The organism is Priestia sp. D51, from assembly GCF_053345675.1.
Genome location: NZ_JBLTIR010000002.1, coordinates 170,275 through 227,945, shown reverse-complemented (window position 1 = coordinate 227,945; position 57,671 = coordinate 170,275). Strand labels below are relative to the sequence as shown.

The 57,671-nt window shown below is 39.4% G+C and carries 66 protein-coding genes (2 of these 66 only partly in view); 56 read left to right on the top strand and 10 right to left on the bottom strand.

Translation table 11 applies throughout. The annotated features are described in order from the left end of the window. On the top strand, positions 1-220 hold the end of the coding sequence (gene ileS / locus ACNHOZ_RS07855) for an isoleucine--tRNA ligase (protein WP_048019135.1). The gene continues 2,879 nt to the left of window position 1, outside the view; only the last 220 of its 3,099 coding nucleotides appear in the window; its start codon lies beyond the left edge, outside the window; its stop codon occupies positions 218-220. 318 nt (positions 221-538) lie between these two features. On the opposite strand, the gene ACNHOZ_RS07850 is transcribed toward ileS, so the two are convergent. Next, positions 539-1,042, bottom strand: a complete 504-nt coding sequence (locus tag ACNHOZ_RS07850; RefSeq protein WP_048019136.1) for an immunoglobulin-like domain-containing protein — start codon at positions 1,040-1,042, stop codon at positions 539-541. A gap of 106 nt (positions 1,043-1,148) precedes the next feature. Here ACNHOZ_RS07850 and ACNHOZ_RS07845 point away from each other — a divergent pair, with 106 nt between their 5' ends. The 3 genes from ACNHOZ_RS07845 (at position 1,149) to ACNHOZ_RS07835 (ending at position 2,816) form a co-directional block, all read left to right on the top strand. Beyond that, entirely contained in the window at positions 1,149-1,856 is a 708-nt protein-coding gene (locus ACNHOZ_RS07845; RefSeq protein WP_048019137.1) for a Type 1 glutamine amidotransferase-like domain-containing protein, read from the top strand. 83 nt (positions 1,857-1,939) lie between these two features. After that, positions 1,940-2,524: a hypothetical protein gene (locus ACNHOZ_RS07840; protein ID WP_048019138.1), complete on the top strand. Its 585-nt coding sequence runs from the start codon at positions 1,940-1,942 to the stop codon at positions 2,522-2,524. 55 nt (positions 2,525-2,579) lie between these two features. Further along, positions 2,580-2,816, top strand: a complete 237-nt coding sequence (locus tag ACNHOZ_RS07835; protein ID WP_223546060.1) for a hypothetical protein — start codon at positions 2,580-2,582, stop codon at positions 2,814-2,816. 57 nt (positions 2,817-2,873) lie between these two features. Here ACNHOZ_RS07835 and ACNHOZ_RS07830 read toward each other — a convergent pair whose 3' ends face one another. Further along, a complete protein-coding gene (locus ACNHOZ_RS07830) occupies positions 2,874-3,539 on the bottom strand; it encodes a cupin domain-containing protein (RefSeq protein WP_048019139.1) in 666 nt (221 codons plus the stop codon). Positions 3,540-3,770: 231 nt separating this feature from the next. Here ACNHOZ_RS07830 and ACNHOZ_RS07825 point away from each other — a divergent pair, with 231 nt between their 5' ends. The 5 genes from ACNHOZ_RS07825 to ACNHOZ_RS07805 all read left to right on the top strand — a co-directional run bounded on the left by ACNHOZ_RS07825 (position 3,771) and on the right by ACNHOZ_RS07805 (position 8,574). After that, positions 3,771-4,601, top strand: coding sequence for a glycosyl transferase family 2 (locus ACNHOZ_RS07825; RefSeq protein WP_407544841.1), 831 nt, complete (start codon positions 3,771-3,773; stop codon positions 4,599-4,601). Between the two features lie 139 nt (positions 4,602-4,740). Then, positions 4,741-5,625: a superoxide dismutase gene (locus ACNHOZ_RS07820; protein WP_048019141.1), complete on the top strand. Its 885-nt coding sequence runs from the start codon at positions 4,741-4,743 to the stop codon at positions 5,623-5,625. Positions 5,626-5,784: 159 nt separating this feature from the next. Beyond that, on the top strand, positions 5,785-5,919 hold the full coding sequence (locus ACNHOZ_RS07815) for a hypothetical protein (protein ID WP_255287274.1): 135 nt from the start codon (positions 5,785-5,787) through the stop codon (positions 5,917-5,919). A gap of 330 nt (positions 5,920-6,249) precedes the next feature. Then, on the top strand, positions 6,250-6,807 hold the full coding sequence (locus tag ACNHOZ_RS07810; RefSeq protein WP_014459735.1) for a 3D domain-containing protein: 558 nt from the start codon (positions 6,250-6,252) through the stop codon (positions 6,805-6,807). Between the two features lie 279 nt (positions 6,808-7,086). Beyond that, entirely contained in the window at positions 7,087-8,574 is a 1,488-nt protein-coding gene (locus ACNHOZ_RS07805) for a DHA2 family efflux MFS transporter permease subunit (RefSeq protein ID WP_028413037.1), read from the top strand. Positions 8,575-8,609: 35 nt separating this feature from the next. On the opposite strand, the gene ACNHOZ_RS07800 is transcribed toward ACNHOZ_RS07805, so the two are convergent. Continuing rightward, positions 8,610-9,290 (bottom strand): DUF421 domain-containing protein, encoded by a 681-nt coding sequence (locus ACNHOZ_RS07800; RefSeq protein ID WP_048019143.1) that lies wholly within the window; start codon positions 9,288-9,290, stop codon positions 8,610-8,612. 158 nt (positions 9,291-9,448) lie between these two features. Between ACNHOZ_RS07800 and ACNHOZ_RS07795 the strand changes: the two genes are divergently transcribed. The 4 genes from ACNHOZ_RS07795 to ACNHOZ_RS07780 all read left to right on the top strand — a co-directional run bounded on the left by ACNHOZ_RS07795 (position 9,449) and on the right by ACNHOZ_RS07780 (position 13,702). Next, positions 9,449-10,093, top strand: a complete 645-nt coding sequence (locus tag ACNHOZ_RS07795; protein ID WP_014459738.1) for a LytTR family DNA-binding domain-containing protein — start codon at positions 9,449-9,451, stop codon at positions 10,091-10,093. Between the two features lie 132 nt (positions 10,094-10,225). Then, positions 10,226-11,740, top strand: coding sequence for an acetyl-CoA hydrolase/transferase family protein (locus tag ACNHOZ_RS07790; RefSeq protein ID WP_255901266.1), 1,515 nt, complete (start codon positions 10,226-10,228; stop codon positions 11,738-11,740). Between the two features lie 118 nt (positions 11,741-11,858). Continuing rightward, positions 11,859-12,821, top strand: coding sequence for a quinone oxidoreductase family protein (locus ACNHOZ_RS07785; protein ID WP_063247831.1), 963 nt, complete (start codon positions 11,859-11,861; stop codon positions 12,819-12,821). 104 nt (positions 12,822-12,925) lie between these two features. Continuing rightward, a complete protein-coding gene (locus ACNHOZ_RS07780; protein ID WP_063247832.1) occupies positions 12,926-13,702 on the top strand; it encodes an SDR family oxidoreductase in 777 nt (258 codons plus the stop codon). A 16-nt stretch (positions 13,703-13,718) separates the two neighbouring features. Here ACNHOZ_RS07780 and ACNHOZ_RS07775 read toward each other — a convergent pair whose 3' ends face one another. Then, the gene (locus ACNHOZ_RS07775) at positions 13,719-14,501 is read right to left on the bottom strand and encodes an SDR family oxidoreductase (RefSeq protein ID WP_048019146.1); all 783 of its coding nucleotides are present in this window, start codon (positions 14,499-14,501) and stop codon (positions 13,719-13,721) included. Positions 14,502-14,809: 308 nt separating this feature from the next. Between ACNHOZ_RS07775 and ACNHOZ_RS07770 the strand changes: the two genes are divergently transcribed. Continuing rightward, entirely contained in the window at positions 14,810-15,007 is a 198-nt protein-coding gene (locus ACNHOZ_RS07770) for a hypothetical protein (RefSeq protein WP_063247833.1), read from the top strand. Positions 15,008-15,149: 142 nt separating this feature from the next. Continuing rightward, entirely contained in the window at positions 15,150-15,422 is a 273-nt protein-coding gene (locus ACNHOZ_RS07765; RefSeq protein ID WP_045292176.1) for a hypothetical protein, read from the top strand. Between the two features lie 29 nt (positions 15,423-15,451). On the opposite strand, the gene ACNHOZ_RS07760 is transcribed toward ACNHOZ_RS07765, so the two are convergent. Beyond that, positions 15,452-15,688 carry a hypothetical protein gene (locus ACNHOZ_RS07760; protein ID WP_013057410.1) on the bottom strand — a complete coding sequence of 79 codons (237 nt, stop codon included), beginning with the start codon at positions 15,686-15,688 and terminating at the stop codon, positions 15,452-15,454. Between the two features lie 266 nt (positions 15,689-15,954). On the opposite strand from ACNHOZ_RS07760, the gene yjcZ reads away from it, so the two are divergent. Continuing rightward, entirely contained in the window at positions 15,955-16,092 is a 138-nt protein-coding gene (gene yjcZ, locus ACNHOZ_RS07755; RefSeq protein ID WP_013057409.1) for a sporulation protein YjcZ, read from the top strand. 196 nt (positions 16,093-16,288) lie between these two features. On the opposite strand, the gene ACNHOZ_RS07750 is transcribed toward yjcZ, so the two are convergent. Beyond that, the gene (locus tag ACNHOZ_RS07750) at positions 16,289-16,489 is read right to left on the bottom strand and encodes a cold-shock protein (protein ID WP_013057408.1); all 201 of its coding nucleotides are present in this window, start codon (positions 16,487-16,489) and stop codon (positions 16,289-16,291) included. Between the two features lie 282 nt (positions 16,490-16,771). Between ACNHOZ_RS07750 and ACNHOZ_RS07745 the strand changes: the two genes are divergently transcribed. The 3 genes from ACNHOZ_RS07745 (at position 16,772) to pdxR (ending at position 20,479) form a co-directional block, all read left to right on the top strand. Continuing rightward, on the top strand, positions 16,772-18,472 hold the full coding sequence (locus ACNHOZ_RS07745) for a pyruvate oxidase (RefSeq protein WP_223546054.1): 1,701 nt from the start codon (positions 16,772-16,774) through the stop codon (positions 18,470-18,472). A 143-nt stretch (positions 18,473-18,615) separates the two neighbouring features. Continuing rightward, positions 18,616-18,858, top strand: a complete 243-nt coding sequence (locus ACNHOZ_RS07740; RefSeq protein ID WP_081214002.1) for a hypothetical protein — start codon at positions 18,616-18,618, stop codon at positions 18,856-18,858. 187 nt (positions 18,859-19,045) lie between these two features. Beyond that, on the top strand, positions 19,046-20,479 hold the full coding sequence (gene pdxR / locus ACNHOZ_RS07735; RefSeq protein WP_028413044.1) for a MocR-like pyridoxine biosynthesis transcription factor PdxR: 1,434 nt from the start codon (positions 19,046-19,048) through the stop codon (positions 20,477-20,479). Between the two features lie 203 nt (positions 20,480-20,682). On the opposite strand, the gene ACNHOZ_RS07730 is transcribed toward pdxR, so the two are convergent. Further along, entirely contained in the window at positions 20,683-20,883 is a 201-nt protein-coding gene (locus ACNHOZ_RS07730; RefSeq protein WP_013057405.1) for a cold-shock protein, read from the bottom strand. Between the two features lie 345 nt (positions 20,884-21,228). On the opposite strand from ACNHOZ_RS07730, the gene ACNHOZ_RS07725 reads away from it, so the two are divergent. From ACNHOZ_RS07725 to ACNHOZ_RS07660, 14 genes are all read left to right on the top strand, one after another. Beyond that, on the top strand, positions 21,229-22,107 hold the full coding sequence (locus tag ACNHOZ_RS07725; protein ID WP_048019150.1) for an NAD(P)-dependent oxidoreductase: 879 nt from the start codon (positions 21,229-21,231) through the stop codon (positions 22,105-22,107). A 23-nt stretch (positions 22,108-22,130) separates the two neighbouring features. Continuing rightward, entirely contained in the window at positions 22,131-22,925 is a 795-nt protein-coding gene (locus ACNHOZ_RS07720; RefSeq protein WP_033579231.1) for a GDSL-type esterase/lipase family protein, read from the top strand. Positions 22,926-22,938: 13 nt separating this feature from the next. Next, positions 22,939-23,850, top strand: a complete 912-nt coding sequence (locus ACNHOZ_RS07715) for an ABC transporter ATP-binding protein (protein WP_048019151.1) — start codon at positions 22,939-22,941, stop codon at positions 23,848-23,850. Next, positions 23,843-24,823, top strand: coding sequence for an ABC transporter permease (locus ACNHOZ_RS07710; protein WP_014459751.1), 981 nt, complete (start codon positions 23,843-23,845; stop codon positions 24,821-24,823). Before ACNHOZ_RS07715 ends, ACNHOZ_RS07710 begins: the two co-directional genes overlap by 8 nt. Positions 24,824-25,220: 397 nt before the next feature. Then, positions 25,221-25,667 (top strand): DUF6376 family protein, encoded by a 447-nt coding sequence (locus ACNHOZ_RS07705; protein WP_053074034.1) that lies wholly within the window; start codon positions 25,221-25,223, stop codon positions 25,665-25,667. 628 nt (positions 25,668-26,295) lie between these two features. Next, a complete protein-coding gene (locus ACNHOZ_RS07700; RefSeq protein WP_447697081.1) occupies positions 26,296-29,934 on the top strand; it encodes a multifunctional 2',3'-cyclic-nucleotide 2'-phosphodiesterase/3'-nucleotidase/5'-nucleotidase in 3,639 nt (1,212 codons plus the stop codon). A 285-nt stretch (positions 29,935-30,219) separates the two neighbouring features. Beyond that, positions 30,220-30,816: a TerD family protein gene (locus tag ACNHOZ_RS07695; protein WP_028408239.1), complete on the top strand. Its 597-nt coding sequence runs from the start codon at positions 30,220-30,222 to the stop codon at positions 30,814-30,816. Positions 30,817-30,840: 24 nt separating this feature from the next. Next, positions 30,841-31,419: a TerD family protein gene (locus ACNHOZ_RS07690; protein WP_025751616.1), complete on the top strand. Its 579-nt coding sequence runs from the start codon at positions 30,841-30,843 to the stop codon at positions 31,417-31,419. A 35-nt stretch (positions 31,420-31,454) separates the two neighbouring features. Next, positions 31,455-32,033 (top strand): TerD family protein, encoded by a 579-nt coding sequence (locus ACNHOZ_RS07685; RefSeq protein WP_028408240.1) that lies wholly within the window; start codon positions 31,455-31,457, stop codon positions 32,031-32,033. Between the two features lie 94 nt (positions 32,034-32,127). After that, the gene (locus tag ACNHOZ_RS07680; protein ID WP_048019154.1) at positions 32,128-33,744 is read left to right on the top strand and encodes a YceG family protein; all 1,617 of its coding nucleotides are present in this window, start codon (positions 32,128-32,130) and stop codon (positions 33,742-33,744) included. An 18-nt stretch (positions 33,745-33,762) separates the two neighbouring features. Next, the gene (locus ACNHOZ_RS07675; protein WP_048019155.1) at positions 33,763-34,854 is read left to right on the top strand and encodes a toxic anion resistance protein; all 1,092 of its coding nucleotides are present in this window, start codon (positions 33,763-33,765) and stop codon (positions 34,852-34,854) included. 274 nt (positions 34,855-35,128) lie between these two features. Continuing rightward, positions 35,129-35,899, top strand: coding sequence for a DeoR/GlpR family DNA-binding transcription regulator (locus ACNHOZ_RS07670; RefSeq protein WP_048019156.1), 771 nt, complete (start codon positions 35,129-35,131; stop codon positions 35,897-35,899). Beyond that, positions 35,896-36,930 carry an oxidoreductase gene (locus ACNHOZ_RS07665; protein ID WP_048019157.1) on the top strand — a complete coding sequence of 345 codons (1,035 nt, stop codon included), beginning with the start codon at positions 35,896-35,898 and terminating at the stop codon, positions 36,928-36,930. Before ACNHOZ_RS07670 ends, ACNHOZ_RS07665 begins: the two co-directional genes overlap by 4 nt. Positions 36,931-36,943: 13 nt before the next feature. Next, a complete protein-coding gene (locus ACNHOZ_RS07660; RefSeq protein ID WP_045291802.1) occupies positions 36,944-37,417 on the top strand; it encodes a heme-degrading domain-containing protein in 474 nt (157 codons plus the stop codon). 36 nt (positions 37,418-37,453) lie between these two features. On the opposite strand, the gene ACNHOZ_RS07655 is transcribed toward ACNHOZ_RS07660, so the two are convergent. Beyond that, positions 37,454-38,713, bottom strand: coding sequence for an erythromycin esterase family protein (locus ACNHOZ_RS07655; RefSeq protein WP_048019158.1), 1,260 nt, complete (start codon positions 38,711-38,713; stop codon positions 37,454-37,456). A gap of 86 nt (positions 38,714-38,799) precedes the next feature. After that, positions 38,800-38,958 (bottom strand): hypothetical protein, encoded by a 159-nt coding sequence (locus ACNHOZ_RS07650; protein WP_014459762.1) that lies wholly within the window; start codon positions 38,956-38,958, stop codon positions 38,800-38,802. Positions 38,959-39,127: 169 nt separating this feature from the next. Between ACNHOZ_RS07650 and ACNHOZ_RS07645 the strand changes: the two genes are divergently transcribed. The 19 genes from ACNHOZ_RS07645 to ACNHOZ_RS07555 all read left to right on the top strand — a co-directional run bounded on the left by ACNHOZ_RS07645 (position 39,128) and on the right by ACNHOZ_RS07555 (position 54,038). After that, on the top strand, positions 39,128-39,889 hold the full coding sequence (locus ACNHOZ_RS07645) for an exodeoxyribonuclease III (RefSeq protein ID WP_048019159.1): 762 nt from the start codon (positions 39,128-39,130) through the stop codon (positions 39,887-39,889). Between the two features lie 117 nt (positions 39,890-40,006). Further along, the gene (locus tag ACNHOZ_RS07640) at positions 40,007-40,444 is read left to right on the top strand and encodes a MarR family winged helix-turn-helix transcriptional regulator (protein WP_014459764.1); all 438 of its coding nucleotides are present in this window, start codon (positions 40,007-40,009) and stop codon (positions 40,442-40,444) included. Between the two features lie 192 nt (positions 40,445-40,636). Continuing rightward, the gene (locus tag ACNHOZ_RS07635; RefSeq protein WP_048019160.1) at positions 40,637-42,292 is read left to right on the top strand and encodes an MFS transporter; all 1,656 of its coding nucleotides are present in this window, start codon (positions 40,637-40,639) and stop codon (positions 42,290-42,292) included. Positions 42,293-42,321: 29 nt separating this feature from the next. Then, positions 42,322-42,954, top strand: coding sequence for an HlyD family secretion protein (locus ACNHOZ_RS07630; protein ID WP_048019161.1), 633 nt, complete (start codon positions 42,322-42,324; stop codon positions 42,952-42,954). A 154-nt stretch (positions 42,955-43,108) separates the two neighbouring features. Then, positions 43,109-44,503, top strand: a complete 1,395-nt coding sequence (locus ACNHOZ_RS07625; RefSeq protein ID WP_048019162.1) for an MATE family efflux transporter — start codon at positions 43,109-43,111, stop codon at positions 44,501-44,503. Between the two features lie 336 nt (positions 44,504-44,839). After that, positions 44,840-45,271, top strand: coding sequence for a YwqH-like family protein (locus ACNHOZ_RS07620; protein WP_048019163.1), 432 nt, complete (start codon positions 44,840-44,842; stop codon positions 45,269-45,271). After that, positions 45,268-45,525 (top strand): YwqI/YxiC family protein, encoded by a 258-nt coding sequence (locus tag ACNHOZ_RS07615; protein WP_048019164.1) that lies wholly within the window; start codon positions 45,268-45,270, stop codon positions 45,523-45,525. Before ACNHOZ_RS07620 ends, ACNHOZ_RS07615 begins: the two co-directional genes overlap by 4 nt. An 18-nt stretch (positions 45,526-45,543) precedes the next feature. Next, complete coding sequence (locus tag ACNHOZ_RS07610; protein ID WP_230683469.1) at positions 45,544-47,733, top strand: T7SS effector LXG polymorphic toxin; 2,190 nt, start codon at positions 45,544-45,546, stop codon at positions 47,731-47,733. A gap of 8 nt (positions 47,734-47,741) precedes the next feature. Beyond that, the gene (locus tag ACNHOZ_RS07605; RefSeq protein ID WP_013057379.1) at positions 47,742-48,197 is read left to right on the top strand and encodes an immunity protein YezG family protein; all 456 of its coding nucleotides are present in this window, start codon (positions 47,742-47,744) and stop codon (positions 48,195-48,197) included. An 84-nt stretch (positions 48,198-48,281) separates the two neighbouring features. Then, on the top strand, positions 48,282-48,446 hold the full coding sequence (locus tag ACNHOZ_RS07600; protein ID WP_080968598.1) for an immunity protein YezG family protein: 165 nt from the start codon (positions 48,282-48,284) through the stop codon (positions 48,444-48,446). A gap of 187 nt (positions 48,447-48,633) precedes the next feature. Further along, complete coding sequence (locus ACNHOZ_RS07595; RefSeq protein ID WP_305120052.1) at positions 48,634-49,617, top strand: AHH domain-containing protein; 984 nt, start codon at positions 48,634-48,636, stop codon at positions 49,615-49,617. Beyond that, a complete protein-coding gene (locus tag ACNHOZ_RS07590) occupies positions 49,614-50,102 on the top strand; it encodes a hypothetical protein (protein WP_048019165.1) in 489 nt (162 codons plus the stop codon). The genes ACNHOZ_RS07595 and ACNHOZ_RS07590 overlap by 4 nt, the downstream gene beginning before the upstream one ends. A 183-nt stretch (positions 50,103-50,285) precedes the next feature. Continuing rightward, positions 50,286-50,648 carry a ribonuclease toxin immunity protein CdiI gene (cdiI, locus tag ACNHOZ_RS07585; protein WP_080968599.1) on the top strand — a complete coding sequence of 121 codons (363 nt, stop codon included), beginning with the start codon at positions 50,286-50,288 and terminating at the stop codon, positions 50,646-50,648. Between the two features lie 156 nt (positions 50,649-50,804). Then, entirely contained in the window at positions 50,805-51,317 is a 513-nt protein-coding gene (locus tag ACNHOZ_RS07580; protein ID WP_048019166.1) for an ankyrin repeat domain-containing protein, read from the top strand. Next, positions 51,308-51,766: an antitoxin YezG family protein gene (locus ACNHOZ_RS07575; RefSeq protein ID WP_048019167.1), complete on the top strand. Its 459-nt coding sequence runs from the start codon at positions 51,308-51,310 to the stop codon at positions 51,764-51,766. Before ACNHOZ_RS07580 ends, ACNHOZ_RS07575 begins: the two co-directional genes overlap by 10 nt. Before the next feature lie 76 nt (positions 51,767-51,842). Continuing rightward, positions 51,843-52,352 carry an Imm6 family immunity protein gene (locus ACNHOZ_RS07570; RefSeq protein ID WP_048019168.1) on the top strand — a complete coding sequence of 170 codons (510 nt, stop codon included), beginning with the start codon at positions 51,843-51,845 and terminating at the stop codon, positions 52,350-52,352. A gap of 66 nt (positions 52,353-52,418) precedes the next feature. After that, entirely contained in the window at positions 52,419-52,949 is a 531-nt protein-coding gene (locus ACNHOZ_RS07565) for an ankyrin repeat domain-containing protein (protein WP_048019169.1), read from the top strand. Positions 52,950-53,003: 54 nt separating this feature from the next. Next, positions 53,004-53,498 carry a hypothetical protein gene (locus ACNHOZ_RS07560; RefSeq protein WP_048019170.1) on the top strand — a complete coding sequence of 165 codons (495 nt, stop codon included), beginning with the start codon at positions 53,004-53,006 and terminating at the stop codon, positions 53,496-53,498. A 27-nt stretch (positions 53,499-53,525) separates the two neighbouring features. Continuing rightward, positions 53,526-54,038: a hypothetical protein gene (locus ACNHOZ_RS07555; protein ID WP_033579200.1), complete on the top strand. Its 513-nt coding sequence runs from the start codon at positions 53,526-53,528 to the stop codon at positions 54,036-54,038. Positions 54,039-54,072: 34 nt separating this feature from the next. On the opposite strand, the gene ACNHOZ_RS07550 is transcribed toward ACNHOZ_RS07555, so the two are convergent. Then, positions 54,073-54,948 carry a glycerophosphodiester phosphodiesterase gene (locus ACNHOZ_RS07550; protein WP_063247847.1) on the bottom strand — a complete coding sequence of 292 codons (876 nt, stop codon included), beginning with the start codon at positions 54,946-54,948 and terminating at the stop codon, positions 54,073-54,075. Between the two features lie 268 nt (positions 54,949-55,216). On the opposite strand from ACNHOZ_RS07550, the gene ACNHOZ_RS07545 reads away from it, so the two are divergent. From ACNHOZ_RS07545 to ACNHOZ_RS07530, 4 genes are all read left to right on the top strand, one after another. After that, positions 55,217-55,936 carry an endonuclease V gene (locus ACNHOZ_RS07545; protein WP_447697080.1) on the top strand — a complete coding sequence of 240 codons (720 nt, stop codon included), beginning with the start codon at positions 55,217-55,219 and terminating at the stop codon, positions 55,934-55,936. Between the two features lie 94 nt (positions 55,937-56,030). Then, positions 56,031-56,624 carry a DedA family protein gene (locus ACNHOZ_RS07540; RefSeq protein WP_014459791.1) on the top strand — a complete coding sequence of 198 codons (594 nt, stop codon included), beginning with the start codon at positions 56,031-56,033 and terminating at the stop codon, positions 56,622-56,624. Between the two features lie 134 nt (positions 56,625-56,758). Beyond that, a complete protein-coding gene (locus tag ACNHOZ_RS07535; protein ID WP_063247850.1) occupies positions 56,759-57,043 on the top strand; it encodes a DUF3219 family protein in 285 nt (94 codons plus the stop codon). Between the two features lie 14 nt (positions 57,044-57,057). After that, on the top strand, positions 57,058-57,671 hold the 5' portion of the coding sequence (locus ACNHOZ_RS07530; RefSeq protein WP_394553685.1) for an LLM class flavin-dependent oxidoreductase. It continues 382 nt past the right edge of the window; only the first 614 of its 996 coding nucleotides appear in the window; its start codon is at positions 57,058-57,060; its stop codon lies off the right edge, out of view.

Sequence of the window (57,671 nt, the reverse complement as noted above, 5' to 3'; positions counted from 1 at the left end):
TCAAGATTGTCGTAAAAAGCTGGATTTACCGGTGAATTTACGTATCGATTTGGAGCTTAGCGGAGACGAAGAAGTGAAGGAAGCCGTTGCGAAGTTTGAAACGCTGCTTCAAGAAAATCTTCTGCTGCATAGTCTCAGTGTGAAAGAAACTATCAAAAACGGAGAGACGGTAAAAGTCGGAACAAAGCAAGTTACGCTTCGCATTTTAAATCAGAACTGATAAAGAGAGGCAGGGATAAGTTGAATTAATGTACGAACGGTTTATCGATTAACCGTTCGTTTTTTCTGTTTTTATAGTGAAGGTAGCTGCTTCTAGCTGTGGATTGGAGGGCAAGATGAAGACTCCTGCGGGAGAAGCGGAATAGGTGAGACCCCGCAGGAGCGAAAGCGACGAGGAGGCTCACCGGCCGCCCGCGGAAAGCGAAGTCTTGCACGGAAATCAACAGCGGGGTAACAAGCAATTCATACTAATCATTCACCCGATTTGTTCGTCTTTAGGTGAGATAAATTTCGGTATTTCTAAATCTCTCTTTTACCTTTAATCAAACTGTCCGAGAACATTTTTAAGACTCGGCCAAACGATTTCAAAAGGAGCCGCTAGTACATACTCTTTTCCGTTTTCATCTTTAAAGTGTTGAACAAAACGATATTTTCCTACTTTGTAGTTAGGAGTTGCGATATCTAATTTGAGTGATTTCCCTGGCTTCAGCGTGACAGTTTTATCAGGAAACTCCAATCCGTTTAGCACAACTTTGTACCACTTTCCGTCTTTTAAGTGATCCGCCGTATTTTCATAAGGAATCGTTAAGGTATGCGTCGAATTGTTTTGAATAACAAAAAAGCCAAACTGCGTTTTATCGTACTTTTCGCTTACAGCAGATAGCGTAATAGTTCTCCCGTCAATGCTTATGGAAGATGGGATGTTTTTTTCTTGTTTGGCTCCTAAATCCATTTTTTGACCGTTATAATCGATATAGCCAAAGATACAAAACAAGATAATAAAAATACCTAGTATTAGTAAAAGTGTTCGTACTATTTTCAAAAGCTTTGCACCACCTTTTTTACTCTTCCATTATACGGAAAACTTCTTGTTTGAAATAGTATGAATTTACATTTTCTATATCACTTTTTTGAAAGGAAGAATTGAAATGAGACAAATTATAGCCATGGGCGGCGGAGGTTTTTCGATGGAGCCGGATAACTTGCTTCTGGATCAATACATACTTTCACAAGCTCATATAGATGTGCCGAAAATCTGTTTTATCCCTACAGCCAGCGGAGATGCCGATAATTATATAGAAAGGTTTTATGAAGCGTTTGAGAAGTTGGTATGTACACCGTCTCATTTATCGCTGTTTTCACCAAACTTTATAGATTTAAAAGCATATGTGCTGCAGCACGATATTTTGTATGTAGGCGGCGGTAATACAAGGAATATGCTTTCTTTATGGAAAGAGTGGGGACTTGATACAATTCTAAAAGAAGCTTATAAAAAAGGAATAATCTTAGCAGGAATAAGCGCAGGTTCGATTTGCTGGTTTGAAGAAGGCGTCACCGATTCAATGAACAATAAACTGTCTAAAATCGACTGTTTAGGATTTTTAACGGGAAGCAACTGTCCTCACTACGACGGAGAAAGCAATCGAAGACCTTCGTATCATGAGTTAATGGCAAGCGGGGAAATGAAAGAAGGCTACGCTGTAGATGACGGAGTCGCGCTGCATTTTAAAGATGAGAAGCTATCCACGTCAGTTAGCTCAAGGGCAACAGCAAAAGCGTATGCTGTTGATCGGAAAGAGGAAGATGTAATTGAACGTGAGCTTCCGGTGACCTATTTAGGTAACCGCAAGCAATAAATAGCTCTTTGTATGTTTCTCTGCATAAAATCGATCCTATTCGTACATACATAAGCAGAGATTCTATCTAGGAGGGTGCTTCAGTGAGTTATAAACAGTACTGGGGAAACATACATGAACAAAGAGATAAGCTGCAGGAGTTATTATCGTCGTATTGGCATCAGTACTCAGATTTCGGAAACTGGCAGTTTTGGGTGGTGGTTGCTTCGCTCGTTCTTCCTCTTGTGTTGTTGTATTTTACCGTAGATTGGACGAGGATCTTTGAGGTGTTTTTCTTCGGTTACACAGTGCACATGCTCTGGGCATATATTGATATTGCGCTTGGGAGAAGCGGTCATTTAACGCACACGTTTTTTTTAACGCCGCTGCTTCCGAACGCAACGAATGTTACCGCTTCTATTTTGCCAGTAGGCTTTCTGCTGCTTTATCAATATTGTACGAATTACCAAAAGAATTTTTATCTGTATACGATTCTGCTGAGCGCTGTTTTTTCATTTGGGCTAGCCCCTCTTGAACACCATTTTAAATTTATCGATTCAGGAAAAGGAATGAGCTTGTTCTATATTTTTCTGATTGATATAGGGATAACGCTAGTGGCGTACTGGGTTACAAGGCTGCTTGTAAAAGCAAAAGCCGCAGCCTATCGTAAAGTAGAAAAAGAACGCTGAAAAAATGTTTGAAGATTATTAGTTAAGGGTATACATACACTTAAGATAAATTGAGGTGAAGAAATTGTATTACTACCGTATTTCAGAAGGGCAAGGCGAAACGTACTCTGAAACAATTGTTGTTCATGAAGAACAATTTGATCAAGGTACATTTGAAAAAATGGTGAAAGAAGCGATGGTCGATAAGCCTGGCAAAATCGATCAAGTGGATATTGTGAAATATCTAATTGGACATTATCATTTCCAAGTTGCATATATTGAAGCCGCTTTTCACAGTACATATACAGATTAATAACGTTATGTATTCGTTAAAAAACCCCGTTGCACTGGCAGCGGGGTTTTTTTGTCTCTACCAATATCGATAGTGATAGGGATTTTGAGGAGAGTAATAAGGATTTTGAGGCGGAGGATACGTATAAGTAGGCTTCTGGTGGTGAACAGGGCCTCCTTGTTTTTTCTTTTTATAGTGTTCTTTTTCTCCGCATTCGTCCGTTGGTCCAATCACGATGGTTTGATTTTTCAACGGAGCCAGCGTTTTCTTTAGCTGCTCCGGATCTAAGCAGTACGTGTGAGCAAGGACTTCAATAGGCGTTTTATTTAAAATGTCCGATCCAAAAATGTATTCCGGATAAGGAGCGTCAAAAATGGCAAGTAAATGCGTATTGTCTTCAGACGCAATTTCCCAGTGCCACCAGCCTTGAGGGATATTAGCTACTTGACCGGGAGTAATCGGAATATTTGTCACTTCATTGTTAAACGGATTGATTAATGAAACGACGGCTGAGCCTGAAATGCAGTAGACTAGCTCAGCGGCATTTTGGTGATAGTGCGGTTCGACTACGTGGCTTTTGCTTAAGTAAATATCAAGTAATGATACGTTTCCTAATGTGTTGAGCACATCCCGGCCTAATCGGTTAATGTAATTTTGATCGTTTCGCGTATTAAGTCTGTTTTTATTCACATCAGAAAAGTATTGTACGTTTGGATTATTGTAATCCATATAGGGCGTTGACAAGGGTCTCCAGCTCCTATCCTTGAATTTTTTATGATACTGTATCGTATGTGAAGAGTTTTATTTCGTGACAGAAGCCTAGGAGGATATGTAGGTAAGGCCTATTTTTGATAACGTGTACAAACATTTGTCCACTGATTTTCATACACTGTAACAGGTTCTTTTTTTACAGAGCCATGATCAATGTCAGACGCATAAGACGGATCATTTTAAGGAAAGTGAGTTGCAGAGCTGTTGCTTGATCAATATGAAAAGATAAATAGTACGTATGAAAAGCTGGATGAACTTCAGCTGCCGTTTGATAAGCCCATTTTAGTAGGAGTCGAGTGGAACGGAGTGCTGTTTGAGTTTTTAGTAAGGCTGAAAAAAGAGTCTTCTCATTTGCTTGTGTTTGGTTCAGGAGGAGGAGCAAGTCAAGAAATGCCGGCAGGTCCTCCATATTTTCAGCGCCATTCGTGGATGAATGAATTCCAAGATTCAATTATTTATTATAACGATCCTACGCTTTATTTAGGAAAGGTGTCGCTTGCGTGGGGGCAAGGGACAAGCGACCGTTTTTATTTAAAAGACATTGCGGTTTTAATTGAAAAGTTCATGAAAAAAGTACAGGTGAGTTCGTCTAATGTGCTATTTTACGGATCTTCGGGCGGCGGCTTTATGTCAATGTTTTTAGCGGGGTACGTAAAAGGAGCAAAAGCGCTTGTCAATAATCCACAGACTTGCTTGACCAAGTGGCTGAAAACGCCGGTTCGGCAAGTGTTTAATTTATCTTATCCGAACTTGACAGAAGATGAAGTGATCGCCTCATACGGTGAGCGAATTAACGTAGTGAAGTTTTTTCGCCATATTAACTATGTGCCAAAGGTGTATTACTTGCAAAACGGGGCGTTTGAATACGATATGAACAATCACTTGCTGCCGTTTTTAACGGATTTGCAGGATATGCCAGATGACTGTGAAATCAATAATATAAAAGTCGAGCTCTATTATAATTCAAAGCTGAAGCACGCGGCTGTTAGCAAGCAAGAAACGATTGATTATGTGAATATGGCAAAGAAGATATAAGAAAAAAGGCAAGAGTTTATCCTTTAAGGAGCTCTTGCTTTTTTATGTCGAATTTTCTACCTCAATAGATACAAGTAAGAAGTTATGTTGCTTTTTCTTTTGAATATGATAGTGAAGATGAGGTGTAAGGAGGGGAAGTATGGCCGATCAAGATGAGAGAAAAAGATACTTGATGGAAGTTCAGACCTGGCTTGAACAAGTATGTGATCCTGTATTTGAAGAAGCCTTTACAGAAGTAGATATAACGTCATATATCACGCGCACGCAAGAAGACGTTCTTGAATATTTAAGTGAAGAAGATGTCAACGAATATACGTTAGAAGAAATCAATAATGCAGTACGGCATATTGATAAAGTTTTAAAAGAGCGGCTTGGAGACGACGGCAGAGAGCGAGAATCGATAGCGCCGGGAAGGCACGAGCTGCCGCCGCTTGGCTATAGCTATTCAGCTCTTGAACCGTATATTAACCGGGAAATTATGCGCCTTCATCACAGCAAACATCATCAAAGCTATGTAGATGGATTAAATAAAGCAGAGCTCATGCTGCAGCAAGCCCGTAACACAAATAATTTTGACCTCATAAAACATTGGGAACGGGAAGCTTCTTTTCATGGTTCCGGTCATTATCTGCATACAATTTTTTGGGAAATTATGAGCCCAGAAGGAGGGGGAAGGCCGAGACGACAGCTGTTGCAGCAGCTTCAAAAAGACTTTGGCAGCTACGAGAAATTTGTGATGCACTTTTCTCAAGCCGCAAAAAAAGTGGAAGGCGTGGGCTGGGCTATTTTAGTGTGGTCACCGCGTTCGCGAAAGCTTGAAGTTTTGCAGGCGGAGCGCCATCAGCTTCTCACGCAGTGGGATACGATTCCGCTGCTCGTATTAGACGTATGGGAACACGCCTATTATTTACAGTACAAAAATGAACGTGATCCGTACGTTGATAATTGGTGGAAAATAGTTTACTGGCCCAATGTAGAAAAAAGATTTGAGGCAGCTAAAATGCTTCAGTGGCAGCCGTATTAACAAGTATTGCAGGTATTTTAATTTCAAATAAAAAGGCTATGATAAAAGCATTTTAGTTGAAGGAAAATCCGAACGATGAATTGAGATTCTTGATGGAGAATCTAACTCGTTCGGATTTTTTATTGTTATGACGGTGATATCTGTATACGCTTCTAGCAGTTGATTGGAGAGCAAGACGAAGACTCCTGTAGAAATAGTGGAATAGATGAGACCCCGCAGGAGCGCAAGCGACGTGGAGGCTCATCGGCCATCCGCGGAAAGCGAAGTCTTGCACGGAAATCAACTGCGGTGTAAAAAGTGATTTATATTAAGATCCTTTAACGTATTTATTAATTTTAAATAAACTATGTTCTAAATAACCAATTTAAAATAAAGTATAAGCCTCTAGAACCAGTTAAATGTTACAAATGAAATAATCTAATATAAATGTGTGTAAAAGCACCGTTATATGCCTAAATATGTATGTTTTTAAAATGCTAAGATGATTAATTTACTAGTTTAAAAGGAAGAATCTTTATTTTTACTGTAACTAAACTATCAAAATATTGACATGTTACTGAAATATAACTGTAATATTCATGTGTTATTTTTTATGTATTGGTAGATAAAGGGGAAATCAATTACATGAAAAAGACAATGATTACGTTCAGTTTAGTTCTAATGTCACTGTTCGGAGTGGCAAGTGGTGCATCAGCTGCAACAAATACATATACAGTAAAAAGCGGAGATTCGCTATACAAAATTGCAAAGACATATAAAGTATCGGTTAGTCAGCTGAAACAGTGGAATAACTTAAAGTCAGACAGCATTCATCCGAAACAAGTATTAAAAGTATCTCAAGTAAAATCAAGCACGCCTGCTAAAGCAGCGCCTGCGAAGTCTTCAAACGTGGTGAAAGAATTTAAAGTAACAGCAACAGCGTACACAGCGAACTGCAAAGGCTGCAGCGGAAAAACGGCGATTGGAATCGATTTAAAAAAGAATCCAAATCAAAAAGTTATTTCTGTCGATCCAAAAGTGATTAAGCTTGGTTCAAAAGTATATGTAGAAGGTTATGGCACGGCAATCGCAGCTGATACAGGCGGTGCGATTAAAGGAAATAAAATTGATGTTCTTCTTCCTTCTCAAAAAGAAGCGTTAAAATGGGGAAGAAAAACAGTAAAAGTTCAAATTTTAAAATAAGTATTCCTTAAAGAAATGAGAGCCTTCGTTGAAAGGCTCTCATTTTTTTCTTCATTAAAGGGCATGCTACTTTATATATACTGATGGAAAAGTTTTACGAAAATGATCATATTTGTTGACAAATATTTCGGAAACGGATATATTTATCCGGTATATAATTAAGTTCATTAAATATTCGTGACATAAATTAATAGAATGAACACATAAACTATATTCTTAAACTGTTTGTCATCTGAAGATTTACATACAGATAATTTTAAAGGGAAAGGTCTTGTTAAAATGAATACACAAACACAACAGTCCGATCAAGCCCGAACTCGGTCTATTTTTGGCGTAATGATAATGGGAGCGCTCGTCGCTTTTTTAAATCAAACGCTAATTAACATTGCGCTTCCGCAAATGATGGATCATTTCCACGTAACGGCGGCTACGGGCAATTGGTTAACAACCATCTTTATGTTAGTAAACGGAATTGTTATTCCAATTACAGCATTTTTAATGAATCGATTTACGACAAGGCAGCTGTATATTACAGCAATGGGGCTGTTTACAGTAGGGACACTCCTTTGCGGTATCGCGCCGACATTTTCCGTTATTTTAGTGGGACGCGTCGTGCAAGCAGCAGGAGCGGGAATTTTATTTCCGTTAATTACAAACGTTATTTTTACGTTATTCCCGCCTGACCGACGCGGTTTTGCGATGGGGATTTTTGGAGTAGCGATGAACTTTGCACCGGCAGTAGGTCCGACGCTTTCTGGTTTAATCGTTGAGCACTACTCATGGCGTGTTTTATTCTTTATGATGTTTCCAATTGCACTTATTAACGTAATTGCGGCGATTATTTTAGTGAAAAATGTTACGGAAACAAGCCGACCTAAGCTAGACGTGCTTGGTGTTATTTTATCAACAATTGGATTTGGCGGCTTACTGTATGCGTTCGCTACGGGCGGTACAAAGGGATGGACCAGCACTGAAGTATTAGCCATGTTCATTGTAGGCGGTATTTCAATTCTGTTCTTTATTTTCCGTCAGTTGAAAATCGATCAGCCGCTTCTTGAATTTCGTATTTTCCGTTACCGTATGTTCACGCTGACAACAATCATTAACGTGATTGTGACAATGGCAATGTTTTCAGGTATGATTTTAATGCCGATTTATATGCAAAACGTACGCGGCTTCTCACCGTTTCTTTCAGGATTGCTGCTACTTCCTGGGGGAATTGTAATGGGGATTATGTCTCCGATTACAGGAAGGCTGTTTGATAAGTTCGGCGCAAGATGGCTTGCTGTTATTGGTTTAGCAATTACCGTTGTGACAACATATGAATTAACAAAGCTTGAAACAACCACAACATTTATGTATGTCATGATTGTCTATACTGTTCGTATGTTTGGGATGTCACTGCTCATGATGCCGATCTTTACAGCAGGATTAAATGAGCTTGCGCTTAGTCTAAATAAATACGGCACGGCAATGGTTAATACGCTTCGAATGGTTGCCGGAGCTGTAGGAATGGCGTTCTTTGTATCCATTATGATGAATCAAGGTGAAAAACACGTGAAAAACATCGTAACGAATCAGCAAATTTTGCCGACAGATAAAGGCAGTATGGCTGAAGCTGTGAACCAAGGTACAGCAATGGGTATTAACGATGCGTTTATGATCGCAACGATTTTAAGTGTGATCGCGTTTGTTTTAGCCTTCTTTATTCGCAAAACATCACCAAAAGAAGATACCATTACAAATCGTGTAAAAAAAGCAAGCTAATAAAAAATCCGTGCCTTATATGGTACGGATTTTTTTTATGAGTTAAATTTATCTTTTTTATAGTCAATATAAAGCGATCCGTCCGACTGAACTTCAGCATAAAAGACGTCATCAATTGAGTTGACTCCCGCTTTTTCGAGCTGCTTATGCAGCCAGTTGTTATCTACATGCAGGTCCTTCAACGCATCTTCATTCGCTTTTCCGTCGTAAATAACGCCGGTTGAAGTGGGAAATAAAAGCGTTTTTGACCACGCGTTTGGCTTTTTATCTTGTTTTTGCATAACGGAAAGATTTCCATTGATTTCTAATATGGCGTATTCGACATCTTTTATGGAAAATACGTTTTGCTGCCTCAGCATGCCTAAAAGAGATTCAATATCTAGCCGCACTTGTTTTAACGCCTTTTCCATCACTTTTCCTTGCTTAATCACAATTTTAGGCTCACCGGTAATAAGATGCCGTGCTTTTTTCGATTTCATTCCAATATAGCCCATAGCGATTGTTAAAAATGTCCAACCTAGCAGTGAATAAACCCCTTTATCAATCTCCACTCGCTCATCGGTGGAGAGGGAAGAAGCGATATTACCAATCGTAATTGCCGTAATAAATGTGAATACATTTAACTGGCTGATTTCTGTTTTTCCCATGAGCCGCGTTAAAAGAAGCAGCACAAAAAATGAACAGGCGATTCGAAACGTCGATTCAGCATAGCCCATACATTTCACCCTTCCTTCATTTCATTGTTTTATGTTGTGAAAAAATAGAAATTTTATGCAGTTAAAAGGATAAATTCCATGCTTGTCTCCCAATCGCTTTTGCTTTTGCGCTACAATAAAGAAGCTACGTGTTTAACTAGACAAAAGAAGGTGAAACCATGAAACCATTTAAAGCCTCAGCCCTACTAGATGTTATCAGTGAATTGTTCTCCGATGAAGCGTCGATTGCCGTTTCAGATCTAGAAACGTACGTGTATTACCGAGCAAGCAAACGAATTAATTTGAAAATCAGCCCTGGAGATCAAATAAAAAAAGGAACGATTACATATAAAGCATTAGAACGAAAGCAAAAAGTATCGGAATTTATTCACCGAGACGTGTTCGGCACGCCTTACTACGGCATGGCCGTGCCTTTTTTAGATGAAGGAGATGTTCAAGGATGCGTAACGGCGATTTTTCCTGCGTTAACGAGCGGAAAGTCAGTTGTGACGTTAAAGGTGAACGAAGGATGGATACCGGTTCCTTTCTCAAAAATCATCTACGTAGAAGCGCGTGACCGAAAAACCTATGTGTACGCACAGAAGTATACGGGTACGCATAAATACACGTTAAATGAATTTGATTATGTGCTTCCAAAAGAAGAGTTTGTGCGCTGTCATCGTTCCTTTATCGTCAATGTGACACAAATTCAAGAAATTTACCCTGATACACATTCGACTTTTTTATTAGTGATGAACAATGGAGAAAAAATTCCGGTCAGTCAGTCGTACGCCAGTTATTTTCGAAAGCTGCTTGGGTTTTAACCGTCATTTAGCTTCATTATCATCAAATATGCTGTTTTGTCGCTATTTTTGTCCATTTCATTCCAAAAACTCTTGTGGACGCTTTCTTTACAGTAAAATGGTAAAAAAGAGCAAAAACAAGGAGTGAACAGAATGAAAAACGTTTGTAATCGAATTAAGCATGAAGCATTACAGAATCGCGTTGTCTCTGCTGAAGAAGCAGCGTCTTGGATTCAAGATGGAATGACGCTTGGTCTAAGCGGTTTTACACGCGCGGGCGATGTCAAAGCTGTGCCGTTTGCGCTAGCGAAACGAGCGGAAACTGAGCCGATAAAAGTCAGCGTGTATACCGGCGCCTCGCTTGGGTCAGATGTAGATAAGCTATTTGCAGAAAAAGGCATGTTAAACAAACGCCTGCCGTTTCAAGCAGATCCGACGATGCGTAAAAAAATTAATGAAGGTGAATTTCAGTTTATTGACCAGCATTTATCGCATACTTCTGAATGGGTGCGTTCAGGCGTGTTAGATTCAATAGATTTCGCTATTTTGGAAGCGGTTTCTATCACGGGTGACGGAATGATGATTCCAACAACGTCAATCGGCAATTCGATGGTGTTTGCCGAGCATGCAAAATCGATTATTATTGAAATTAACACAGCGCAGCCAGAGCTGTTAGAAGGTATTCACGACCTGTATGATCCGGGTGCTCAAGGACAGCGAGATGCAATTCCTTTGAAAAAATCCGATGACCGTATTGGTTCGTTAGGCATACCAATTGATTTAGATAAAGTAAAGGGTATTGTATTTACAAATCAGCTAGACTCACCGTCTACAATTGTAGCACCTGACGAAGAAACGGTTGTGATGGCTCAAAATTTGATTTCATTTTTACGCCAAGAAATTACAGAAGGGCGATTAACTGAATCGCTTGCTCCTTTACAATCTGGAATTGGATCTGTGGCAAATGCCGTTTTCCACGGTTTGTTAGATTCGGAGTTTCATGATTTAGAAGTATATTCCGAAGTATTGCAGGACGCCGTTTTTGATTTATTTGACGCAGGAAAAGTTACGTTTGCTTCCTGCTGCTCAATTACGCTTTCAGCAGATAAAATGAAACAAGTTTTCTCTAATTTTGAAACCTATCGAGATAAACTAATTCTTCGTCCGCAGGAAATTTCAAACCACCCAGAGATTATTCGTCGTTTAGGGCTGATTTCCATTAATACCGCGCTAGAACTAGATATTTACGGAAACGTTAATTCCACGCATGTGATGGGAACAAAAATGATGAATGGCATCGGAGGTTCAGGGGATTTTGCCCGAAATGCGCGTCTCGGCATTTTTGTAACAAAATCTATTGCCAAAAACGGTGATATTTCAAGCATAGTGCCGTTTGTTTCGCACGTTGATCATACGGAACACGATGTGGATGTCATTGTAACAGAGCAAGGATACGCAGACTTACGCGGACTCGCTCCAAGAGAACGAGCAAAACGAATCATTGAAAATTGTGCACATCCAATGTATCGCGATCAGCTTATGGCGTATTACGAAGAAGCGCTCACGCGAGGCGGCCAAACACCGCACGTTCTTGAAAAAGCCTTTTCTTTTTATACGTCTTATCAAAAAAATGGAACAATGCGAGAAGTTTTAGCGCAAACAAAGTAAATGAACGCTTTGTCTCATGAGGAGACAAAGCGTTTTTTGCTGAGTAAGAAACTTGTGTTTGTTATCTCGTTGAATTACGATGAAAGGGAATACATAAAGAAAACGAGGTAACTTATCTATGAAAGCATTAGTATTTGAAAGGTTTGGAGGACCTGACGTTCTTCACTATCAAGATATACCGAATCCCTCTATTGGTCCAACAGACGTACTAGTAAGAACAAAAGCAATTGGACTTAATTTTGCGGATGTTTACCGAAGAAAAGGGAACTATCACTTAACGGGTACACCTCCATATATTTTAGGATATGAAGGAGCAGGTGTGGTAGAAGAAGTAGGAGCAGAAGTAAGTCATGTTAACGTAGGAGACCGCATTGCGTTTGCTGACGTTCCTTTTGCAAATGCAGAGCTTGTTGCCGTGCCACAGGATAAAATAATTGCTGTACCTGACGATATTTCGTTTGATACAGCTGCTTCTGTGCTTTTGCAAGGGTTAACGGCCCATTATTTAACACAAGACAGCTACAGCATTCAGCCGGGTGATTATGTACTTGTTCACGCAGCTGCTGGAGGTGTAGGGCAGCTTTTAGTTCAAATTTCTAAGCTATTAGGCGGACAGGTTATTGGCTTAACGTCATCTTCTGAAAAAGCAAAAGCAGCGGCTCGAGCAGGGGCTGACTATGTCTTTTTATACGAAGATAACTGGGTAGAACAAGTGAAAGAAGTAACGAAACGAGGCGCAGATGTTGCCTACGAATCTGTAGGGGTTACGCTAGAAAAAAGCTTTGAAGCCGTAAAAACAGGCGGAACCGTGGTGTTTTACGGAATGGCAGGAGGCGATCCGGCCCCGGTCGACCCACGTATGCTGATGGATACCTCTAAAACGCTTACAGGCGGAGATCTGTGGAACGTGCTTGTATCTTATGAAGAACGCAAAGTACGCTCACAGCAGCTGTTTGAGTGGATCAGTAAAGGTCAGCTTGTGCTAACCGATCCTGTGGTATTTGACTTAAAAGACGGAGCGAAAGCACATGAGCTTCTTGAAAGCCGAAAAAGTACAGGTAAAATTTTGTTAAGACCGTAAAAGAAAAGCCCTTTCGTCAAGGGCTTTTTTCCGTTAGTAAAGGAGAAATCAAGGAGCTGTCTAATATATATAGTAGAGAAGTAGAGTAAAAGAGGTGAAGGTCGATGAAACATGCATTAATTACAGCAGGTCATAAAGGTATCGGCAAAAAAGTAACAGAACAGTTTCTAAAAAAGCAGTATTCCGTTACCGTCCATTTTCGCAGTGATAAAAATAAAGTGCGAGAACTGCAAGAAGAATGGCATCAATATAGTGATAACGTACAGTTTATAGAAGGAGACATAACAAATAAAGAAGATATTGAACATGTCGTTGCGCAGGCTATGGAGCGGTTTGGACGTATTGATGTTTTAATTAATAATGCAGGTCCGTATGTATTTGAAAGAAAGAAATTAATAGAGTACACAGACAGTGAATGGTATGAAATGGTGGAAGGGAATTTAAGCTCTGTTTTTCACTTTGTCAAAGCTGTTGTTCCTATTATGAAAAACCAGCAGTTTGGACGGATTATTACATACGGCTTTCAAGATGTAGAGCATACCCCTGGATGGATGTACCGCGCGGCTTTTAGTGCCGCTAAGTCAGGGCTGGCTTCTCTGACCAAATCGCTTGCTCTAGAAGTAGCCGAATACGGGATTACGGCCAATATGGTCTGTCCCGGAGATATTGTAGGAGACATGAAAGAAAATGATATCATAAAAGCAAGATTACTAGAAGACAAAGCAACGCCTGTCGGTCGATCCGGGACAGGAGAAGACATTGCGCGTATTATTGAGTTTCTTTGTGATGAAAACTCAGATATGATTACAGGCAGCATTATATCTGCTTCGGGTGGAGTAGACGTTGTTCATAAAAGCAAAAAACAAGCCCCTGGCAGATAATGCAGGGGCTTGTACGTTACAGCAGCGATTCTCCGCCGTCAATAAACATTTCACTTCCGGTAATATGTTTGGACGCGTCAGAAGCTAAAAAGGAAATTAAATCTGCTACTTCTTCAGGCTTAGCCGAGCGTTTAGCAAGCGGTTGATTGCCATTTGGATATTCAATTGGAATCGCGACTTCTTTTAATTTGTCTTCTTGACGGAATGTATTGCTTTCAATATTTGTATCAACTGCTCCTGGACAAATGACGTTAACCCGTATTCCGTATGTAGAAAGTTCAAGAGCTGCCATTTTGCCGAAGGCCATTTGGCCAGCCTTGGAGGAACTGTATGCGCTCATGCCGATGTTTGAAAATGTACGGTTGCCGTTAATCGAGCTAGTAATAATAACGCTTCCTCCCTGAGCTTTTAAATAAGGAATAGAATGCTTCACGGTTAAAAAAGTACTCGTTAAATTTGTATCAATTGTTTTTGTCCAATCTTCTGGTGATAGTTCTTCAATAGAAGAAAACGTACCGTTGATGCCTGCGTTAATAGAAACAATATGTAATTGACTCCATAAGCTGCTAATCGTTTCGATACTTTCTTTTATACTTTCAGAGTCAGATACGTCTGTTTTAATGGCTATACACTCTCCACCGCTCGCCATGATGGTCTCTTTTACTTCTTGTAATTTTTCTTCCTCTAAGTCTAAAAGAGCAACACGCGCTCCTTGTTCAGCTAATGTAATGGCTGAAGCCCGTCCAATTCCAGATGCCGCTCCCGTCACAAGCGCAACTTTTCCAGTTAATGCAATCATTTGTAACCCCTCCATATAAAAATGTTGTTTCCTTTCTTTAACCTATAAGAAGGAAATAAAAACCTCTTTTAAACTATTTGTGTTTAAATTTGCTAAAAGATGCCAAAAGGAAAAGAGAAAACAGCGGCGAATTATTAATATGACGCCAGAACATGAAAAAGGCTAATCTCAAATAGGCTTACTTGAGTAGCTAAAGATATACTCTGTCTTTTCAGAAGAATGTTTATATAAAATTTTACATCAGAGGGACTTGCAAATCGTTCCTTGAAAGCTTACACTAGTAAAGCACAGAAAAAGGACGGTGTTTTATGAAGAAGAAAGATAATGTGATTCCATTCCCGCAAAGAAGGGAAGCAACTGCTTATGTTCCCGCTTCTATTAGCTTAGATAAGGATATTGTGGAGTTTTTAGAAATTATGAATTTTGAAGATCGAAATGATTTTTTAAATGAAATGATTGATTCATTTTTTAAATATGTAAAAGGTGAAGAAGACGAAGTAAGATAAAAAGTAACGTAAAGACATCCAAAGAGATGTTTTTTATTTTGTGACCAATTGCTTAAAATGCATGCTTAAGCCTCGTATAGTTATTTATGGTATAGTATACATTAGATACTATCTAGCAGGTGCAAATGCGAGGAGTGATAAGATGAGTGGATTTAAAAAAGACATTCGTGCCGGATTTGAAGAACCACACTCACTAGAACAATTAAAGCATGAAATGGAGCAAAGCCTGTGGAATTTAAGAAAAGATTTGCGAAATGAAAATCGTTCGGAAACGGAAATGGAAATGATTAAAATTTCGCTGCTGTCACTATTTGAGGAGCAGGCCAATAATTTGAGCAAAACGGAGCTCTCTGATTACCTTGCAGACTATCACAAAAGAGTCGAGCAATTATTCGACAGGTATAGCTATAAATAAGACAAGCATCCTTGCGGGGATGCTTGTTTTTATTTGAGCAAAATTCGCTTGTATTCGTTGCGTTTCAGAGGTTTGGATACATATCCGTCAGCTTCTAGCTGATAAATAATGGTGGCAGCTGCATATACGCTAAAGGCATGATCAAGACCAAAGTAGTCTTGCAAGGCGGCGACGCTCACTTCCTCTTGAAAGATTTTACTGCGGTTCGATAAGACAATAGGGTAGACGTTTTTAACGATTTGCTTTGAAATTTCGAGTGTTAACATATTGAATCCCTCCTGTGTGAGTGTACATAACTAAAGGTATTCAGCGCATTGTACATTCATGAAAAAGGGAGCGATTACATTTTTAAAAGATAAAGAAAAGAGGAGTAAATGCCCATAAAATCAGATATTTTATCACTTTGTGGAACTTGTTTGAGAAGCTCAGTATTTTAGTGTATGACAAACATTTTCAAAAGTTCTATGGAATTATTAGGAGCAATTTAACTAAATCCACATATCTTAAAGTATAGCAAATGGAGGTGAAACACATGGGATACTACGGAGGTTACGGATACGGTTGTGGTTATGGCGGCGGTGGCTGCGGCGGCGGTTTCGCTTTAATCATTGTACTTTTCATCTTATTAATCATCATCGGCGCTTCTTGCTTCGGCGGCGGCTGGTGCTAATTATTAAAAAATGAGGACGACGCAACATCCACACTTTATTTCTTCAACTATTTCTTCCACAAAAGGTCTCTTCGGAATGAAGAGACTCTTTTAGTTTACTATTTATAATAACGTGTATAAACTACATGTTAAAAAAATTTATGCGTAGCTCTACATAAAAAAAAGACTCTGACTGGAATCAGAGTCTTTTTACTACTTATGCTTTTTGAACGTTAGCAGCTTGAGGTCCGCGTTGACCTTCTTCAACGTCGAATGTTACAGCTTGACCTTCGTCTAAAGATTTGAATCCTTCGCTTTGGATTGCTGAGAAATGTACGAATACATCGTCGCCGTTTTCGCGCTCGATAAATCCGAAACCTTTTTCTGCGTTAAACCATTTTACTGTACCTTTTTCCATGAATGTTGCCTCCTCGTGTGCTATGCACACATTGTATTACTATCCTTGCTCATGATCAAAATCTTTAAGACGAAAGTATTCACCTATCGATTGTTGCCGAACAAAAATAATTCTTCTTATAGAATAGCAAAAGATAATGATAATTGCAAGGAATGAAGAAAATTTAACGAAGATGTTGTCTTCCTTTAACGAAAGAAAACGAAAATTATAAGGCTGAAAATAAGTAAGAAAGAGCGTATCAGGTCACACTATCTCTATATATAAGAAGAAAGGGGTAGTCATATGTTTAAACAAAAAGCTGGAGAAAAACTGATTGAACTGCTAATTGAATGGGGCGTTGATCATATTTACGGCATGCCAGGAGACTCCATTAATTCAATTATTGAACCGCTTCGCAAAGCCCAGGATAAAATTAAATTTATTCAAGTAAGGCATGAAGAAGCGGGAGCTCTCGCAGCAGCTGCATATGCGAAGCTAACGGGTAAAATCGGTGTATGTACGGCTATTGCCGGACCGGGAGCAATTCATTTACTAAATGGCTTATATGATGCCAAATTAGACAAAGCGCCCGTTTTAGCACTTACGGGGCAAGTAGAATCAGATCTCATCGGCAGCGATGCGTTTCAAGAAATTAATTTAGAGAGAATGTTCGATGACGTGGCTGTATATAACCAGCGAGTCATGTCCGCTGAGCAGCTCCCAACTGTTGTCAATCAAGCGATTCGAACAGCGTATGCTAAAAAAGGTGTGGCTGTGTTAACCATTCCCGATGATATTCCTCGTTTTGAAGTTGGATCAGAAGCACGAGAAACATCAAGCATCATTGTCAAGCAAGACATTTTCCCCCATAGAGAAGATCTTGAAAAAGCAAAAGATTTGATTGGTAAAGCGGAAAGTCCGGTTATCCTAGCCGGTCGAGGCACACATGAAATGAGAGAAGAGCTGCTTGCATTTGCAGAAAAAATCGCAGCACCGATTGTTCTTACGCTTCCTGGAAAAGGCGCAATACCGGATGAACATCCATATTGTCTCGGAGGACTTGGATTAATCGGGACAAAGCCAGCGTATGAAGCGATGCAAGAAGCGGATACGCTCATCATGATTGGGACATCTTATCCGTTTACAGGATTTTTGCCAGACCATGCGAAAACGATTCATATTGATATTGATCCTGCACAAATTGGCAAAAGATATCCTGTAGATGCAGGGCTTGCAGGAGAAGCGAAAGCAACGGTTCAGTGGTTTTTAGAAAACGTTGGCCGCTCAGAGCATCGCCAGTTTTTAGAGCAAAGTCAAGAACGTATGAAAAAGTGGTGGAATCAACTTGATAACCAAGAAGCCAAAGAAAGTGTACCTATCAAGCCTCAGCGAGTGATTCGAGCGCTTCAGCACGTAGCGGATGATAACGCGGTCTTGTCTGTAGATGTAGGAAACGTCACAGTATGGATGGCGCGTCATTTTCGGATGACAAATCAGCAGTTTGTTATTTCAAGCTGGTTAGCCACTCTCGGATGCGGGCTGCCGGGCGGAATTGCTGGAAAAGTTGCTTATCCCGAGAAGCAGGTGTTTGCGGTGTGTGGAGACGGCGGCTTTGCGATGACAATGGCTGACTTTATTACAGCTGTTAAATACAATCTTCCGCTAGTCGTAGTGCTATTTAATAATCATAAAATCGGCATGATTAAATTTGAACAAGAAGTAATGGGAAATGCTGAATTTGGGACAGATTTAACAAACCCGAATTTTGCTAGGTATGCAGATATCTGCGGAGGTGTTGGCTACCGAGTAGAAAAGGAAGACGAGCTGTTGCCGGCTTTTGAAAGTGCAGTTAGACAGAATAAACCGTGTATTATCGATGTAATCGTTGATGCAAACGAAGCGCCTATGCCAGCAAAAATAACGCTTGGGCAAGCAACAGGGTATGCCAAGCACATGGTGAAAGAATTGTTTCAAGAAGGCAAGCTAGATTTACCGCCTTTATAAAAAAATAGGCTGTGACGAAAGTAATTTAGTTGAAGAAAGATCCGAACGATGAATCGAGATTCTTGATGGAGAATCAACTTCGTTTGGGTTTTTTTTATTGGCATGGTGAATGTAGTTTTCATGTATTTCGTTGCTTCTAGCAGTTGATTGGAGAGCAAGGCGAAGACTCCTGCGGGAAAAGCGGAATAGGTGAGACCCCGCAGGAGCGTATGCGACGAGGAGGCTCACCGGCCGCCCGTGGAAAGCGAAGTCTTGCACGGACATCAAATGTGGTGTACCAAGCAACCCATATGAGCTCATGTATCCCATTTGTTCGTCTTCAGATTGGACTAGTGTGGTTATGTCTCAATCTCTTTTTCATGGTGAAATTCATTCAATATGATTAACTATAAAATTATTATGTAAACTAAAATACTTAAAAATAAAAAATAGCTACTATTATAATTTTTGATAAAGTGGATGAGCAAAAAAACGCCGAATTGGATGGTCTTTTTTTATAAAACTGCTTTAAGATAAGAGAGATAAAGGATAAACTACTAATTAAGAAAGTTTAAATGTAAGGACTGACGCCGCATGAACTGGAGACCAGATCGCGCTAGCAAAAAAGCGATTTATAAACAAATTGCAGAATATATTGAAAGCTGTATTTCATCGGGAGCTTTTCCACCGGATTCTATGCTGCCATCAGAACGAACGCTTGCCGCTGAGCTCAACGTGAACAGAAGCACGGTAGTAGCTGCTTATGAAGAGCTGCAGGCACTTGGAATCGTAGAACGTAAAAAAGGAAGCGGCACGCGAGTGAGTTCGAGCATCTGGGGAATTTCCCGAAAACGTATTCCAAACTGGGGGAGATATGTAGAAGACGGTTCATTTTTGCCTAATTTACCGCTCGTACAGCGAATCAGAAGCGAGGCTTTGCGAACAGATTTTGTGAACTTAGCCAGCGGAGAGTTAGCTCCTAGCTTATTTCCAAGCGAAGATTTTCAGCAAATATTAGCGGGCATGCCTTTTAATGAACATTTAGGCTATGATCATCCCCACGGCAATGAACGTTTGCGCGATGCTATTGCTGCTCATGTTTATGAGTACCGGAAAATCTCCACGGATTCTAATTCTATTCTAATTACATCAGGTGCACAGCAAGCACTTCATTTAATTGTGCAGTGTTTGTTAAAACCAGGGGATGCAGTAGCGATTGAAGATCCATCCTATAGCTATTCACTGCCGCTTTTTCAATCAGCAGGTCTACGAACGTTTTTACTGCCTGTAGATAAAAATGGAGCCAACCCGGACGACTTAGTAGAATTACATAAAAAGCATCGCATTCGAATGATTTTTTTAAATCCGTACTATCAAAACCCGACCGGTATTGTGTTATCAGAAGCGCGTCGAAAGCGGTTTTTAGAGCTTTCTTCAGAATACGGCATTCCGCTTATTGAAGATGATCCTTATTCACTCACGGCATTTGACGGAAATGTACATCAAACGCTGAAATCGATGGACGAGAATGGAAACGTCCTCTATATCAGCTCGCTTTCTAAAATTGTTGCATCAGGCCTTCGAATTGGATGGATAGTGGGGCCGGAGCAAGTAATTCAGCGCCTGGCAGACGCTAAGCAGCAAATTGATTTTGGTCACAGCATCTTTCCGCAGTGGATTGCTTATCAATTCTTAGATTCTCCTACGTTTTCTTCTCATATTGAAAAGCTTAGACAAGAGCTCAAAAAGCAAGAGTATGCCCTGTCGTCGAGTCTGAACGAATTGCTTGGATCAAAAGTATCTTTCGATTCGCCTCAAGGCGGGATTCACTTATGGTGCAAAGTGAATCAGCCGGTCGATGACTATCGTCTATTGGAAGAATCGCTTAAAAAAGGAGTGGCCTTTGTCCCAGGAAGCGTGCTGAGTTCTCAAAGCGGAGCTATTCGCTTTACGTTTGGCAGAGGGGAAGAAGAGGTTATTCGAGAAGGAATTAAACGATTTGCGAGCGCCCTAGAGAGTCTGGAATAGCTATAAACCTAGCTAAACGTGCTGGATGAAAGTTTTATTTTATTATTTCGTATAGATTGTTATGATCTTGTGCTATACTAAGAGTACCATTAACTTTACTTCTGTATTTGTACCGACTGGCCCTGTTGAAAAACAGGGCTTTTTTATGTTTGTGCACAAAAAACAGATCCTTTAAAGGATCTGTTTCTGATATGTTGTGTTTCTTATGCTTTTTGAACGTTAGCAGCTTGAGGTCCGCGTTGACCTTGTTCTACGTCAAATGTTACAGCTTGACCTTCGTCTAAAGATTTGAAGCCTTCGCTTTGGATTGCTGAGAAGTGTACGAATACATCGTCTCCACCTTCGCGCTCGATGAATCCAAAACCTTTTTCTGCGTTAAACCATTTTACTTTACCTTGTTCCATAATTGTTGCCTCCTCGTGCGGACTCGCACATTGTGGTACTATTCTTGCTCAAATCTAAAGACGAAAAGTGACAATACTCATACATCCCCACCGAACAAAAATAATTCTCTTATATCTTAGCAGAAATTTCCTATGCTTGCAAGCGCTTTATTTAAAAACTATCCGTATTTTTTTGACAAGTTTTTCATAAGACACGTCTAAAAAATGTCACATTTTGAACATTTTAGAAAGGCTATTCTTTGTATTCGCTTTTACTGTAGTTATATAATAATGAAAATATGGTTTTTCTAAAGGTAGAAAACAAGTATAAATGTACATACTGAGCGCTGAAATGGAGTGGTAAAGATGAAAGTGGGTTTAATTGGTTTAGGAAATATGGGATTACCGATGGCGGAAAATATGATAAAAGCGGGTCATGAACTTGTGATTTATAACCGAACTGCTTCAAAGGCGGAAAGTCTTGTGAAAAAAGGAGCAAAGGTTGTAGAGACACCTGCCCAAGCAGCACAAGAAGCGAATCTTGTCTTTACGATTCTTTCCAATGACGAGGCTTTAGAAGAAGTAACGATGTCACAAGACGGTATACTTGCAGGCCTCCAAGAAGGCGGTATTCACGTTTCTGTGAGTACTATTAGCGTAGATTTGTCCGAAAAATTAACAAGCGCACATGCTGCATCAGGACAGCATTTTGTTGCAGCGACCGTTTTAGGGCGCCCCGACGCAGCAGATGCTGCGGCTCTCAAAGTAATAGTTGCAGGTAATAAAGAACCAAGAGAGCACGTTTGGCCGCTGTTTGAAGCGATTGGTCAAACTATTTTTACTGTAGGAGACGAGCCTTACTTATCAAATGTAGCTAAGCTTGGCAATAATTTTTTACTAGTATCGATGTTAGAAGCCATTTCTGAAGCAGTAGTCATGGTAGAGCAGTACGGGATGCAAGCGGAGCAGTTTCTTGAAGTGGTTAACAGCTTATTTGCATCTCCTGTGTATAAAAATTACGGCAATTTAATTGCTAAAAGAGACTTTGATCCAGCCGGATTTAAGCTGGAGCTTGGATTAAAAGATGTAAACTTGGCTATTGATGCAGCCAAAAAAGTGTCCGCGCCGCTTCCGTTAGGAGAGCTTGTGAAAGGTCATTATGAACAAGGAATTGAAAATGGCTGGGGTCATTTAGACTGGTCGGCGTTACTAAAAACAGTTGAAGCTCTAAAAAAAGATAACTAAAAAGACGAAAAGGAGTGCAGCCAGTGAAAGCGAAAGGAAAGTGGGTATGGATCGTATCCTTTATTTCAATTATTTCGTGTCTGCTGTTTGCAGCAGGGCTTGGAATGTCTATTTATGATTATGTTAGCGCCTCAAAAGCTACTGTAAAAGAAATGCCAAAGCCGAAGCAAGAAACAAGCAGCAGTAACAAAAGTACCAAAAATTATACGATTGTTGCTTTAGGAGATTCACTGACAAGAGGAACAGGAGACGCAGCGGGAAAAGGATACGTTGGGTATTTAAAAGATAATCTTGAAGAAAAAACGAAGAAAAAAATCCTCTTAAGTAACTTTGGAATAAAAGGTCAAACGTCTTCGCAGCTGGCAAGTCAAGTAAAGCAGCAGCAAATTCAGCGGCAGATTAAGTCTGCAGACACCGTGCTGATTACGATTGGCGGAAATGACTTATTTCAAGGTGGACAAACGCTGCAAAACTTAAATAAAAACAATATTCAAAAGCTAGAAAATGACTATTTAAAAAACGTAGACAGCATCTTAAAAAGCATCCGTTCGGCAAATAAAGACGCAACGATTTTTTTAATTGGTTTATATAATCCGTTTAGTAACCTGCAAGATGCAAAAACGACAACGGCTATTGTACGAGAATGGAATTATAAAAGCAGTGAATTAAGCGCTAATTATAAGCAAACTGTTTTTGTTCCGACCTTTGATTTGTTTCAGCTAAAGGTAGATGACTACTTATATACTGATAAGTTTCATCCGAATGCAAAAGGCTACAAGCTGATCGCAGAACGTGTAGCATCGCTTATTACGTGGTAAGGGAGGGAATGATATGAGTGAAGTAACACTTTCAGTAAAAGGCCTGAGAAAAGTAATAGGAAAACGCGAAATCATCAAAAATATTAATTTTGAATTAAAAAGAGGCGAAGTGTTCGGTTTTTTAGGACCCAATGGAGCGGGTAAAACGACAACGATTCGAATGCTTGTCGGCTTGATTCGCCCGACGGCTGGTTCCATTTCTATCTGTGGATACAGCGTATCGAAGCAGTTTACAAAAGCGATGGAGCATATCGGCTGTATTGTTGAAAATCCTGAGCTGTATCCATACTTAAGCGGCTGGGAAAATCTGCAGCATTTTTCACGTATGATTCCTTCTATGACGGAAGAACGCATTCATGAAGTTGTGGCATTAGTTGGCTTGCAAGAGCGCATCCACGACTTAGTTCGCACGTATTCGTTAGGCATGAGGCAGCGTTTAGGAATTGCGCAAGCGCTTCTCGGAAAACCAAAAGTGCTCATTTTAGATGAGCCAACGAACGGACTCGACCCATCTGGGATTCGGGACATGCGTAAATTTATTCGCTTTTTAGCTGAAAGTGAAGGTCTAAGCGTCTTAGTATCGAGTCATTTGCTGAGCGAGATTCAGCTGATGTGTGACCGAGTAGCGATTATTGCAAAAGGAGAAGTTATTCACACAGAATCGGTGAAGACCCTGTTAACTCAGCAGGAGCGCTTACTGTGGAAGCTAGATCCGCAGCCAGCGGGAATAGACGTCTTAAAACAAGTGACGGACTTTGTGCAAGTGCAGGGAGAATATGTCACGACGTTTTATGAGGAAGCTGAAGTGGGAGAGTGGAACAAACAGCTCGTTCAAGCAGGAGTAACGGTAAAAGAAATGAACCGAAAGCTTCCGACTCTTGAAGATTTATTTATCGAAATGACAGGAGGCGAATCGATTGATTAGTTTGGTTCAAAATGAAATGATCAAGCTCGTTCGAAAAAAGCGCCTGTTAATCGTTACCCTTATTATGGGCGTTTTGATTTCCATGTTCACCTATGCTCAGCTTCGCGAAACGCAGCGCCTTCAAGAAAAGCTAGGAACGACCGATTGGCGCAGTACGCTGCAGCAAGAAATTATCGATACGCAAAACCGGCTGAGCGGAAGCCAAATTTCAGATGATTGGCGCAAGCAGCTTGAAATTCGCGTGGCGCAGCAGCAGTATTACTTAGATAACGATATCAATCCTTCGGAACCAGGAGCGCCAACGTTTGTGCGAGGGTTCATTGAAAACGCCATTCAGCTTTTGCTGCCGCTGATGATTATGATTATTGCAGCGGATTTAGTGTCTTCAGAATACAGCTTGGGATCCATCAAGGTACTGTTGACGAGGCCTGTGAAACGGTGGAAAATCCTGCTTAGTAAATACATCACGCTCGTCATGTCCGTCTCGTTTTTAATTTTAATGTTTGGCGTTTTGTCGTATCTCATTTCTGGCGTTGTATTTGGGTTTAAAGGCTGGACAGCGCCTATTCTTACGGGATTTAGCGTGCAGGGCAATGATTTGAATACAGCGGACGTTCATTTAATTTCGCAGTGGAGATATATTTTAATGGAATTTGGCCTTGCTTGGTTTGTATCCCTGGTGGTTGGAACGCTTGCTTTTATGCTGTCCGTTTTAATTAAAAGTACGGCTGCTGGTATGGGGGTGATGCTTGCTTGTTTGATTGCAGGTACGATTTTAAGCAGTATGGTTTCTTCGTGGAATTCAGCTAAGTACTTGTTTATGGTCAATTTAAATTTAACTTCTTACCTGCAAGGCACAGCTCCTCCGACTGAAGGAATGACACTAGGATTTTCCTTAGGTGTTTTAACCATTTGGGGACTTGCCGGGCTGCTCGTGTCGTTTCTGGTATTTACCAAAAAAGATGTGTATTAATTCCATATAAGTTGACGATAATCAGGAACATACGTTATGATTGTGTTAACAAAAAATGCTGTTTTGCTCAAAGGGGAGTAGCTCTTGCAGTAAAGTCGTCATTTCGAGATTATTATCTCCGGCTTTATTGACAATGCAAATTGTTAGCGAGACCTTTGCCAATGTTGCCATTGGTAAAGGTCTGGATACAAACACCTTTACCACATATGGTAAAGGTGTTTTTTGTTATTTCAAAAGAAGAGAGGAGCTTAAAAATGTCAAAACTATCGAGACTGTTAAAAAGCCCCGCTGTAAAAAAAGGAATAAAAAAAGCTGTACCCATTATTATGAAAGAGTTAAAGAAACGAAAATCGAAAAGAAGATAGTAGAAAAGAAAATAAGAAAGGTTGAGTGCTAAGTGAAAAAGTGGATGCTAGTCATGTCAACTGCTGTTCTCTTTATGGTCGGCGGCTGTTCTTTTCTTGAAGATACAAGCAGTACGTTGAACTACGCAAACGATGCGAAAGATTACGTGAGTGAAGCTCAAAAGTTTGCTGAAGAAATACCGCCTCTAGCGGAAAAAGCTGTTAATGACGATGAGGCAATAAAAAAGCTTGAGCAAAAGCTGCAGGAAATGAAAGGGAAAGCCGAAGAATTTAATCAAACCAAAGCTCCTGACATCGCTTCTGATGTGCACGATCAGCTTGTTCAGCAAAACGAAAAAATCATTAGTGGAATTGAAGCGTATGAAGCCAATATAAAGGATGGCAGCTTCAATCCAGAAGCGCTAAAAAACAGTGAATTGTTTCAATCAATTCAAGATGTATCAAGTATTACGAAACAAATTAAAGAATTAGGTCAGTAAAAAAACAAACCTGGGACAAAAGTGTGCTAATTGAAGAAAATCCGAACGATGAATCACGATTCTTGATGGAGAATCAACTTCGTTCGGATTTTTTTATTTGTAGGATGAACGTAGGTTTCATGTGTATAGATGCTTTAGATTGGATTGATATAGTAGGTATGCCTTATAATTCAACCTCGTTTCCATGTTATAAATGTAAAATTATATAAATATATCTATTTATTAGAAGACAAAAACCTTCTCTTTCTTTTTTATATCTACGAAATTTTGTTAGAAGCTGTGACAAACTTAATGTCTGCTTTTCATATCCTATGTATAGTACATATATACACACCGCTTGAAATAAATTTTTTTTGAATGAAAAGAGAACTTGGGAACGTTGATGCATTAGGTAATAAGACTCATTTAAAAAGGAGGGTTCATCCAATTAATGAAAACTATAGTCCTTTGTTTTAAAGAGAGAAACTAAAAAAAATTTTTCGGTTTACAAAAAGTTAATAAAACGCATACAAATGGTTTACTAAAAAATCAAAAAATTTACATCCTTTATAAATCTTTTCTGCTATACTATTTTTGAACAGTTGCTAGATTTATAGCGATGATAACTTACTTGAAAGGTGAATGGTAGATGAAAAAGAACAAACGCAGCAAAACGAAGAAAATACTAACTACATCACTGGCACTTTCTTTATTATCAATGCCGCTTCTAACTACACAGGCAGGAGCAGAAGAACGTCACCCTGGACAAAGCTCACAGCAAAGCAAGCATCAAGGCCACAATAAAAAAGATGCGCTCGTGAATATACGCCTGATGGAAACAACTGATGTTCATACGAATCTATTAAACTATGATTATTTTAAAGACGCCCCTTATGAAAAAGTAGGTTTAGCTAAAACCGCTACCTTAATTAAAAATGCTCGAAAAGAAGTGAAAAACAGCTTATTAGTAGATAACGGAGACCTCATTCAAGGAACGCCTCTAGGCACGTATAAAGCCAAGATTAACCCGCTGAAAAAAGGTGAAGTTCATCCTGTATTTAAAGCCATGAATCAGCTGGATTACGATATTGCAACACTTGGAAATCATGAGTTCAACTACGGATTAGACTTTCTAAAAGAAGCGTACAACGACGCGAACTTTCCTTACATAAATGCCAATGTTTACGTTGATGATCATGACAACAACCCAAAAAATGACAAAAATAAATTTACGCCGTATAAAATTATGAATAAAAAAGTCGTCGATGAAAATGGAAAGAAACGAACGATTAAAGTTGGTTTCATTGGCTTTGTGCCTCCTCAAATTAACGATTGGGATAAAGCAAACCTTGACGGAAAAGTCATTACTAAAGGTATTGTAGAAACAGCCAACAAGTATATTCCAGAAATGAAGAAAAAAGGTGCGGACGTAGTTGTCGCGATGGCTCACTCTGGGTTTAGCAGCAATAAGCAAAACACGGAAGATGTCATTTACTCATTAAGTGAAGTAAAAGGCATTGATGCTATTACGTTTTCGCATACGCATAAAGTCTTCCCTGCTAAAACGGAAGCTTCGCTAGACGGTTTGTTCCTTGGAGCAGATAAAAAGCCTCTTCCTGGCGTTGATAATGCAAAAGGAACAATCAACGGCGTTCCGGCTGTCCAAGCAGGTTACGGCGGAGGGTCACTTGGTTTAATTGACTTAACGTTAAAAGAAGAAAAAGGAAAATGGAAAGTAGTAAACTCTCAATCGTCCACGCGTGAAACGTATAAAGACGTAAAAGATGCGTCAGGGAAAACGGTTACGCAAAGTACGGTAGAACCGGATAAAGGTGTTGTTAAAGCAGTTCAAAAAGATCACGATGCAACGGTTAAATATGTGAACACACCAATCGGTAAAACGACGGATGATATTCACAGCTATTTTTCTCTTGTGAAAGATGATCCCTCTATTCAAGTTGTAACAAATGCACAAAAAGACTACGTGGAAAAATACGTTTCTCAAAACAAGCCGGAATATAAAGACCTTCCGATTTTATCAGTGGGAGCGCCTTTTAAAGCAGGAAGAAACGGCGTTGATGAATATACGGAAATTAAAAAAGGGGATTTAACGATCCGAAGCGCTGGCGACCTGTATCTATATGACAACACGTTAAAAGCGGTTAAAGTAAAAGGTTCTGTTGTAAAAGACTGGATTGATATGTCTGCCGGTAAGTTTAATCAAATTACACCGAATAAAACAGAAGAGCAGGAATTAGTAAACCCAAGCTTCCCTGTTTATAACTTCGACGTAATCGATGGCGTTCAATATCAAATTGACGTCACAAAACCGGCAAAATACGATGTGAATGGAAACGTGATTCACGCAGATTCAAGCCGAGTTGTTAACTTAACGTATAACGGTAAACCAGTTGATCCGAATCAAGAGTTTATTGTTGTAACAAATAACTACCGAGCTGGCGGAGGCGGAAACTTCCCTGGTCTAAAAGGAAGCGAGCTTGTGGTGGATTCAGCGGATGAAAACCGTCAAATTCTAATGGACTACATCACCGAACAAAAAGAAATTACGCCTACAGCTGACGATAACTGGTCCATTGCACCAATTAACGGAACGGCTAACGTGACGTTCACAAGCTCACCGCGCGGAGAAAGCTATTTAACTGAAGGAAGCAACATTACGTATACAAATAAAACGGACGACAAAGGATTTGGCATTTACAAAATTAATTTAAACGGTGAATCAAAAGATAATACAAAGATTCAGCTGTTAGGCATGAACGACCTTCACGGTCAGCTCGATACAGATACAAAAATCAATTCAAACGGTCAATCGCTGTTAGCTGGAAATATGAAATATACAGCAGCAGCTATTCGTAAACAAGAAGCTGAAAATCCGAATACGCTTTTAGTTCATGCAGGAGACATGATTGGCGGAAGTCCGCTAGTTTCAGCGCTGTTTCAAGACGAGTCAACGGTTGAAGTGATGGAATCGCTTGGGTTTGATGTAGGCACGCTTGGAAACCATGAGTTTGATGAAGGCATTGCTGAGCTTCACCGCATGATTGAAGGCGGAGACCATCCAAAAGGAACAAAAGGATACGACGGCATGAATTTCCCAGTAGTAGCGGCAAATGCTTATGATACGTCAACGAATAAATTAATTACAGAACCTTATGCGATAAAAGAAGTAGGCGGCAAGAAAATCGGCTTCATCGGCGTTGTAACACAAGAAACGCCAAGCATGATTGTTCGTAAAGGAAATGAAAACTTAAAAATTACGGACGAAGCAGAAGCAATTGATAAATATACGGCAGAGCTGAAAAAGAAGGGTATTAAAGCAATCGTTGTACTTGCTCATAATCCATCTAATCAAAATGGAGCGTCTACCGAGTTTGATGCAGCCGATATCGCTAAAAAAGTTGATGATGAAGTTGACGTGATCTTTTCAGCTCACAATCACGTATACAACAACAAAATAGTAGATAACAAACTAATCGTTCAAGCTTATTCATACGGCTCAGCGTTTTCTGACGTAGACGTTGAAATCGATAACACGGGTGACATCGTGAAAAAAGATGCAAAAATTGTGACCGTATACCAAAAAGACTATACGCCAGATCCTGAAGTTTCAAGCATTATGAAAAAGTACGAAGATTTAGCAGCGCCTATTAAAGCACAAGTGGTTGGGAATTCATCTACAGATTTGGCAAAAGGCTATCCGTCTAGCGGGCCAACAGGTGATATCGCGCTTGGAAACTTAATTGCTGACGGTATGAAAGCAGAAATGAACGCTGACTTTGCTTTAATGAATGGCGGAGGCGTTCGTTCACAGCTTGATGCTGGTGATGTGACATACGGTGATTTGTTTGCGATTCAGCCGTTTGGCAACGTCTTAAATAAAGTAAAGCTAAGCGGAGCGGATTTAGAAACGGTGTTAAACAATCAAATTACATCATCTGGACTAGATTTCCATATTGCAGGCTTTAACTATACGTGGGATGGAAGCACAAATAAAGTAGTCGATATTACGCTACCAGATGGAAGTAAAATCGACAAAGAAAAAGAATATACGGTAGTAGTGAATAACTATATGTACGGAAATGAAAAATACGGGATTGGCGCACTTTCTTCAGATATGGAAGTGGGACCAGAAGATTTACAAGCAACGGTAAACTATATTAAAACACTTCAGAGCCCGTTTGAATACAAAGCTGAAGGTCGTATTCAAAACGTGGCAGCAGCTAAAACAGCTGAACAGCAAGAACCGACTTTAAAAATAGCTCAATAAGCCAAAAAAGGCTGTCTCATAACTCGGATTTCCGGTTTAGAGACAGCCTTTTTTTAATAGTTTAACTTAAATTTTAAACTCTCAGTCAATGAATTTACGTTATAAAACATAGCTTAATTTTTGAAACAATCACCAAATTGTGGTATTCTCTCCATAAGAAGACTTACGTAAACGTTAAAAATAGTATCAAAGATTTCACTATTTTTTCATTTATCTACGCTATTATGTAAAGTTATATAGAACCTGTAAAAGAACGTGTTCGCTATAGTAAAGGAGTAAATAAACGTGGCTATTAATCTACAAAAAGGGCAGAAAATTGATTTAACAAAGGGAAGAGAAGGGTTATCTTCTATTACGGTTGGATTAGGATGGGATCCTGTAAAAAAACGCAGCTTTTTTGGTTTTGGAGGAAGCGGCCCAGAGATTGACTGCGATGCATCTGTTCTTATGCTCAATTCGAATGATAAGCTTGTAAGTAACTCAGCCGTTGTGTATTTTGGGAATCGTCATAGTAACTGTGGAAGCGTCAAGCATTCAGGCGATAATCTTACCGGAGCAGGTGAAGGGGACGATGAACAAATTTTTGTTAATTTAAAAAATGTTCCTGGAAACGTACATAAACTTGTGTTTGTAGTCAACATCTATCAGTGTGTTGAGCGAAACCAAGATTTCGGTATGATTAAAAATGCTTTTATCCGTGTTGTGGACAGTGCTAAAAACGAAGAGCTTGTACACTTTAATCTATCTGAAGATCATTCAGGAGCAACAGCTTTATTTGCAGGTGAAATTTATCGAGACGGAAAAGAGTGGAAGTTTTCAGCAACTGGAGATGCAACGAGAGATACTGGATTGGCTGAAATTGCAAACAAATATACAAAATAAACAACTAGAAAAGAGGGAAACGAAATGGCTATTAATCTTTCAAAAGGACAAAAAGTAGATTTAACAAAAACAAATCCAGGATTAACAAACGTAGTAGTAGGTCTTGGGTGGGATGTAAATAAGTATGACGGTGGAAACGATTTTGATTTAGATTCATCTGTCTTTTTATTAAACGGAGCGGGAAAATGCGCTTCAGAATCTGATTTTATTTTTTACAATAATACGACGGGTGCAAACGGAGCGGTCGAGCATACCGGAGATAACCGTACAGGCGTAGGTGAAGGAGACGATGAGCAGGTTCAAGTAGATTTGAAAAATGTGCCTCAATCTATTGAACGTATTGCGTTTACCATTACGATCCATGAAGGGGAAGCACGCGGTCAAAACTTTGGCCAAGTAAGCAACGCCTACGTTCGTATTTTAAATGCAACAAATGACGAAGAGTTAATTCGTTATGATTTAGGTGAAGACTTCTCGATCGAAACAGCGGTCGTGGTAGGCGAGCTGTATCGACACGGTGGAGAATGGAAGTTTAATGCTATTGGCAGCGGCTATCAAGGCGGCTTAGCGGCACTTGTAAACGACTTTGGTTTAAACGCCTAATCATTAAAGTAAGAAAATGTACGGAGGATGTTTTTATGTCAATTTCTTTATCAAAAGGTCAGCGCATTGACCTAACCAAAACGAACCCAGGCTTAACAAAAGTAATAGTAGGTCTTGGGTGGGATACAAATAAATATGCTGGATCTCAAGATTTCGATTTAGATGCATGTGCATTTTTAGCCAATAAATCAAGCCAAGTTGTAAATGACGAAGAGTTTGTTTTTTACAACAATTTAAAAAGTCCAAACGGAGCTGTGGAGCATACCGGTGACAACCGTACAGGTGCAGGAGATGGAGACGATGAGCAAATCGCCGTTGATTTTTCTCTTCTTCCTGACCACGTTGAAAAAATCGGAATTAGCGTCACGATTCACGATGCAGATGCTCGCGGACAAAACTTTGGACAAGTATCCAACGCGTTTGTTCGTCTCATTGACGCCCAAACAAATGAAGAAGTGCTTCGTTATGATTTAGGCGAAGATTTTTCAATCGAAACAGCTGTTGTGGTGTGTGAGCTATACAAGCACGGAAACGACTGGAAATTTAATGCCATTGGCAGCGGTTTTTCTGGCGGATTGGCCGATCTTTGCCGCAACTACGGACTATCCGTATAAAAAAGACGCGGGATAAGTGAAAAGGAAAGGGTGCTTTAACGAGTACCCTTTCTTTTTAGCATGTATATGTCTGAAAAGAAAGGAGCTGTAAGGTGTGAGTAAATTAATTGATCCTCATATGATTAATCTTAACGAGCAGGATGGAACTTCTCTTTTTTCTAAAGATGTTTCTCTGCGAGGTGACTTTATACAAAATGAGCAGCAAACTACCTATAAACAAGTGGCAGGCAGATATTTAGGCACTCATCTTGATGCGGACGAGTACGCAGATTTTCTTTATGAACTTGCGCATTCATCACCATCAATTATTGTCTTGCAAGATAAGCTTGATAAGTCCATTTCTAATGATAGATTAAAAGAAGTACAAACGATCCTTAAAATTAATCAAGAAGAGCACGGCCTTTCTGTCAATCGGCTATTTGCTTTTTTAGAAGGAAAAAAGCTGATCGTGAAGTCAGAAAATCCCGCTATACATAGAAGAGTACGTGAGAAATTTATTGAAACGTTAACGTGTTTTAAAGAACAGCACGCAGAGGGCTTTATGGACGGGCATTTTCAACGCGTATTAATCGATTTAATAAAGTGGCAGTGGAATCATGTAAAACCTTGGATGGTCGATAAAGCATTTCCTGAGCACGCGCCTCGCATCATGTGGTATGGGGATGCAAATAAAAGCGAGCAGTATTTTCTCCATTATTTAATTTTACTAGGTTTTGACGTCCTTACCTTTCATCCAGAAGGAAAGGATCATTTAAAAGAAGTAGATAAGAATCAGCATTTAACAACGGTTTATACGTTTCCTTCTACTAGCTCGCTTGTACCTTTTCCAACGGATAAACCGGTTCGAAAAGGTACGGTAGCATTTCGAGCTTCTCAAGAAATTGAGCAAGTGCTTCATTCAGAGGAGTCCATGCTGTATAAACCTTGGCAATTTCGTTCGTATTTTCCAACTTCAGTTACTCTTAAAACGACGTATGATGAAATCTTTTTATTAATGAGAGAACGGGCGTTTATTCGTCCTAATTTTCAAGTGTCCAAGCCATATGTACACGTGCCGGTCTTGTTTTCAAAAGTACTTGGTATCTCTAAAAACCGAAAAGAGTACTGGAGTAAAGTTCATGAGCTCATGCAAACGGAAGATGAGTTAGCTCTGACGATTGATTCTGTTCCTTTTGCTAAAAAAATAGAAGGAAATAATCACTTTCACTATCAAGGAGCTCTCGGAAGTGATGGCACGCTCAGTGCTGATAGAATGATTGAAAGCAACTGGTGGCGCTATAAAGAGCTGCCTATCGGGCTTCAGCAAGGGCTCGCTGCAGCTATTTCTAGGTACTGTGCACATTCAAAGCTTCTTCGGTTAGATCATGAAGATGCGTATCAGCATCAAATGTACTTGTTTAATCAGTCGTTGAAGCTTCCAAACAACGTGCTTCGCATGCTTCAAAAGTTTGATTATACGCAGCATGTACCCCGTCTCATTATTTATCATGGAAATGAACGAGAAGCGTTTACGCGTGAAGATGCAGCTTTACTGCTTCTATTAAATGAATTCGGCGTTGATATTGTTCTCTTTAATCCGACGGGTCAACTGGATATAGAAGCGTTCGTCGAAGAAAAGTATTTCGATATGCACTGGCTAGAAGATATTAGCTTTAATGAAGAATTCAAAGAGCCGTCGCTCATTCAAAAATGGTTAAAACGAATCTTTTAAAGAAAGAAGGGTTTTTAAATGGCAACAAACGAATTACAGCCTTTAGATGTAAACGAAGCCGAAGAAGTTTTAGAAACAAAGCCTAACGAAGTAAAAGCAAAACTGCGAGAAGAGCCGGAAGTACGTCGCTTAGCAGAACAAATTGATTATAAAAATCAGCTGGCTTTACTTGAGTATGGTAAAGAAACAGCCAATGAAATTTCCTCTTTTTCCGGAAAAGTGCTCAGTACAATTAAATCGTCTAGCATGGAAGAGTCAAGTCAATTATTAAAGCAGCTTGGAAAGATTATGGACAAATTTGATGCAAAGGATTTTGTTGAAGATAAAGGGTTTTTCTCTAAGCTTTTTAAACGCGGTCAAAAAATAGTGGACAAGCTCTTTCAAAAATATGAGACGATGGGCTCTGAAATTGATAAAGTATATGTTGAAATCACAAAATATGAAACCGAAATGAAGCATTCAACCACAACGCTTGAACAGCTTTACGAGCAAAACTATCAGTATTATATGGAGCTTGAAAAATACATTGTAGCGGGCGAAGTGAAAGTAGAAGAGTTAAAACAAGAGCTAAAGGTGCTTGAAGAAAGAGCGTCGAGTGGAAATCAGCTGGCGGCAATGGAGCTTCAAACCTTAAAAAATGCAGTTGAGCTGATGGAGCAGCGATTATATGATTTAGAAATGGCAAAACAAGTATCTTATCAATCCGCTCCTCAAATTCGCATGCTGCAGCGAGGAAATACAAAGCTGATCGGCAAAATCAATTCGGCGTTTATTACAACGATTCCCATTTTTAAAAATGGACTCATTAATGCCATTGCAGCAAAGCGTCAAAATTTAGTAGCGGAGTCTATGAACGAATTAGACAAACGCACAAATGAGCTGCTCATTCGAAATGCAGAAAATATTTCACAGCAAAGTGTTAAAATCGCCAAAATGTCCGGTACCCCTAGCGTAAAAGTAGAAACGATGGAACAAACGTGGAATATTATTATGAAAGGAATGCAGGAAACAAAAGCAATTGAAGAAGAAAATAAACGCCTTCGTGAAGAAGGACTTGTTCGCTTGGAGCAATTTCAAGAAAACTTCAAGGCGCTTGAACATAAGATGTAACGAAAAAGCGGGAATCTTTACGATTCCTGCTTTTTTTGCATATACGTTTGCTAGAAGTCTGATCTACAAGCGATTAGTGAAAAGCGTGAAAGGGTATCAGATATAAAAGAAGTATTATCCAAAATAAGATAGTTATTTCCAAAAGGCGTTCGTGTACGTTTATAATTTAAGTTAAAAATGCAAAAAACTTAATTATTTTAAGTTTTTTGCTGGTTTTTAACTTTTCTTTGCGCTACAATTAGCTCATATCAAAGTAAAAAAGGAGGGTATTCGGGTGTATCAAGAACAGCGCATGAGTGCGATTATTGAATACCTTCACACACACCGCACGATTACATTAGACGAAATTTGCGATATGTTCACCGTTTCAAAAGATACGGCGAGGCGTGATTTAGTCAAGCTTGAAGAAAACGGCGAGGTTATGAGAGTTAAAGGCGGAGCAACGCTATCGTCAAGTCATATCATTGATTACAGTGAACGGACGCCTACCAAAGCGAAAGAACAAATTGCTAAAGAAGCAGCTGCGTTAATGTCGGAGGGGTATGACGTGCTTTTAGATACGTCCTCGACCATCGCACTGATGGCGAAGTACATGGATGTAAAGCATGTAAACGTTATTACAAATTCCATTGATAATGTGGATTTGCTCGATCAATATACCCCGTGTGATACGTTTTTGCTGCCGGGCAAGTTTAACGGGAAAAACCGTAACGTCACCGGGCCAAGAACGATTTCTACGTTGCAGGAATACAAAGTAGATCAGCTGTTTTTAGGTACGTGCGGCGTTGGTGCAGATGGTATTACGTCTCCAAGTGAAGAAGAAGCGTTTTTAAAAAGACAGATGATTCAATGTGCAAGACAAGTGATTATGCTTGCGGATCATACGAAGTTTGAACGTGAATTTTTACATCGAGTATGTGATATGAGCGACATTGATATCTTAATTACAAATAAAGACCCAGAAGCGGATGTAAAAGAAAAAATAGAACAAAATCAAGTGCGGCTTATCGTCACAGATTTTGATAAAGGAGAGGAAAAACGATGAAAAAAATAAAAGTAGGATTAGTAGGATACGGATTTTCAGCAACGGTCTTTCACACGCCGCTTTTAAGCGTGTTAGACGAATTTCATATTTCAAAGGTAATGAGTTCAAATCCTGAAAAAGTAAAGAGCGACTTAGAAGATGTTGAAGTAGTGAGCACTCTGTCTGAACTTCTAGAAGATGACAGCATTGATTTAGTGATTATTACAACGCCTAGCGGCATGCACTATGAAATGGTGAAAGACGCACTACGCGCAGGCAAGCATGTAATTGTTGAAAAGCCGATGGTCGTATCAAAAAAAGAAGCAAATGAATTAATTCAATTAGCAAAAGAACAAGGTGTTCAACTAAGCGTCTATCATAACCGCAGATGGGATAATGATTATTTGACGGTGAAACAGCTGATTGAAGAAGGGAAATTAGGCGACGTTAAAATGTATGAAGCTCATTTTGACCGCTATCGTCCAGCTGTTCGAGACCGTTGGAGAGAGAATGAAGGACCTGGATCAGGAGCGCTTTACGATTTAGGATCTCATTTAATTGACCAAGCTTTACACCTTTTTGGAATGCCTGAATTTGTTCAAGCTGATGTATTTGGTCAGCGAGATCATGCACGTACGGATGATTACTTCCACGTAGTGCTTGGATACGGTTCTCTTCGCGTTATTTTACATTCAAGCGCCATTGTGCCAAGCAACGGGCCGCGCTTTCAAGTTCACGGAACAAAAGCAAGCTATATCAAATACGGAATTGACGGCCAAGAAGATATGCTAAGAGCCGGCAAGAAGCCTGTGGATGATACGTGGGGAGCAGATCATCCTGAACACTACGGTAAGCTGACAACGGGCGAAGGAGAAACAACAGAAATTGAAACGCTGCAAGGTTCTTATGTGACGTATTATCAAAAAATTGCCGACAGCCTGCTTCGAGGAGAAAAACTTCCGGTTTCAGCAGAAGAAGCTCGTGACGTGGTTAAAGTTATCGAAGCGGCATTTGAAAGCAGCAAAGAAAAACGAGCGGTTTATTTTAACTAAGGAGCGAGAAACAGTGAGTAATCATTCGGTAGAGACGCTGCTTGAAAAAGTAGTTCAACAGGAAAAAGAACTAATCTTTCATCAATTTACAAATGACCAAGCTTTGCAGATGGGAACAGCAATTATTAATGAAGCAAAAAGTAAGGGTAAGGCAGTAACTGTAAGTATTAAACGAAATGGTCAAACTCTCTTTCACCATGCGATGGAAGGGGCCATTCCCGATCACGAAGAATGGATTAAACGAAAATCAAACACCGTTCTTCGCCATCATCACAGCTCATATTATATGAAGCTGTACTGCGAGTTAAAAGATCGTTCTTACGCGCAGTTTTATGCAGCGAACCCTCAGGAATTCGAAGCGGTAGGCGGGTCATTTCCGATTTCGGTTAAAAACGTCGGTGTAATTGGAACCATCACCGTATCAGGCATGTCACAAGAAGAAGATCATGCACTGGTGACCGATACGATTCGTAGCTTTTTGCAATAAAAATAAGCGGACTTCGTTGGAAGTCCGCTTATTTAATTAAAAGATGAGTGGCGATAAGGCGTGTGTTTTTTCTACATAAATAAAAGCATCATATCGTTTTGACAAGCGAGAAGGAACATAATTTCCGTATTGTTCAATCTCTGGGTCATATACAACACCAATGGCACGGTGGCCTATCGTTGAATGAAAAAAATTTCGGTTTTCCTCTGTGAACATGAGATATTGATCAAAAGCACCTGCTCGGTGAATGGTATCTTCCCAGCTTCCTTCTATAGCTGGAGGAACGGTTAACTCCTGCTGAGGATTACCCCAGCTATCAGAAGCAATGACCGTGCCGTGATGAGTCCCGAATCCGACGGCGTAAACATGCTTCGGTCCGTATTCTTCACGGGTAAGCTGACCTACATTCACCATGCCGCTGCTTTTCATGTCCGTTGCTCTTGCATCTCCGATGTGAGTGTTATGCTCCCATACAATTCCTTTAGCGCTATCTTTGTAGTAAGCTTGAATATATTTTAAAGCTTCTACCATATGACGATCGCGAATATTCCACGATTCATTGTCGTTAGTAATCATCGTATGATAATAAGCTTCAGCATTGCTTGCTACCAGCGCATTTACCTGCATACTAAGCGCAGCCTCAGGCTCATGAGTATAGGTATCTTTCTTTTGCTGAATGGTTTGTAAAAGCTCTAAGATTTCTACCATGCAGTTCTTTCCGTAAAGGGCAGAAGAAATTCCGTACATCTGTGCTTCGCGATGAAAAGGTTCAAAGCATTCAAAGGCTTTTTTCGCTTTCTTTGCATCAGGAGCGTGATTGTTTTCTAAGTACTCAATAATAGCTTCCATCGATTCCCACAGGCTGTATACATCTAAGCCGTAAAAACCTACTTTCGGCTGATGTGCTGGTAAGTTGTTGTTATAATCCCGAAGCCATTCAATTAATTCTTTGATTTCTTGATTAGCCCACATCCATGAAGGCCAGCGGTTAAAAGTTTTTAAGACATCTTCGGCATTCGCGTATTGATTTGTATATCCTTTAATATAGCGATTAACTTCAAAACACGAAGGCCAGTCTCCTTCCACTGCTATAAAAGAAAAATCATGATGCTGAATTAATTCTTTCGTAATAGCTGCTCGAATTTTGTAAAATTCAGATGTACCGTGAGATGCTTCACCGAGAAGTACGTATTGAGCGCGGCTTGACTTGTTAATAAGCGGCAGTAAGTCATCGAAATTAGCAAAAGGCATAGAATGTTTTTTAATGGCTTCTATCATTTGAATGGTTTTTAGCATATGATCACCTTGTTTTTAAGAAATGGATAGCAAGAGCTTGAGAAAGCAAGTCTTGCTACCAGTTAACGGGTTTTTATTTTTATGAATTACCTGCTAAAGTGCTTAATGGCAGAATCATTTAAAGAAAAATCTTCTTTAGTAAGCGCCGTTTGATTCTGTGTTTCGCATTCTTTAGTAGGGTGCTCTTCTTTTTTAGAAACAGTAGAAACTTCTTCGTTATTTTCATACGTGTAGTTTGTTGACATTATGTTTCACCTCTTGTATCTAGTGTTTGAGGTACAGAAAATAAAATAAGAAGAAATATCAGGAATACCTTAAAAAGAAGGGTGCTCTTTAAATTATTTGAACTCGTGCAAAAAATTGTCTACACTAAACACTGATACATAAATCAAGTGAGGAGAACGTGGACAGTTTATGAAGTTGATTTCCTGGAACGTAAATGGCATTCGCGCGTGTGTGCGAAAAGGTTTTTTAGATTATTTTCAAGAAGTGGATGCAGATGTATTTTGTATTCAAGAGACGAAGCTGCAGGAAGGCCAAATTGATTTGCAGCTAGAAGGGTATTATCAGTATTGGAATTACGCCGTGAAAAAAGGCTATTCTGGAACGGCTGTTTTTACAAAGCAGAAGCCTTTATCGGTTTCATACGGTGTGGATAAAGAATCGGAAGACGAAGGACGTATCATTACGCTTGAATTTGAACAATGCTATGTAGTAAATGTGTATACGCCAAATTCTAAAAGAGATTTAGCAAGGCTTGAAGAAAGGCTTCAATGGGAAGACGATTTGCTCGTGTACTTAAACAAATTGAATAGCCGTAAAGCGGTGATTTTGTGCGGAGACTTAAACGTAGCACACGCAGAGATTGATTTGCGTAATCCAAAGCCAAACCGAGGAAATTCTGGTTTTACAATAGAAGAGCGAGGGAAAATGACGACGCTTCTTGCTAGCGGATTTCTTGATACATTTCGTTATTTGTATCCGAATCAAGAAGAAGCCTATACGTGGTGGTCGTATATGAACAAAGTGAGAGAACGAAATATCGGATGGCGCATTGATTATTTTATCGTATCGGAGAGAATCAAATCCGTTATTCAAGAAGCTATTATTCATCCGCATGTAATGGGAAGCGACCACTGTCCTGTGATGTTGGAATTAAATGTACCTCATCTATGATATCTTTCTATATAATAGAAGAAAAACGGAAAAAAGGTTGGTTCACGCGAACGGTTGCGGTATAGTAAACATATCGAAAAGTACAGAATGTTTCATGAGATAAAGGGGGAGACAGAGGTGAAGCGAGACTCGCTGCAAACCATTGAACACGAAATTGCGCTGCTTGTTCGTCTAACAACGACGCACAGCCCTAAGCTTGGAAGCTTGGACCGTTCTGAGTATTTACTGTTAAGCGAGCTAGATCAGCGCAGTCCGCTCGGGATTAATGCATTAGCTGAAAATTTAAAGCTGAGCTTATCGACAGCTAGCCGGCAAGTATCTGCGCTTGAGACTAAACAGTTTGTTCGTCGCTTTCCGAGTCCAGAAAATGGGCGGATTAGTTTAATTGAAATGACGGATGCAGGGAAAGATATTTTGCAGCATGTACAAAGCAAGCGTAAACAAGCCTATGCTGAAGTGTTAGAAAATTGGTCGGAAGAAGAGGTTTTGGCACTGGAAAAAAGTTTATCACGCTTGAATCTTGATTTTAAAAGATGGCGCAGTAATGGATGTTAAAGCGAATACATATAGATGAACAAAAGGCTATTGAAAAATAGTCTTTTTAAGTTGAAACAAAGAAGTTGATTTCTTCATTAAAAGATGTATAATATGTAGTGCTGCTATAACTTGCATGATACAACTTGTACAATAAAATATGTAAGGAATTGTTAGTCATATGAAAAGAATTTAACAAAAGGAGGAATAAATATGAGTCAGAATAATCCAGCAGTAGCCTCCGACAAACAAGGTTTAAGCGTACCTAAATACTTAATTATGGCGATTTTAACGCTATTTTCAATTGGCCCTCAGTATTTTTTGAATTTATCCTACACGGTCAATCAAGTATTAATTCAAAATCGATTTGATGCGAGTACACAAAGCTTACTATTGCCATCTATTATTTCTAACTTGGCATTTGGACTTGGAGTACCTATTGGTCCGATGCTGACGAAAAAATATGGCGTGCGTAAAGCATACTTAACGTTCGTTTTAGTCTTTTTAGCAGGTTCGATTATCAACGTTTTTTCCGAAAACGTTGCGTTTTTATCCCTTGGTCGTCTGATTCAAGGCTTAAGCTCAGGAATGCTGTTTTTAACCATTATTCCAGCTGCGCTGATCTCGTTTCCGAATAAAATCCGAAACTTCTTTTTAGTGTTAGCGATCGGCGGACTGTTCGGTTCAACGGCAATTGGAGCCTTTTTAGGTGCTGTATCTCTTAGCATGGATAATTGGCGTTGGGTTTTTGTTTTAGGAATAATAGCTTCTCTTGTCTGTCTATTTATTGGGTATAAGGTATTACCTGCTCATGATCCAACTCAGCAAGAAGATCGACCAGTGGATAAGAAAAGTATCTTTATTCTTAGTCTTATTATGATTTTATTAGTGTATCCACTGTATGAACTGAGATACGAAGGATTTGCTTCTATTCAAGTGTGGCCGTTCTTACTAGCTGCAGCAGGATTAGTTGTCATTTTTGTCTTAGTTGATTTAGCGGCTGAAAATCCGTTAGTACCATTAAAATCGCTGCTAGCCGTAAAACCAGTTGCAGGTACAATTATGGCAATTGGCGGTCATATGGCGTATATTCTAGCCATTGCAGGTATTAATGGCGTCATGCAAAATGTGCAAAATGCATCGTACACCACGCTCTCTTATTTTTATTTATACTTTTTTGTTGGGGTACTGATTTCAGCATTTGCAACGACATTCTTATATGACAAATTTGGTCCAGGTTACCTTGGAGCAATTGGATCACTTCTTATTGTCATTGTAGGATTTAGCTGGGTGAACGTATCAGCTGATACATCACTAGTAAGTTTATATGTTCACATTATGCTCTTTGGTATGGGTGTTAGTATGGCACTTGTATCCGGTGCACTAGGAGCGGCACTAGCCGGAGATTTACATCAAGCTTCGATGCGTTCTATTTCACTGCACTCCATTCGAAATTTATTAGGAGCCATCGTAGCACCTGTGATTGGGTGGTTTGTTGTTCGACAAAACGCGATTTATTATGAAGATTTCCGAGGTCAAATTAGCTCAGTAGATCCTCAGGTGAAGCTGCATCTATCTGAAATGATTAAACGCTATATGGGTATGGGAATGAGTCAAGCAGACGCAAAAACATCGGCCGTGACGGCTGTTGTAGCAGGTGCTAAAAAAGCATCGATTTTACATGCGTATCACAACTTATTTTTCATGCTTGGTATTTTAGGTGTAATTATGCTCATTGCTTCACTAAGTAAAGCGTGGAGCGGTGAAAATAGAATTCTTGTTCAAAAAGAAGAGATTCAAGAAGAAGCTGAGCCGCAAGAAGAAAGAAAAATGCTGCCGGCACCTCAAACAGAAGAAACATCTGTATAATATACTAACTATAGAAAGAAGGAATTCCGATGAGTAAAAGTCGTTTATTGGTTACTAACATTGTTGGAATCATTGTGATTTTATTACTAGTAGGTTTTGGTGGATATTATTTCTACGAAAAAGCAAATTACGTTAAAACCGATGAAGCGCAGGTAGAAGCACCGCTTTCACAAGTCATCGCTTCAGCTAACGGTCAGTTAAGCGAATGGGATGTAAAAGAAGGAGATAGCGTTTCTCAAGGTGATTCTGTTGGAAGCTTAAAAGAAGGCGAAAAATCAACAGACGTAACGTCTATGATTGACGGAACAATCATTAAAAACAACGCATCTCAAAATCAATTAGTAAAAGCTGGCGATGTGTTAGCACAAACAGCTGATTTATCTAAAATCTATATCAATGCAAACATTAAAGAAACAGACCTAGGTGATATCGAAGAAGGAGATAGCGTCGATATTACAGTGGACGGAGATTCAGGTAAAGTCTTTAAAGGTCATGTTGAAGCAATCGGCCGCGCAACAAACTCAGTGTCTTCTATGCTGCCTGCTCAAAATACAGGAAACTACACAAAAGTAACGCAAAAAGTACCGGTGAAAATTTCAATTGATGACGCATCAGATAAAGTTCTTCCAGGTATGAACGCAGAAGTGAAAATTTCAATTTAATAACGGAAAAAAAGCTGCTTCCTCTAAGGAAGCGGCTTTTTTTATGCCTAAACAAATAAAATAAAAAATGTGCTAAAAAGGGGATGTATACAAAGGAAATGTGTGGTAAGATACTTCTTGTTTGAAATTGGATATCGGTAAAGAAGGTGATGGGATGACCGCGGTCGAAACAAAAAAAGGGCCAAAAGAAAAGCTGAATTTGTTTTTCTTAACGTGGCCGATCTTTTTAGAAGTGTTTCTTTTTATGTTAATGGGGATTGCTGATACCTTTATGCTAAGTGCGCTGTCGGATGATGCCGTATCAGGAGTCGGAGCAGCCAATCAATACCTTCACATTGCGATTTTGGTGTTAGAGGTCATTGGTAACGGAGCAGCAATTGTTGTCTCTCAGTATTTAGGATCAAAACGGTATATGGAAGCGTCAAAGATTTCTGCTTTGGCCGTTACGTTAAATTTAGGAGTCGGGCTAGTCATTAGCGCGGGTTTTCTTTTGTTTTCAAGACATATGATGGAAGCGATGAACTTACAAGGTGACGTGCTGATGTATGCACAAAGCTATTTATCCATCGTTGGAGGAGCTATTTTTCTTCAAGCGATTATTAACTCTCTTGCAGCGATTATTCGCGTGCATGGCTTTACGAAGCAGGCAATGTTTGTTTCACTTGGAATGAACATTTTTCATATTGCAGGAAACTATGCTTTAATCTTCGGGAAGTTCGGCTTTCCGGAAATGGGCGTACAAGGAGCAGCAATTTCATCTGCGTTCAGCCGATTCGTTGCCCTTATTGTGTTCTTTTGGCTGCTGTATCAAGTGATGGAATATAGAGTGAAATTTCAATACTACATTACGCTTTCAAAAGAATATATCGGTAAAATTTTAAAAATTGGTATTCCGTCGGCTTTTGAACAAGTGATGTATCAAGGCTGTCAAATTGTCTTTTTATACTATGCAACCTACCTAGGAGCAGAATCACTTGCTGCGAGACAGTACGCGATGAATATTTCAATGTTCATTTACTTATTTGCCATTGCAATTGGAATGGGTACAGCGATTATTGTCGGCCGTTTAGTAGGCGGAAACGAAAAAGATGAAGCGTACCATCGCGTATGGAAAAGCGTCAAATGGGCCAGTGCCGTAACGATGATGATGGTTGTTCTTGTGATGACATTTAGAACACAGCTGATCAGCGTGTTTACAGACAATCCGCATATCATTGAGCTTGGGGCGACGGTGCTGCTTCTGAGCATTGTGCTTGAAACGGGAAGAACGATGAACATTGTGCTGATTAACTCGCTGCGGGCAGCAGGAGATGCCAAATATCCGGTGTTAATTGGTGCGATGTCGATGGTCGTGATGAGCTTGCCGCTCGGTTATTTCTTCGTTTTCCATTTAGACATGGGGCTCGCTGGCATTTGGCTTGCCATCGCAGCCGATGAATGGACGCGCGCAGTTATTATGTTTTTCCGCTGGAAAAGCCGAGCATGGGAAAACTACGGACTTATACAGCACGAACAAACAGTTGAAGAACCAACGCCGGTTCAAGTATAAAACAAAACCTCTGCAGGATGTGCAGAGGTTTTTTGCTGTGTAAAAAAATGAAGTGAAGTTGGTCTTTTTACGCAAAAAGCTTTAATTTGTGGGAAAAAACGGGTATGGGTACAAAGGAATGGTTTTATTCTACTTATTCTTTGTTTTAGATAACGGTATATGGTTGGATAACGTATTTAGACATGAGTCTTTTTTCTCTTATTTTTCATTTTTATCTCAATTCATGAAACTAGAAGCATAAAAAAGAGAGTTTTTTCCTATTTAGCTATAATGAGACAAATTTTATACTTATAATTATTGGATTAAACTCGAAATGTGCGGAACAGGAGGAACGATATGGGGTTAGGAAGCGTATTAGACGGACTGCTGGGTGAAGTATCTGGAAGAGTCTCAGATGTAGAAGGGAAAATTTCTAAGCTAAGAACGGCTAAAAGTAAAATTGAGCATGAACAAGTTGTTTCATTAAAAGAAATTGAACACATCAAAAAGCCTGAGCTGGGAGACAAATGGACGGGTACGTTATCGGATGATTTTGACGAAAAACGTACGGCAGCCTACGACAACATAAAAGGCATTTTAGACGGTGATTACGATGGATACATTCGTGAAATTGAAACAAAGATATGGGCGCTAGAAGCTGAAAAAGGAGCTTTGAGTGGCTTGAACGCCGTTATTGGAGAAGCGGATTCTTTATTAGCTAAAGGTGAAGAAGCCTATGACGCAGTAGAAAACAAGATTAGTGAAATTAGAAGGGGGCTGTTTTCATGACAATTAAGCTTGATCACGCTGACGTTATCAAAAAGCTTGAAGCAGTCAGCACAGCGATTGGAAATTTATCCATTAGCAAAATGCCTGACCTTGGAAAAAACAGCCTTGATACTACAGAGAAATGGGGAGCGCGCGAAGAAGAAATTCAAACTCTTATTTCTACTTATATAAAAGCACTAAACAAAAACGTAAAAGATACAAAATCTAATGTAGACTTACTAAAAGAACAAGACGAATCTATTATCCATTCGTAGCAGCAAAGGGGGATGACTGTGGGAAAGGTATACGATGCAAAAGCGCTGTTTGATGTAGCAAAAGACAGGGAAAAAGCCTACGATGAGTTACTCAGCCAGCTGGGTGAACTGAAAAAAGCGCTGCAGGGCGTAGCGGACTTAGATGGCAGCTTAGAAGGAAAAGGCGCTGACAATATAAAATCTTTTTATAAGCAGCACGCCGATACGGCCGGACAGTGGGAAAACTTAATTAAAATGCAGCAAAGCTATTTTTCAACGCTTCACGTTAAAGCTGAAAAAGCAAAGCTATCAGGAAGCACGATTGTAACTGAATCATTTTTAGAAACAGAGCTAAAAAACGCCAATAGCAATGCTAAAGAAATGGTTGCGCAGCAGCATGACGATCTGCAGAGTATTTTAAACGGTATTGACGATATCGTCTCTATTTCAGCGTTTTCAACGAGTGAGTTTAACGATAAAATAGAAGAAGCAGAGAAAAAACGCACCCATACAATTGAAGCAGTGAACCAGCTTGACGCTGAATGGTCAAAAGAATACAGCGAAATGGATGACTTCTATGCGGTAGTGGATACGCTAGTAAGCGGCTTAGAGCTTGCTACGAGTCAAGGAGGAAGTGTCTATCAGCTTGCCTTTGACGAAAAAGCCTATCACGACAGCGAGCTGTATAAAGTTCAAACAAAGCTAAACGACTATGCAACTTCATATGTTGACTACAACAAGCAGCAAGAAGAAGTATACGAGCTGGAAAAAAAGCAAGAAGAAGAAGCAAACAAGCCGTGGTATGAAAAAACGTGGGACGCGGTTTCTACCTTTACAGGAGAGGTCAGCGGATATTATGATTATAAACGAGCAGCAGAAGGCGTGGACCCTGTTACGGGTGAAAAACTTTCTACCTCACAGCGCGTCGCAGCAGGAGCCATGGCAGCAGCCGGCTTCATTCCGGTTGTCGGCTGGGTAGGACGAGCCGCAAAAGGCGGAAAAGCCATCTACAAAACGGCTAAAGGCCTAAGCGCAGCGGATCACGCCCTAGACGCCTACAAATCTGCCAAATCCTTCAAAGTCCTAGAGCAAACCGAAAAAGGCCTCTACGGTCTTGTGGCCGCAAACGGCTTAGGAGAATACATGACCGGACGCGACATGTTCGGGAATAAAATCAGTGAAGAGCAGCGTAAAGCAAGTCTTCTGCAAGCATTAGGAATTGCTGGAGCTGGAGCGCTTTCTACGAAGGTAGCGGGGAAAATGGGACAAAGCCTTGCGACCAAAGGAACCGAAAAGCTCAACAACATGCGCAACACGCTTCGCACAAGCGCCGTTGCCAACGTCACAAAGCAAGCCTACCAAAGCGTCAAAAATGCACCGGCCTCTTGGACTCAGTCGCTACATAAAACGTATAACAACATCCTAGACAGCAGTATGCCAAGACTCATGCCAGAACTTGTGCCGGCTGGTCCAGCACTTGCCCAGCAGACGGTGAGGGAGACCTTGCAGAATGTGAAGAAACAGACGATGCAGATGATTGGTAAGGTGACCTACGATCCTGTTCATAATCGCTATCGCAGAGCTGATGGAAGGTTTATGTCCAAGCGTGATGTGGAGAAGCTGGGTGATTCGGTTAAGGTAGAGACGGTTCGGAGAGTTGATAAGCCTGTAAAAGTAGAGCGTGTGAGTGAGCCTCAAATCTCAAAGGCTACGAGCCAACGTATTCCTAGGTCTAGTGGATCTAAAAGGTTAATTGCATCAGGAGAACATTTTACAAATGGGAGAAGAAATAGGTTAAAGCCCGACGTTAGGTATAAAACGGGGGAGCATGACTACTTTTACGAAACAGATAGCATGGGTAGAATTGTAAAATTCGAAACAGAAAATTTACAGTTAACAACAAGAACCGAGAGGTTATCACATAGTAAAAACACACCAGGTAAAATAAAAGGCCAAGACCACGCAGGACATTTGGCAGCAGATAGGTTTGGTGGTTCACCTAAAATCGATAATTTGGTTTCGCAGTTGTCTGATGTAAATTTAATTGAATATAAGAAAATTGAAGAGGAATGGGCCACAGCTTTGAAGAAAAACCCTCCCCAAAAAGTAACAGTTGATGTTGAAGTTATTTATGCGGAAAACGATATGCGCCCAGATAAATTTGTAGTGAGGTATACTATTGATGGTGACCTCGTTTCTAAAACGATTAAAAATGAACCTAAGGAGTAAAAAATGCGATGAAAGAATTTGAAGATTTATTTAGTGAATTGCAGGCAGATATGATTTCCATTTGTATGGAATATGTTGAGGACAGAGCAGACAAAGTTTATGTGTATGCTTCGTGTGAAGGAAATATTATTTCAAGTAAGTTCTTTTATCTCATCAACAATCAGTACGTAAAATCTCATCAAGTGAACGATGCATTGGAGGATGGAGAGGAAAGGTATGATGCATCCCCGCAAAGAGGATTTATGGTATTAGATATTTTAAATGAAGACATTGAAAAAATCGAAGCGTTGTGTGAAGAATATAAGCGAGACGTGCCGACAGAGATGAAATTAATTTATGATGTGAAGAGTGGTCATTTTAAAGCTGAATATAATTACGAGTTGGTTTACACAAATGATGATAGTAAAACATCTAATTATATTGCTAATGAATGGTATGAAGAAGTGAAAAATAATAAGCTTTAATTTCGTATGGATGTGTGAGTTTAGTAGAATTCATTTTGGTTTGAATCAATAGATCATCATATTTGATATTCTTTTGAAGTTTTTTTGTATATAACGACTGATTATACAGATTGGTTGAATACAGATTACGGATTTGTAGTACAGAAAAAGATTTGGAAGTACAAATATTTAGATGAAGTACCAACAGATGAAAAAACTAAGAATTTAATAGATCAATATTTAAAAGAGTATCCCAGTAATCCCATTTAAATAATTATTAAAGTTATAAGTAAACACACTGTATTTTATGAAAATCAGTGTGTTTTTATATTATAGAACAACTAAGACTTTTAATTTAAGCCTTTCTCACTGATGAAAAACTCTTCAAATCTCAACTCACTATAGCAATCGCCTTGATAAGGAATAAGGAAGAGTTGCAAACGGACTAGGAGAATACATGACCGGACGCGACATGTTCGGGAATAAAATCAGTGAAGAGCAGCGTAAAGCAAGTCTTCTGCAAGCATTAGGAATTGCTGGAGCTGGGGCGCTTTCTACGAAGGTAGCGGGGAAAATGGGACAAAGCCTTGCGACCAAAGGAACCGAAAAGCTCAACAACATGCGCAACACGCTTCGCACAAGCGCCGTTGCCAACGTCACAAAGCAAGCCTACCAAAGCGTCAAAAATGCACCGGCCTCTTGGACACAGTCGCTACATAAAACGTATAACAACATCCTAGACAGCAGTATGCCAAGACTCATGCCAGATCTTGTGCCGGCAGGTCCAGCGCTTGCCCAGCAGACGGTGAGGGAGACCTTGCAGAATGTGAAGCAGCAGACGATGCAGATGATTGAAAAGCCTGTAAAAGCAGAGCGTGTGAATGAACGTCAAATTCAAAAGGGTACTAAGGGTATAGATAATGCTAATAGACTTATTCCAGGTACTCCTGGAAACCCTACCTCAGGAGACCCAACTAAATTAGGTAAAAACTTACTAGAGTCAATGGGGTTACCTCGCTCTAAAAGTTGGAAAGGTTATCAAGCACAACATATAATTCCTTCTCAATTAAATAAACATCCAGTTATTAAAAAAATTGGAATGGAAATGAATGACTCTACAAACGGTATATTTTTACCTATACCTTCTGACGATGTTAGTAGTCTATCTAGACATAGAGGCTTTCATAGCGTTTATAACAATGTTGTAAGAAAACAGCTTGATAAAATGGATGTTAATCAAGATATAGCAGTGTTAGAAAAACAAGTATATGAACTACAACAAAAGCTAAAAAAGGGAGTGGAAAATGGATTACCGTTATATAAGACTAAAATAAATAATATCGAGGAATTTTACAAAAGTGGTAAAAATAAAAAACTGCCTGTTTGGAACAGAGGCGGTGGAGCAACCGAAGAGTTATGGGAAAGGTGGTTATCTAAATGAAATTTGGTGAAAACACTCAATTAGTAGAAGAAGTAATGGATTTTATTCGTAATGATAAGATGTTTAATAAGAATAACTTTCATGTAAATAACTTAGAGGTAATAAATGATTTCAATGAAGCCCAAAACCTTGCCTGGTCTCAGGACTCAAGTGAAGTCGATACTGTATGGGAATATGTTAAATCACAGGAAGCAGAAAGTATTGTTGAAAAGGTATATGATTTGGATTTAGTAACTCAGCAAGATGATTTATATGATTTTTTTAGTGACCATGACAATTACTCGAATGACTTTCTTCCTTTTGATTATATTGATATTAATGAGGAAGTTGAGGGAGACCTCACGATGTGTGCATTAAATCGATTAGTTAATGGGAAAACAGATAATTTTTATGAAAAAATCTTTGAAGTTTATAAGCAAGGAGGTTGGCCTTGTGGGTGGAAGGGGACATACCCTATTGGTGAAATTATTGTGTATGTGCCTTAAATTAAATGAATTTCAAACCTTGATGGCAAAGTGCCTTTCAAGGTTTCTTTTTTGTGGTAGGGCCACCTAGTGACTCATAGTTCATTTTTTATTCAGAGAATATAAGTAACTCCTTAAATCCCCATATTATGTTTTTACGAATTATATAGGACGTACAACACCTTTTAAACGTATGCCCTATTTATTCTTTATTTTGTTAAGCAAATAACCACAATATCATTAATAAGTTTTTATAGCGCTTTATCAGATGAAAAATTTTTAAAAGTCTTACACTATTTTTCAGAGGAAACTGGTTATGGAAATGAGTACCACATTTGTACATTTTCAGGTGACTTAGAGCCGTGGGAAGAGGGTTATGTTGAAAACGGAATTGAATTTCTAGACGGTACGGGTGACACTGACAAAAGTGTTATTGTCGATTATGAAACGTTTTTAACTTACTTGCACAAAATCTGCCGCGTATATATTGAAGATCATGCCCATGATAAAGAAAAAGTGATGGCTCTTTTACATAAAATCAAACAAAATCATAGTAATGAAGACTAGTAGGAGTATATAAAGAAGCAACGAATGGAGTCTTGCTATAGAGAACAAGCTTTCCACACTACAGCGCATTACACCAAGCAGAGAGACGATATAATGGAAGTGCTGAAGTATATTGGAGAGGATTCTACAAGGTAGAAAGTAAAGGGAAAACGAAAAATGGAAATAACTCAAATGACAAAAGCTATTAGAGGTGCTATAAAAGGTGGTCACTTAAATAAGGTAAGAGACTTATTTGAGAAAGAACCAGAAATGTTAACATGGATCACACCTTTTGGCACATGGCTACATGTAGCGACAGCTCATGGTCATTTAGAAATTGTACAATACCTTATTCGTGCTGGAATAGATGTTAATGCACAAGGAGGAACTTTTTCTACCAATGCCTTAGAAAGAGCGGCTGCAAAAGGACATATAGATATTGCTAAGTATCTTATTAACCATAATATTGAAATTGATATCAGTGAACCAGATAGAAATCCGCTGTTTGCTGCCATATATAACGGTCATTTTGAGATGGTTAAACTGTTAGTTGAGAATCATATTAATATATCGATTACATACTCTGGTGAAAACATAAAAGAAATGTATGCTTACACATTTGCGATTGAACGAGGACAAATAGAAATTGCTGAATATTTAAAGCAGAAGGTGGACAGTAGATGGAATTAAAGCTTAATAATATTTATCAAAAGGTGGCCGATAATTTAAAGGAAATGATACAAGAAGACTGGCGAGAAATCTATTTGTATGCAGAAGTAGGAGAAGGTTCTCAAACAACGTATTTCTTTTATTATCCAAAAGGAAGCGATGAACCTATATATAGTCATGATATACCTGAACTATTTGAGGTGTCAGAACAGAGCTACTTAGTGTTATTAGACAAACAGTTAGAGTGCTTTCGTGAGTTGTTAGATGTATTTATAGAAAACAAGCAGGAGATATGGACAAGTTTAACTTTGCATTTAGATCATGATGGGAAATTTGAGATAGACTACGGGTATGAAGATATTCTTACTGTTGACCCGTATGAACAACAGGTGATTTGGGAGTATAAGTACTTGGGGATTATTTCAGAAGATGAATATGATAAAAAGATCATAAAAAAATTTCTTTCCTAATCATAGAAAAGCAAAAGATATATAGACGGAGGAGTTAAGCTCATCATAGTGAGAGAAGTGGAAACGGAGTTTAAGAATGACTAATGCTAATTTCAATAGTTTAGAACATGATAAAGTGATATTTTTTCTGGCACTTTCAGAAAAAGTAGTACCGGTACTTTCTCGTACGGAAGATCAAATTTCAGCTCGGAAAGTTATATGTAAATGCTGGGAATGGTTAAAAGACAAAGAAAATAGTGGAGATACTCTTTATGAATTATTAGATCACGAGGAAAATGGTATCACAATAATTCAAGAGACGTCAGATAATAAAACAGATGTTATAGCCTGGGACTGTATTATTGATGCAGTTGCCTATACTAGTAGAAAAGCATTTGAAAGAGAAGGCGTGGAATATTATCCCGAACCCATTGCTTTAGTTAATGATAAATTAGTAGAGCATTTTATAAATGGTTTTGAAAGATGTATAGAGAATGCGGATAGTTACATAGAAAGATTAACTTCTTTATTAAATGATGATAAGAATAGGAAAACAGTGAATGATCTGCGAACAAAAGTCTTAAAAGAACTACAAGTACGACAGTGAAGTTCACTGACCACAACTATTTAAAAGTAAAAACGGTAGAAACAGCTAAATTAAGGGGGATATGCTTTGGAGAAAAACAGTGTCAATAAAGCAATAAGAAATGCAATTAAACGTGGTGACATTAACTCAGTCAAAGAATTAATAGGTAGTAATAAAGCAATTCTACACACCATGACTCCATTTGGTAGCTGGTTGCATATAGCAGCAAAAAAAGGACAGATGGAAATAGTAGAGTATCTAGTGCATAAAGGAATCGATGTAAATATAAAAGGGGATATATTTGATGCTTCTGCCTTACGAGTGGCAGCAGGTGAGGGGCATGTAGAAATAGTACAGTACTTAATCCAATCTGGAGCAGAATTAGATGTAAGCTCAGCAAAAAGAAATCCATTATTCGCAGCAATTTACGGTGGTCATAAAGAGGTAGTTGAACATCTAGTTGATCAAGGTATAGATATTTCCGTTCAATATACCGGTGAGAATATTAAAGAGATGGATGCGTACCGATATGCTAAGGAATTTGGACAAATAGAAATTGCTGAATATTTAAAACGAAAGCTGAATGAAAAAGTACAAAAGAGAGTGCTTAAAGATTAATTAAATCGTATATAACAGGCCACAAAGCTAATAAAAGCAAGGAGGGTCCATCTCATACTAGAACCCATATATGCTGAAAACGTAATTGTCGGAGTAGTACATAAAAAGCAGTTTCAATGGTATGTGACCGATCGAGAGCTATGGTATTTGGATTATGTAAAGTTTGCACAAGCTTTTGAAAATGAAGGTGATTCAGCGGTTAATGAATACATCGAACCTGAACGAAAAGGGATCGAAGTTCTCAGCAATGAAAATGCTGAGCTTTTTTTAAAACGTATAGAGTCGTATCAAGCAGATGCAGCTACTCTTTTAAAGCTGTTTGAAGATAAAATAGAAAGCGTAGATGAAGAAGACGTATTAGACTTTAGCCCTTCGTTTTTGGTGGACTTTGATCAAAAGACGTTCTACTCACTGTTTCCTGAACCGGCTTCATTTGAAGAATATGTTCCAAGTGATTGGAAAGGAACGTATAAAGACTTTACAGGTTTGATTCCAAAAATAGAAAAGTATTGGGTAAATAAGGACGGAGAAAATTTATTTGAGCTGTGAAAGCAAACAGGGCATGGAGGGATAATGTTGTTTCGTGTTCAAACATTCATTAAGCGTCCAGGTATTTTGATTACGGATTTATCATCTCTATATGAAAAGGAATCGCACTATTTTATCGATATATCGAACGAAGAAGAACTCATTCGTTACGGTAATCAGTTTGATTTTACTTGCCTTGAAGGAGCTATTAAGCTTGAATACTACGGTGAGCCGCTTCTTGATGCATCTGCATGGGATGTTATAGATGGGATGTGGCTTTATTTGTTGGATGCAATGGAGAGTTTAAAAGAGACCGGATATGGAGAGATGAATTTTCCAGATCAACCGTTAGTATTAACCTTAAAATCGGCTTCTGAACAGTTTGTACTGTATACCTTGCATACATCTCCTCCTGTAAAAGCAGTGCTTCCAAAACAAGACTTTTTTATGGTGGTGTTAGGAGGAGCGGAGCAGTTTTTTAAAACGATGGAGAGATGTTTTAAAGGGAACTTTCGGTATTTCAGTGAAATCAAACGTATCGAAGCGTTAAAAAGGCAGTAAGGAAGACGAGGTTACTAGTAAAAGATTACAGGAACTATGGCCACATTGTGACGGCAAGTGTAATTACTCGGCGTGCGCTTCCTTTTTCGAGCTGTTGTCCGATAGCACTTGATGTTTGCACCCAATTCACTTCATCAGGATAATTTGTAATCACTCCGTCACTTTTTGTTTTCCACAAAAATGAAGCGGTAAGCCGCTTGGTTCCAGACCACGGTGATATTTTCATTCCGGCAGAATGGACTTGGTGGATAAGAGCAGGCGTTAGGATGTCATAAGACGGGTTAAAGTAAGTGGCAAAAGCGGCGAATTGCTGGATTGAATTTGGGCTTGCGTCTCGCTGTGAAGAAGTTAGTATGCCTATAGGAACGTTTGGGAGAAGCTCATGCATTTTTTTCATGGATGAAACGTTAAAAGACTGAATGATAACGTGATCGAGCTGTCGCTTGTTGATTTCAAAAGCTACTTTTTTTTCAATTCCAGGATAAAGTTCCGGCGCTTTTAATTCTATTAATATACCGATTTTTCCTTGAAATTCATCTAATACTTGCGAAAGAGTTGGAATTTTTTCATTCGTAAAAGAATCCCCTTTCCAGCTTCCTGCGTCCAAGCGCTGAAGCTCCGCGTACGTTAACTCTCGAATGTGTCCGCTTCCGTTTGTCGTTCGGTCTACGGTACGGTCATGCATAATAACGAGTACACCGTCTTTGCTTTGCTGCACGTCAAGTTCAATGTAATCCGCATTCATTTCTAGCGCTTGGTGAAAAGCAGCCATTGTATTTTCAGGTGCGTAGGCAGAGGCTCCTCGGTGCGCGATATTTGTGAGTTTTTCTTCCGTGCGTGCAAAAGCAGAAGAGGCGATTGAACAGCATAACAAGGCGACGGCGCTTAAACCAGCTAAATATTTTTTCATCACATTTCTCTCCTATGCGTTGGTATAGAAATAGCGTAACGAAAAAATGTGATGCTGATATAGAGGAAGTGTGTAGAAAACGTTGACATTTCGTAAAGAAAAATAGGGATTTTTTCATGATGATGTTTACAAAAAATGCGTAAACGAATAGGAATTTTAATCAAACGTTAAGGAAACAGCGCTATAATAGAAGGTGTGAAAAAAAGAATAGGAATTTCTTAGAAAATAGTTGTATAATAGGTGAGTCAGTCAATGAAAGGAATGGAACATGGATATTCAGTATATACATACGTTTACGATGCAAACGAAAGAGGAGTGCCGGACGCTTCAGCAAAAGCTAAAAGCACAAATTGATTTAACATCAGGCGTCAAAATGACGCATATACATAACTGTGCTGGTGTTGATGTTGCGTATTGGGAAGAAAACGGCATATCTTACGGAGCTTGCAGCATTGTAGTGGTTGATTATCAGACGAAAAGCATTGTGGAAAAAGTGCACAGTGTAGGAGAAGTAACGGTTCCTTATCTTCCTGGGTTTCTAGCTTTTCGAGAGCTTCCTTTAATTCTTGAAGCGGCTAAAAAACTTCAGGTAGAGCCCGACGTGTTTTTATTTGATGGCAACGGATATTTGCACTATGAGCACATGGGAGTAGCCACACATGCTTCGTTTTTTCTCAATAAACCTACCGTTGGAATAGGGAAAAGCTATTTAAAGATCAAGGGACATGATTACGTTATGCCTGAAGATACAGAGGGCGCTTATGAAGATATTGTGATTGATGGCGAAGTTTATGGTAGAGTAGTAAAGACAGCCAAAGGGGTAAAGCCTATTTTTCTGTCGTGCGGAAACTATATTGATTTGGACATGTCATATCAGCTTATGATGCATTTTATTTCAAAAGAAAGTAAGCTTCCGATTCCGGTCCGCCTAGCGGATCTGCATACGCATGAGCTGCGGAAAAGGTACCGGCAGTCAACGGGGAAGTAAGCTGTTCATAATGAGTTCATAGTTTCCTTTTATACTGATGGTTGGAATATAGTAGTAGTGTAAAATTATTAAAGAATGAGTAAGGTGATTAAAGGTGAGTTCATTTATTACGAGTATTTTGGATTTTTTAACGAGCCTTGGCTATTTAGGTATTGCGCTCGGCTTAATGATTGAAATCATTCCAAGTGAAATTGTACTAGCCTACGGGGGGTATATGATTTCTCAAGGCATGATTAGTTTTCCAGGAGCAGTCATTGCCGGAATTATTGGCGGAACGATTGCACAGTGGTTTTTATATTGGATTGGAGCCTACGGAGGACGTCCGTTTCTTCAAAAATACGGCAAGTACTTATTTATTCATGATAAGCATATCGACCTTGCGGAAAACTGGTTTAATAAATACGGCGCGGGCGTGGTTTTCTCCGCTCGTTTTGTCCCGGTTGTTCGACACGCGATTTCGATCCCTGCAGGTATTGCTAAAATGCCGTTTTGGAAGTTTACGTCTTTAACCGTGTTAGCGATGATTCCTTGGTCGATTTTATTTATTTACTTAGGCGGAAAGCTAGGCGAGAACTGGGCGAACATTGAAGACGTAGCAAGCAAATATACGCTTCCGTTTGTAGTTGCGGCATTTGTGATTATTGTTCTTTATTTCGTATTCAAACGCACGCGTACAAAGCGCGTATAAGATCGTTTTTGGACTACAAGCATGGCGAAAAGCCATGCTTTTTTTGCATGCGCAACCAGAAGCTCTTTTATTTGCTCATGACTTCTTCAAGTGCTATTATTTTTCATACGCACTAAAAAAGGAGACGATTTAACGTGGTACAAGAAATTGTATTAAATGATATGCCTATTCAAATTTACAGCTATGAACAAGAAATTGTAAAAGGCAAAACAAAAGTTTCAGTTGATTTTAAAGTAACAAGTGAGGAATATCATGATATTACTACACTTTTATATAAAGGTACTTTTCATGTAAATGTCCCAGAAGAAGATCTGGATTTCCAAGGAACGATTCATCAGTACTCTACGTCTTTTACAAATTTATATGAAAAAGGCCAGGTAGGGGATTTTTCATTAAGTTTAATTGAAGTGAACGAATAAGGAGCAGATGCGTGATGAAAGTAAGTATACTTGACCAATCGCCCGTTTCATCCCATCAGACTCCAGCGGAAGCGTTAGAAGCATCCATGCAGCTGGCCAAGGCTGGTGACAAGCTTGGCTATGAGCGCTACTGGATTGCAGAGCACCATGATTTGTCTGGACTTGCCTGTTCGGCTCCTGAAGTGATGCTTGGCTATATCGGCGCACAAACTAATAGAATTCGAATTGGATCGGGAGCGGTGCTGCTGCCTCACTACAAGCCGTATAAAGTAGCGGAAACGTATAACATGCTCGCAACGCTGTTTCCAGGGCGCGTTGATTTAGGGATTGGGCGCGCGCCGGGTGGATCGGCTGAAGCAACAAATGCGCTGTCGGATAACTTCTTGCAGCAAGTATTTAAAATGCCTGAACTTGTTGAAGAGCTTCTGCAGTTTTTAGACGATAAATTTCCAGCTGAACATGAATACGCCAAGCTTTCAGCTTCGCCGCTTCCGCCTGTCTCTCCAGAACCGTGGCTGCTTGGCACAAGTAAAAAAAGTGCCGAGCTCGCTGCTAGAAACGGAATGGCCTATACGTTTGGACAGTTTATGAGTGAACAAGACGGTTCAGCTATTATTGATCAGTACAA

Coding starts and splice junctions, on each gene's coding strand:
- ACNHOZ_RS07845 (WP_048019137.1), top strand. CDS start 1,149: ATGAGACAAATTATAGCCATGGGCGGCGGAGGTTTTTCGATGGAGCCG.
- ACNHOZ_RS07820 (WP_048019141.1), top strand. CDS start 4,741: ATGGCCGATCAAGATGAGAGAAAAAGATACTTGATGGAAGTTCAGACC.
- ACNHOZ_RS07810 (WP_014459735.1), top strand. CDS start 6,250: ATGAAAAAGACAATGATTACGTTCAGTTTAGTTCTAATGTCACTGTTC.
- ACNHOZ_RS07805 (WP_028413037.1), top strand. CDS start 7,087: ATGAATACACAAACACAACAGTCCGATCAAGCCCGAACTCGGTCTATT.
- ACNHOZ_RS07800 (WP_048019143.1), bottom strand. CDS start 9,290: ATGGGCTATGCTGAATCGACGTTTCGAATCGCCTGTTCATTTTTTGTG.
- ACNHOZ_RS07795 (WP_014459738.1), top strand. CDS start 9,449: ATGAAACCATTTAAAGCCTCAGCCCTACTAGATGTTATCAGTGAATTG.
- ACNHOZ_RS07790 (WP_255901266.1), top strand. CDS start 10,226: ATGAAAAACGTTTGTAATCGAATTAAGCATGAAGCATTACAGAATCGC.
- ACNHOZ_RS07785 (WP_063247831.1), top strand. CDS start 11,859: ATGAAAGCATTAGTATTTGAAAGGTTTGGAGGACCTGACGTTCTTCAC.
- ACNHOZ_RS07780 (WP_063247832.1), top strand. CDS start 12,926: ATGAAACATGCATTAATTACAGCAGGTCATAAAGGTATCGGCAAAAAA.
- ACNHOZ_RS07775 (WP_048019146.1), bottom strand. CDS start 14,501: ATGATTGCATTAACTGGAAAAGTTGCGCTTGTGACGGGAGCGGCATCT.
- ACNHOZ_RS07770 (WP_063247833.1), top strand. CDS start 14,810: ATGAAGAAGAAAGATAATGTGATTCCATTCCCGCAAAGAAGGGAAGCA.
- ACNHOZ_RS07765 (WP_045292176.1), top strand. CDS start 15,150: ATGAGTGGATTTAAAAAAGACATTCGTGCCGGATTTGAAGAACCACAC.
- ACNHOZ_RS07760 (WP_013057410.1), bottom strand. CDS start 15,688: ATGTTAACACTCGAAATTTCAAAGCAAATCGTTAAAAACGTCTACCCT.
- yjcZ (WP_013057409.1), top strand. CDS start 15,955: ATGGGATACTACGGAGGTTACGGATACGGTTGTGGTTATGGCGGCGGT.
- ACNHOZ_RS07750 (WP_013057408.1), bottom strand. CDS start 16,489: ATGGAAAAAGGTACAGTAAAATGGTTTAACGCAGAAAAAGGTTTCGGA.
- ACNHOZ_RS07745 (WP_223546054.1), top strand. CDS start 16,772: ATGTTTAAACAAAAAGCTGGAGAAAAACTGATTGAACTGCTAATTGAA.
- pdxR (WP_028413044.1), top strand. CDS start 19,046: ATGAACTGGAGACCAGATCGCGCTAGCAAAAAAGCGATTTATAAACAA.
- ACNHOZ_RS07730 (WP_013057405.1), bottom strand. CDS start 20,883: ATGGAACAAGGTAAAGTAAAATGGTTTAACGCAGAAAAAGGTTTTGGA.
- ACNHOZ_RS07725 (WP_048019150.1), top strand. CDS start 21,229: ATGAAAGTGGGTTTAATTGGTTTAGGAAATATGGGATTACCGATGGCG.
- ACNHOZ_RS07715 (WP_048019151.1), top strand. CDS start 22,939: ATGAGTGAAGTAACACTTTCAGTAAAAGGCCTGAGAAAAGTAATAGGA.
- ACNHOZ_RS07700 (WP_447697081.1), top strand. CDS start 26,296: ATGAAAAAGAACAAACGCAGCAAAACGAAGAAAATACTAACTACATCA.
- ACNHOZ_RS07690 (WP_025751616.1), top strand. CDS start 30,841: ATGGCTATTAATCTTTCAAAAGGACAAAAAGTAGATTTAACAAAAACA.
- ACNHOZ_RS07685 (WP_028408240.1), top strand. CDS start 31,455: ATGTCAATTTCTTTATCAAAAGGTCAGCGCATTGACCTAACCAAAACG.
- ACNHOZ_RS07675 (WP_048019155.1), top strand. CDS start 33,763: ATGGCAACAAACGAATTACAGCCTTTAGATGTAAACGAAGCCGAAGAA.
- ACNHOZ_RS07665 (WP_048019157.1), top strand. CDS start 35,896: ATGAAAAAAATAAAAGTAGGATTAGTAGGATACGGATTTTCAGCAACG.
- ACNHOZ_RS07655 (WP_048019158.1), bottom strand. CDS start 38,713: ATGCTAAAAACCATTCAAATGATAGAAGCCATTAAAAAACATTCTATG.
- ACNHOZ_RS07650 (WP_014459762.1), bottom strand. CDS start 38,958: ATGTCAACAAACTACACGTATGAAAATAACGAAGAAGTTTCTACTGTT.
- ACNHOZ_RS07645 (WP_048019159.1), top strand. CDS start 39,128: ATGAAGTTGATTTCCTGGAACGTAAATGGCATTCGCGCGTGTGTGCGA.
- ACNHOZ_RS07635 (WP_048019160.1), top strand. CDS start 40,637: ATGAGTCAGAATAATCCAGCAGTAGCCTCCGACAAACAAGGTTTAAGC.
- ACNHOZ_RS07630 (WP_048019161.1), top strand. CDS start 42,322: ATGAGTAAAAGTCGTTTATTGGTTACTAACATTGTTGGAATCATTGTG.
- ACNHOZ_RS07625 (WP_048019162.1), top strand. CDS start 43,109: ATGACCGCGGTCGAAACAAAAAAAGGGCCAAAAGAAAAGCTGAATTTG.
- ACNHOZ_RS07620 (WP_048019163.1), top strand. CDS start 44,840: ATGGGGTTAGGAAGCGTATTAGACGGACTGCTGGGTGAAGTATCTGGA.
- ACNHOZ_RS07615 (WP_048019164.1), top strand. CDS start 45,268: ATGACAATTAAGCTTGATCACGCTGACGTTATCAAAAAGCTTGAAGCA.
- ACNHOZ_RS07605 (WP_013057379.1), top strand. CDS start 47,742: ATGAAAGAATTTGAAGATTTATTTAGTGAATTGCAGGCAGATATGATT.
- ACNHOZ_RS07595 (WP_305120052.1), top strand. CDS start 48,634: ATGACCGGACGCGACATGTTCGGGAATAAAATCAGTGAAGAGCAGCGT.
- ACNHOZ_RS07590 (WP_048019165.1), top strand. CDS start 49,614: ATGAAATTTGGTGAAAACACTCAATTAGTAGAAGAAGTAATGGATTTT.
- ACNHOZ_RS07580 (WP_048019166.1), top strand. CDS start 50,805: ATGGAAATAACTCAAATGACAAAAGCTATTAGAGGTGCTATAAAAGGT.
- ACNHOZ_RS07575 (WP_048019167.1), top strand. CDS start 51,308: ATGGAATTAAAGCTTAATAATATTTATCAAAAGGTGGCCGATAATTTA.
- ACNHOZ_RS07570 (WP_048019168.1), top strand. CDS start 51,843: ATGACTAATGCTAATTTCAATAGTTTAGAACATGATAAAGTGATATTT.
- ACNHOZ_RS07550 (WP_063247847.1), bottom strand. CDS start 54,948: ATGAAAAAATATTTAGCTGGTTTAAGCGCCGTCGCCTTGTTATGCTGT.
- ACNHOZ_RS07545 (WP_447697080.1), top strand. CDS start 55,217: ATGGATATTCAGTATATACATACGTTTACGATGCAAACGAAAGAGGAG.